56 protein-coding genes and 2 pseudogenes (1 of these 58 running past the window's edge) are annotated in these 57,671 nt (G+C 40.4%); 52 read left to right on the top strand and 6 right to left on the bottom strand.

All coding sequences use genetic code 11. The annotated features are described in order from the left end of the window. From pcrB to mtnA, 12 genes are all read left to right on the top strand, one after another. A protein-coding gene (gene pcrB, locus J2S07_RS15770) for a heptaprenylglyceryl phosphate synthase (RefSeq protein ID WP_307151369.1) crosses the window boundary here: on the top strand, positions 1–465 show its 3' portion. Its footprint begins 222 nt before the window's first position; the window shows 465 of its 687 coding nt (coding positions 223–687); its start codon lies beyond the left edge, outside the window; it ends in the stop codon at positions 463–465. A gap of 57 nt (positions 466–522) precedes the next feature. Then, positions 523–2,730, top strand: coding sequence for a DNA helicase PcrA (pcrA, locus tag J2S07_RS15765; RefSeq protein WP_307151368.1), 2,208 nt, complete (start codon positions 523–525; stop codon positions 2,728–2,730). Positions 2,731–2,747: 17 nt separating this feature from the next. Next, complete coding sequence (gene ligA / locus J2S07_RS15760; RefSeq protein ID WP_307151367.1) at positions 2,748–4,760, top strand: NAD-dependent DNA ligase LigA; 2,013 nt, start codon at positions 2,748–2,750, stop codon at positions 4,758–4,760. A 31-nt stretch (positions 4,761–4,791) separates the two neighbouring features. Then, complete coding sequence (locus J2S07_RS15755) at positions 4,792–5,961, top strand: CamS family sex pheromone protein (protein ID WP_307151366.1); 1,170 nt, start codon at positions 4,792–4,794, stop codon at positions 5,959–5,961. Between the two features lie 335 nt (positions 5,962–6,296). Further along, complete coding sequence (gene pruA / locus J2S07_RS15750; protein ID WP_307151365.1) at positions 6,297–7,844, top strand: L-glutamate gamma-semialdehyde dehydrogenase; 1,548 nt, start codon at positions 6,297–6,299, stop codon at positions 7,842–7,844. A 334-nt stretch (positions 7,845–8,178) separates the two neighbouring features. Further along, on the top strand, positions 8,179–9,882 hold the full coding sequence (locus tag J2S07_RS15745) for a methyl-accepting chemotaxis protein (RefSeq protein WP_307151364.1): 1,704 nt from the start codon (positions 8,179–8,181) through the stop codon (positions 9,880–9,882). Between the two features lie 64 nt (positions 9,883–9,946). Further along, positions 9,947–11,068: a sugar ABC transporter substrate-binding protein gene (locus J2S07_RS15740; RefSeq protein WP_370872850.1), complete on the top strand. Its 1,122-nt coding sequence runs from the start codon at positions 9,947–9,949 to the stop codon at positions 11,066–11,068. Between the two features lie 379 nt (positions 11,069–11,447). Continuing rightward, complete coding sequence (locus J2S07_RS15735; protein ID WP_307151363.1) at positions 11,448–12,563, top strand: sugar ABC transporter substrate-binding protein; 1,116 nt, start codon at positions 11,448–11,450, stop codon at positions 12,561–12,563. Positions 12,564–12,681: 118 nt separating this feature from the next. After that, a complete protein-coding gene (locus J2S07_RS15730; RefSeq protein ID WP_307151389.1) occupies positions 12,682–14,166 on the top strand; it encodes a sugar ABC transporter ATP-binding protein in 1,485 nt (494 codons plus the stop codon). A 1-nt stretch (position 14,167) separates the two neighbouring features. Next, positions 14,168–15,169, top strand: a complete 1,002-nt coding sequence (locus J2S07_RS15725; RefSeq protein WP_307151362.1) for an ABC transporter permease — start codon at positions 14,168–14,170, stop codon at positions 15,167–15,169. Positions 15,170–15,185: 16 nt separating this feature from the next. Beyond that, positions 15,186–16,424: an S-methyl-5-thioribose kinase gene (mtnK, locus tag J2S07_RS15720; RefSeq protein WP_307151361.1), complete on the top strand. Its 1,239-nt coding sequence runs from the start codon at positions 15,186–15,188 to the stop codon at positions 16,422–16,424. Position 16,425: 1 nt separating this feature from the next. After that, on the top strand, positions 16,426–17,490 hold the full coding sequence (mtnA, locus tag J2S07_RS15715) for an S-methyl-5-thioribose-1-phosphate isomerase (protein ID WP_307151360.1): 1,065 nt from the start codon (positions 16,426–16,428) through the stop codon (positions 17,488–17,490). A gap of 75 nt (positions 17,491–17,565) precedes the next feature. Here mtnA and J2S07_RS15710 read toward each other — a convergent pair whose 3' ends face one another. After that, positions 17,566–18,327 carry a DeoR/GlpR family DNA-binding transcription regulator gene (locus J2S07_RS15710; protein ID WP_307151359.1) on the bottom strand — a complete coding sequence of 254 codons (762 nt, stop codon included), beginning with the start codon at positions 18,325–18,327 and terminating at the stop codon, positions 17,566–17,568. A 315-nt stretch (positions 18,328–18,642) separates the two neighbouring features. On the opposite strand from J2S07_RS15710, the gene J2S07_RS15705 reads away from it, so the two are divergent. From J2S07_RS15705 to J2S07_RS15615, 19 genes are all read left to right on the top strand, one after another. Then, entirely contained in the window at positions 18,643–19,431 is a 789-nt protein-coding gene (locus J2S07_RS15705) for a class II aldolase/adducin family protein (protein ID WP_307151358.1), read from the top strand. 14 nt (positions 19,432–19,445) lie between these two features. Beyond that, on the top strand, positions 19,446–21,026 hold the full coding sequence (locus J2S07_RS15700; protein ID WP_307151357.1) for an aldehyde dehydrogenase family protein: 1,581 nt from the start codon (positions 19,446–19,448) through the stop codon (positions 21,024–21,026). A 10-nt stretch (positions 21,027–21,036) separates the two neighbouring features. Further along, entirely contained in the window at positions 21,037–21,357 is a 321-nt protein-coding gene (locus J2S07_RS15695; protein WP_307151356.1) for a BMC domain-containing protein, read from the top strand. 12 nt (positions 21,358–21,369) lie between these two features. Then, a complete protein-coding gene (locus J2S07_RS15690) occupies positions 21,370–21,642 on the top strand; it encodes a BMC domain-containing protein (RefSeq protein WP_307151355.1) in 273 nt (90 codons plus the stop codon). 15 nt (positions 21,643–21,657) lie between these two features. Then, positions 21,658–22,053, top strand: a complete 396-nt coding sequence (locus J2S07_RS15685) for a BMC domain-containing protein (RefSeq protein WP_307151354.1) — start codon at positions 21,658–21,660, stop codon at positions 22,051–22,053. Positions 22,054–22,075: 22 nt separating this feature from the next. Next, positions 22,076–22,351, top strand: coding sequence for a BMC domain-containing protein (locus tag J2S07_RS15680; RefSeq protein WP_370872849.1), 276 nt, complete (start codon positions 22,076–22,078; stop codon positions 22,349–22,351). An 85-nt stretch (positions 22,352–22,436) separates the two neighbouring features. After that, positions 22,437–22,712 carry a BMC domain-containing protein gene (locus tag J2S07_RS15675; RefSeq protein ID WP_307151353.1) on the top strand — a complete coding sequence of 92 codons (276 nt, stop codon included), beginning with the start codon at positions 22,437–22,439 and terminating at the stop codon, positions 22,710–22,712. Between the two features lie 19 nt (positions 22,713–22,731). Beyond that, complete coding sequence (gene pduL / locus J2S07_RS15670; protein WP_370872851.1) at positions 22,732–23,388, top strand: phosphate propanoyltransferase; 657 nt, start codon at positions 22,732–22,734, stop codon at positions 23,386–23,388. A 14-nt stretch (positions 23,389–23,402) separates the two neighbouring features. Next, a complete protein-coding gene (locus J2S07_RS15665) occupies positions 23,403–23,687 on the top strand; it encodes a EutN/CcmL family microcompartment protein (RefSeq protein WP_307151351.1) in 285 nt (94 codons plus the stop codon). Continuing rightward, entirely contained in the window at positions 23,680–24,843 is a 1,164-nt protein-coding gene (locus tag J2S07_RS15660; RefSeq protein WP_307151350.1) for an extracellular solute-binding protein, read from the top strand. The genes J2S07_RS15665 and J2S07_RS15660 overlap by 8 nt, the downstream gene beginning before the upstream one ends. 2 nt (positions 24,844–24,845) lie before the next feature. Further along, positions 24,846–26,177: a CoA-disulfide reductase gene (locus tag J2S07_RS15655; RefSeq protein ID WP_307151349.1), complete on the top strand. Its 1,332-nt coding sequence runs from the start codon at positions 24,846–24,848 to the stop codon at positions 26,175–26,177. Positions 26,178–26,194: 17 nt separating this feature from the next. Next, positions 26,195–27,025, top strand: a complete 831-nt coding sequence (locus tag J2S07_RS15650) for a CoA transferase subunit A (protein WP_307151348.1) — start codon at positions 26,195–26,197, stop codon at positions 27,023–27,025. Beyond that, positions 27,022–27,750, top strand: coding sequence for a CoA-transferase subunit beta (locus tag J2S07_RS15645; RefSeq protein ID WP_307151347.1), 729 nt, complete (start codon positions 27,022–27,024; stop codon positions 27,748–27,750). Before J2S07_RS15650 ends, J2S07_RS15645 begins: the two co-directional genes overlap by 4 nt. A gap of 307 nt (positions 27,751–28,057) precedes the next feature. Further along, positions 28,058–29,344 carry an isocitrate lyase gene (aceA, locus tag J2S07_RS15640; RefSeq protein WP_307151346.1) on the top strand — a complete coding sequence of 429 codons (1,287 nt, stop codon included), beginning with the start codon at positions 28,058–28,060 and terminating at the stop codon, positions 29,342–29,344. Between the two features lie 243 nt (positions 29,345–29,587). Continuing rightward, positions 29,588–30,037, top strand: a complete 450-nt coding sequence (locus J2S07_RS15635) for a YueI family protein (protein ID WP_307151345.1) — start codon at positions 29,588–29,590, stop codon at positions 30,035–30,037. 330 nt (positions 30,038–30,367) lie between these two features. Then, complete coding sequence (gatC, locus tag J2S07_RS15630; protein ID WP_307151344.1) at positions 30,368–30,658, top strand: Asp-tRNA(Asn)/Glu-tRNA(Gln) amidotransferase subunit GatC; 291 nt, start codon at positions 30,368–30,370, stop codon at positions 30,656–30,658. 12 nt (positions 30,659–30,670) lie between these two features. Further along, positions 30,671–32,128, top strand: coding sequence for an Asp-tRNA(Asn)/Glu-tRNA(Gln) amidotransferase subunit GatA (gene gatA, locus J2S07_RS15625; protein WP_307151343.1), 1,458 nt, complete (start codon positions 30,671–30,673; stop codon positions 32,126–32,128). Positions 32,129–32,140: 12 nt separating this feature from the next. Then, positions 32,141–33,568 carry an Asp-tRNA(Asn)/Glu-tRNA(Gln) amidotransferase subunit GatB gene (gene gatB / locus J2S07_RS15620; protein ID WP_307151342.1) on the top strand — a complete coding sequence of 476 codons (1,428 nt, stop codon included), beginning with the start codon at positions 32,141–32,143 and terminating at the stop codon, positions 33,566–33,568. 76 nt (positions 33,569–33,644) lie between these two features. Then, a complete protein-coding gene (locus tag J2S07_RS15615) occupies positions 33,645–34,205 on the top strand; it encodes a thioredoxin family protein (RefSeq protein WP_307151341.1) in 561 nt (186 codons plus the stop codon). A 16-nt stretch (positions 34,206–34,221) separates the two neighbouring features. On the opposite strand, the gene plsY is transcribed toward J2S07_RS15615, so the two are convergent. Next, positions 34,222–34,833, bottom strand: coding sequence for a glycerol-3-phosphate 1-O-acyltransferase PlsY (gene plsY / locus J2S07_RS15610; RefSeq protein WP_307151340.1), 612 nt, complete (start codon positions 34,831–34,833; stop codon positions 34,222–34,224). Positions 34,834–34,995: 162 nt separating this feature from the next. On the opposite strand from plsY, the gene J2S07_RS15605 reads away from it, so the two are divergent. From J2S07_RS15605 to J2S07_RS15580, 6 genes are all read left to right on the top strand, one after another. Then, on the top strand, positions 34,996–35,571 hold the full coding sequence (locus J2S07_RS15605) for a sigma-70 family RNA polymerase sigma factor (protein WP_307151387.1): 576 nt from the start codon (positions 34,996–34,998) through the stop codon (positions 35,569–35,571). Beyond that, positions 35,568–36,023 carry a hypothetical protein gene (locus J2S07_RS15600; protein WP_307151339.1) on the top strand — a complete coding sequence of 152 codons (456 nt, stop codon included), beginning with the start codon at positions 35,568–35,570 and terminating at the stop codon, positions 36,021–36,023. The genes J2S07_RS15605 and J2S07_RS15600 overlap by 4 nt, the downstream gene beginning before the upstream one ends. Continuing rightward, entirely contained in the window at positions 36,023–37,102 is a 1,080-nt protein-coding gene (locus J2S07_RS15595; RefSeq protein WP_307151338.1) for a hypothetical protein, read from the top strand. Before J2S07_RS15600 ends, J2S07_RS15595 begins: the two co-directional genes overlap by 1 nt. Next, on the top strand, positions 37,099–38,043 hold the full coding sequence (locus J2S07_RS15590) for a hypothetical protein (protein ID WP_307151337.1): 945 nt from the start codon (positions 37,099–37,101) through the stop codon (positions 38,041–38,043). Before J2S07_RS15595 ends, J2S07_RS15590 begins: the two co-directional genes overlap by 4 nt. A gap of 214 nt (positions 38,044–38,257) precedes the next feature. Then, a complete protein-coding gene (locus J2S07_RS15585) occupies positions 38,258–39,187 on the top strand; it encodes a diacylglycerol kinase (protein WP_307151336.1) in 930 nt (309 codons plus the stop codon). Positions 39,188–39,357: 170 nt separating this feature from the next. Next, a complete protein-coding gene (locus J2S07_RS15580) occupies positions 39,358–39,921 on the top strand; it encodes a tyrosine-type recombinase/integrase (RefSeq protein ID WP_307151335.1) in 564 nt (187 codons plus the stop codon). Positions 39,922–39,955: 34 nt separating this feature from the next. Here the strand turns inward: J2S07_RS15580 and J2S07_RS15575 are convergent, their stop codons facing one another. Then, positions 39,956–40,648, bottom strand: a complete 693-nt coding sequence (locus tag J2S07_RS15575) for a universal stress protein (RefSeq protein ID WP_307151334.1) — start codon at positions 40,646–40,648, stop codon at positions 39,956–39,958. 165 nt (positions 40,649–40,813) lie between these two features. On the opposite strand from J2S07_RS15575, the gene J2S07_RS15570 reads away from it, so the two are divergent. From J2S07_RS15570 to rlmD, 8 genes are all read left to right on the top strand, one after another. Beyond that, positions 40,814–43,237: a Na+/H+ antiporter subunit A gene (locus tag J2S07_RS15570; RefSeq protein WP_307151333.1), complete on the top strand. Its 2,424-nt coding sequence runs from the start codon at positions 40,814–40,816 to the stop codon at positions 43,235–43,237. Continuing rightward, a complete protein-coding gene (locus tag J2S07_RS15565; protein WP_307151332.1) occupies positions 43,221–43,646 on the top strand; it encodes a Na(+)/H(+) antiporter subunit B in 426 nt (141 codons plus the stop codon). The genes J2S07_RS15570 and J2S07_RS15565 overlap by 17 nt, the downstream gene beginning before the upstream one ends. Next, positions 43,646–43,984, top strand: coding sequence for a Na(+)/H(+) antiporter subunit C (locus J2S07_RS15560; protein ID WP_307151331.1), 339 nt, complete (start codon positions 43,646–43,648; stop codon positions 43,982–43,984). Before J2S07_RS15565 ends, J2S07_RS15560 begins: the two co-directional genes overlap by 1 nt. Beyond that, a complete protein-coding gene (locus J2S07_RS15555) occupies positions 43,977–45,467 on the top strand; it encodes a Na+/H+ antiporter subunit D (RefSeq protein WP_307151330.1) in 1,491 nt (496 codons plus the stop codon). The genes J2S07_RS15560 and J2S07_RS15555 overlap by 8 nt, the downstream gene beginning before the upstream one ends. Positions 45,468–45,492: 25 nt before the next feature. Then, a complete protein-coding gene (locus J2S07_RS15550; RefSeq protein WP_307151329.1) occupies positions 45,493–45,972 on the top strand; it encodes a Na+/H+ antiporter subunit E in 480 nt (159 codons plus the stop codon). Next, complete coding sequence (locus tag J2S07_RS15545; protein ID WP_307151328.1) at positions 45,969–46,253, top strand: Na(+)/H(+) antiporter subunit F1; 285 nt, start codon at positions 45,969–45,971, stop codon at positions 46,251–46,253. The genes J2S07_RS15550 and J2S07_RS15545 overlap by 4 nt, the downstream gene beginning before the upstream one ends. Further along, positions 46,231–46,614 (top strand): monovalent cation/H(+) antiporter subunit G, encoded by a 384-nt coding sequence (mnhG, locus tag J2S07_RS15540; RefSeq protein WP_307151327.1) that lies wholly within the window; start codon positions 46,231–46,233, stop codon positions 46,612–46,614. Before J2S07_RS15545 ends, mnhG begins: the two co-directional genes overlap by 23 nt. Before the next feature lie 137 nt (positions 46,615–46,751). Next, positions 46,752–48,137, top strand: a complete 1,386-nt coding sequence (rlmD, locus tag J2S07_RS15535; RefSeq protein WP_307151326.1) for a 23S rRNA (uracil(1939)-C(5))-methyltransferase RlmD — start codon at positions 46,752–46,754, stop codon at positions 48,135–48,137. Between the two features lie 1,022 nt (positions 48,138–49,159). Here the strand turns inward: rlmD and J2S07_RS15530 are convergent. Next, complete coding sequence (locus tag J2S07_RS15530; protein ID WP_018665455.1) at positions 49,160–49,480, bottom strand: hypothetical protein; 321 nt, start codon at positions 49,478–49,480, stop codon at positions 49,160–49,162. Between the two features lie 1,247 nt (positions 49,481–50,727). On the opposite strand from J2S07_RS15530, the gene J2S07_RS15525 reads away from it, so the two are divergent. The 6 genes and pseudogenes from J2S07_RS15525 to ant(6) all read left to right on the top strand — a co-directional run. Then, complete coding sequence (locus J2S07_RS15525) at positions 50,728–51,324, top strand: TetR/AcrR family transcriptional regulator (RefSeq protein ID WP_026562326.1); 597 nt, start codon at positions 50,728–50,730, stop codon at positions 51,322–51,324. Between the two features lie 62 nt (positions 51,325–51,386). Next, complete coding sequence (locus J2S07_RS15520) at positions 51,387–52,061, top strand: YqeB family protein (RefSeq protein ID WP_026562327.1); 675 nt, start codon at positions 51,387–51,389, stop codon at positions 52,059–52,061. A gap of 46 nt (positions 52,062–52,107) precedes the next feature. Beyond that, a complete protein-coding gene (locus tag J2S07_RS15515; RefSeq protein WP_026562328.1) occupies positions 52,108–53,013 on the top strand; it encodes a macrolide 2'-phosphotransferase in 906 nt (301 codons plus the stop codon). Between the two features lie 117 nt (positions 53,014–53,130). Further along, positions 53,131–53,553, top strand: a complete 423-nt coding sequence (locus tag J2S07_RS15510) for a VOC family protein (RefSeq protein ID WP_026562329.1) — start codon at positions 53,131–53,133, stop codon at positions 53,551–53,553. Between the two features lie 41 nt (positions 53,554–53,594). Continuing rightward, complete coding sequence (locus J2S07_RS15505) at positions 53,595–54,326, top strand: class I SAM-dependent methyltransferase (RefSeq protein ID WP_026562330.1); 732 nt, start codon at positions 53,595–53,597, stop codon at positions 54,324–54,326. Between the two features lie 117 nt (positions 54,327–54,443). Then, positions 54,444–55,148 (top strand): annotated as a pseudogene (gene ant(6), locus J2S07_RS15500) (aminoglycoside 6-adenylyltransferase); the annotation flags it as partial. A gap of 138 nt (positions 55,149–55,286) precedes the next feature. Here ant(6) and J2S07_RS15495 read toward each other — a convergent pair. Continuing rightward, positions 55,287–56,440 (bottom strand): IS3 family transposase gene (locus J2S07_RS15495; RefSeq protein WP_307151325.1). Its coding sequence is split into 2 segments (ribosomal slippage): positions 55,287–56,188 and positions 56,188–56,440, totalling 1,155 coding nucleotides; the frame shifts between segments, so codons are not numbered across the junction. Between the two features lie 62 nt (positions 56,441–56,502). On the opposite strand from J2S07_RS15495, the pseudogene J2S07_RS15490 reads away from it, so the two are divergent. Continuing rightward, positions 56,503–56,661, top strand: a pseudogene (locus J2S07_RS15490) (aminoglycoside 6-adenylyltransferase); the annotation flags it as partial. Positions 56,662–56,781: 120 nt separating this feature from the next. Here J2S07_RS15490 and catA read toward each other — a convergent pair. Further along, positions 56,782–57,432: a type A chloramphenicol O-acetyltransferase gene (gene catA / locus J2S07_RS15485; protein WP_026562332.1), complete on the bottom strand. Its 651-nt coding sequence runs from the start codon at positions 57,430–57,432 to the stop codon at positions 56,782–56,784. Positions 57,433–57,671: the final 239 nt, after the last annotated feature.

Here is a 57,671-nt window from a genome sequence, read left to right as displayed (position 1 = left end):
GGCTTTGACCTATATTTTATCCCATCTGTGTTAAATAGCACGAATCCCAAATGGATCATTGATCTGCATCATGAAGCGGTCAAAGAATTTGGCGACATCATGAACTGGGAGGAAATCATTTTTCAAGGCTATTGTATTCTTAATGAAGATTGTAAGGTAGCTAAATTAACAAATGCACGGACGAATTTGAGTACGGATGATGTCATCGCATATGCAAGGCTTGCGGAAAAAATGTTCCATCACCCCGTATTTTATCTTGAATACAGCGGAAGCTATGGAGATCCGAGTCTTGTACAAGAAACCAAGCAGGTGCTAGAGCGGACGACCCTCTTTTATGGAGGCGGAATTAAGACGCTAGAACAAGCAAGGGAAATGTCTGCCCATGCAGATGTGATTGTGGTAGGGAACTCGATTTATACAAACTTCGATTATGCATTAGAAACAGTGAAAATAAAGTTTGAATGAAATAACAAGTTCGATTACAATGGTTATAAGAACGTATGTTTGTATGGTGGTGTAAAAATGCAATATTTAACGGATAAATTGCTAAATGGACTAAACCCAGAACAGCAGAAAGCCGTCAAAACAACTGAAGGCCCTTTGTTGTTGATGGCGGGAGCAGGCAGTGGTAAGACGAGGGTATTGACCCATCGAATTGCCTATCTCATGGTAGAAAAAAGAGTCAACCCCTACAATATTCTTGCCATCACTTTCACAAATAAGGCTGCTCGGGAAATGAAGGAACGAATCTATAAAATGATGGGTGGGGTAGCTGATGAAATTTGGATCTCAACCTTCCACTCCATGTGTGTACGAATTCTCCGTCGAGATATTGATCGAATGGGCTACAACCGCAACTTCACCATTTTAGATACGACGGATCAGCTTTCGGTCATCAAAAACATTCTAAAGGAAAAAAACCTCGACCCAAAGAAATTTGATCCACGGGCGATTTTGGGCTCTATCAGCAGTGCGAAAAACGAATTAAAAACTCCAGAGGATGTAGGAAAGCTTGTCGGGGATTACTATGACAGGATTGTTAGTGAAGTGTACGAGCTCTACCAAAAGCGCCTTCGCAAAAATTCAGCTCTTGATTTTGATGATTTAATTATGCTGACGATCCAGCTTTTTAGTAGGGTTCCTGAGGTGCTGGAATACTATCAGCGAAAATTCCAATACATCCATGTGGACGAGTATCAGGACACAAACCGTGCTCAGTATATGCTCGTTAAGCTACTGGCAAGCCGTTTTCAAAACCTATGTGTCGTCGGAGATTCCGACCAATCGATTTATAGGTGGCGGGGTGCTGATATTGCCAATATTCTATCCTTTGAAAAAGATTATCCAAATGCAAAGGTTATTCTTTTAGAACAAAATTACCGTTCCACGAAAACTATTCTCCAAGCAGCCAATGAAGTGATCAAGAATAATCTCAATCGTAAGCCTAAGAATCTTTGGACGGAAAATCCCGAAGGAAACCAAATCTTCTATTATCGGGCCGATAGCGAACAAACGGAAGCGCAGTTTGTTGCTGGGAAGATTAAAGAGCAGGTTGAAAGTGGCAAGCGAAAGTATTCTGACTTTGCGATCCTTTACCGAACGAATGCACAATCACGTGTAATGGAGGAAGTCCTCCTTAAATCAAACATTGAGTACTCTATCGTCGGTGGAATAAAGTTCTACGATCGAAAGGAAATCAAGGATATTCTTGCTTATTTAAGACTGATTGCCAACCCAGATGATGATATCAGTTTGCAGAGGGTCATCAATGTGCCAAAGCGTGGAATTGGCGCAAGCTCTATCGATAAGCTTGCTAATTTTGCTGATATGCATGATATTTCCATGTTTGAAGCCCTTGAATCGATTGATTTAATTGGTTTAAGTCCAAAAATAACGAAGGCAGCAGCAGAATTCCGTGATTTAATAAAAGGCTACACAGGCATGCAGGATTTTTTATCAGTAACTGAGCTCGTAGAGGAAGTCCTCGAAAAGTCCGGTTATCGTGAAATGCTAAAGGCAGAGAAGTCGATTGAAGCAGAGAGCCGTCTCGAAAATATTGATGAATTCATGTCGGTAACGAAGAGCTTTGAGGAAGGAAATGAAGATAAAAGTTTGGTCGCCTTCTTAACCGATCTAGCCCTTGTTGCAGATATTGATCAATTGGAGGATGACGAGGAAAAGACCAATACAGTTGTCTTGATGACCCTCCATTCGGCAAAGGGCCTAGAGTTCCCAGTCGTATTCCTCATGGGACTTGAGGAAGGGGTGTTCCCACATAACCGTTCTCTCATGGAGGAAGCGGAAATGGAGGAGGAAAGACGTCTCGCCTACGTGGGAATTACTCGTGCGGAAGAAGAACTCTATATCACAAACGCACAAATGCGCACGCTGTTTGGAAGAACCAATATGAATCCACCATCTCGTTTTATTCGTGAGATTCCAGAGAATCTGATCGAGGGCCTTCAACCAAAGCAAAGGACGACCAACCCATTTGCCTCTCCTGCAAGACCGACGGTTAGACCTGCTGTCAGACGCCCTGTTACAACAGCGACAGGCGGAGATGAAATTGGCTGGAAAGTCGGAGACAAGGCACAGCATGGAAAATGGGGTGTCGGAACGGTTGTCAGTGTCAAAGGGGAAGGAGAAAGCATGGAGCTGGATATTGCTTTTCCGAGCCCAACTGGAATCAAGAGACTTCTTGCTAAGTTTGCACCAATTCAAAAAGTGTAAGTGAAAGGGCTGGGATCATGGACCTTCAAACCGCTGAAAAAGAAGTGAAAGAGCTTCATCAATTGTTAAATCAATATAATTATGAATACTATGTGCTCGATCAGCCATCCGTTCCAGATGCTGAGTACGATCGGTTGATGCAAAAGCTTATACAGCTTGAGGAAGAGTTTCCTCAGCTGAAGACATCCGATTCCCCGACCCAGCGTGTCGGTGGACAGGTTCTTGAAATGTTTGAAAAGGTTCAGCATGAAATTCCCATGCTAAGCCTTGGAAATGCTTTTAATGAGCAGGATTTAAGGGATTTTGACCGACGAGTTACACAAGCGGTTGGAGAGGATCACTCCTATGTATGTGAGCTGAAAATCGATGGATTAGCTGTGTCACTACGCTATGAAGATGGCCTGTTTGTCCAGGGCTCGACCCGTGGGGATGGCACCATTGGTGAGGATATCACTTCCAATTTGAGGACGATTCGCTCCATTCCACTTCGCTTGAAGGAGAATATTTCGATTGAGGTTCGTGGAGAAGTGTTTATGCCAAAGCGCTCATTTGAAGCATTAAACAAACTGAAGATGGAGCGAGAGGAAGAGCCATTTGCAAACCCTCGCAATGCGGCTGCAGGCTCCTTAAGGCAACTGGATACAAAAATTGCCGCATCAAGGAATCTCGATATCTTCCTTTATAGTATTGCCGATACCGCTCAACTCGATGTTGATTCACATAGCGGCGCTCTAAGGTTTTTGGATCAGCTCGGCTTTAAAACAAACCAAGAAAGAAGAACCTGTGAAACAATAGATGAGGTCATTCAGTTTGTCCAAGAATGGACGGAAAAAAGGCCTCAGCTTCCCTATGAAATCGATGGATTAGTAGTCAAGGTAGACGCTTTAGAGCAGCAGGAGCAGCTTGGGTTTACTGCTAAAAGTCCTCGCTGGGCCATCGCTTATAAATTCCCTGCTGAGGAAGTCGTCACTACCCTAAAAAGTATTGAGCTTAGCGTCGGTCGGACGGGGGTTGTTACTCCTACGGCGATTCTAGAGCCTGTGCGAGTGGCCGGAACAACCGTGCAAAGAGCTTCTCTTCATAATGAGGATTTGATTAAAGAGAAGGACATTCGAATCGGCGATCAGGTGGTTATCAAGAAAGCAGGGGATATCATTCCAGAGGTCGTGAATGTCCTCATTGAAAGACGGACTGGAGAAGAAATAGAATTTCAAATGCCTTCTCATTGTCCGGAGTGCGAAAGTGAGCTCGTGCGCTTAGAGGGAGAGGTGGCCCTTCGTTGTATAAATCCGAAATGTCCGGCGCAAATTCGCGAGGGCTTAATCCACTTTGTTTCACGAGATGCAATGAATATTGACGGACTTGGGGAAAAGGTCATTAGTCAATTATTCGCAGCAGAGCTTATCCAGGATGTAGCCGACATTTACAAGCTAAAGAGAGAACAGCTTCTCGAGCTTGAGAGAATGGGTGAAAAATCAGTCAATAATTTATTGGAGGCCATCGAAGCATCGAAGAGTAATTCTCTAGAAAAACTGCTCTTTGGGCTAGGCATCCGACATGTTGGTGCGAAGGCGGCAAAGACGTTAGCAATGGAGTTTGAAACGATGGAAGGGCTTGCTAATGCCACCTATGAACAACTGACAGCCATTAATGAGATTGGAGACAAAATGGCCGATTCCATCGTCTCTTATTTTGAGCTTGACGAGGTGAAGGAGCTGCTTAAAGAGCTGCAGGACTTCGGGGTAAATATGGTCTACACTGGACCTAAGGCTGTTTCTGCTGAGGACTCATCCTCCTTTTTTGCAGGAAAGACGGTCGTTCTAACTGGAAAGCTCGAACAGCTGACAAGGAATGAAGCAAAGGAAGCCATTGAGCGCCTTGGAGGGAAAGTAGCAGGAAGTGTCAGTAAGAAGACCCACTTAGTCATTGCTGGGGCCGATGCTGGATCAAAGCTAGCAAAGGCAGAGGAGCTAGGCATTGAGGTCTGGAATGAGGAGAAACTAGTGGAAGAATTGGAAAGCTCAAATTGAAAATGAAGATACAATAAGAGGTGTAAGTACCATGAGAAAAATCTCAGTGGTCGTTTTAGCATTTGTCCTGCTCCTTACGGGCTGTGCCCCTAATTTCCAGAAGGATCAGCAGATTGTTCAGGAGAAGGACGATTCGAAAAAGAAAGCGATTATCCCAAAATATAAAATTTCTGATCAATATTATCAAACGATTTTACCCTTCGAGCCTTCAGAAGCTAGAGGAGTGATAGTGGGTCAGCTAAATACACGGTATGATATTGATGAATTTGAAACAGGTCTGATGCGAATTGCTCGAAATACATTCAGCCCTGATAAATACTTGTTTCAGGAAGGTCAATATCTTGATGGAAAAAAGGTAAAGCTTTGGTTGAACCGTGAATATACGGATGAACAAGTAAAGGCGAAGAAGATGAAGCCTGAAGAAAATATTGGTCTAAATCCGGTCGATCCTGGTGTTGGTGATGCAAAAACGAGGAATGAAGAGAACCCAATTTACTTGGCTCATATTCTCGAGCATAATTATCTAGTCAAAGGAGAAGATGGAACAGCTCGTCTAGGTGGCGTTGTTATTGGTCTAGCTCTAAATAGTGTTCATTACTATCAGGAGATTAAATATGGCCCAACCTACGAAAAGAAGATTTCACACGAAAAGCTTGATAAGGAAGGCAAAAAGATTGCAGAAGAAGTCGTGGGACGCTTACGGCATATCAAAGGCCTAGAAAAGGTCCCAATCACGATTGCTCTCTTTGAGCAGGAAAGCCGCTCTAGTGTCGTGCCAGGGAACTTTTTTGCCTATGCCAATGTCGGAGAAGGAAGCTCCAAAATTGGTGGCTGGGAGAATGTGAGGGAAGATTATGTATTGTTTCCTTCCGATGATGCGACGAAAAACCACCGTGATGACTTAACAGCCTTTTCGAATTTTAAGCAGGATGTGGAGGAGTACTTCCCTAATTTTAATGGGGTCACAGGAAGGGCCTTCTACATCGATAATGAGCTCCAGGAATTGAACATTAACATCAATATGCAATTCTATGGAAAAGCCGAAGCGGTTGGCTTTACGCAGTATGTTGCCGGCTTGGTACTTGAGCATTTTCCAGATTATATTTCGGTAGAGGTTAATATTACTTCCGTAAATGGGCAGGAGGCATTGATCGTCCGAGACGTCGATCAGAAAGAACCGTTTGTGCATATCTATCATTAAGGCTCTTTTCTCAAACATTGTCGCTTTTGGACAAAAGATGAATCAAATATAACTTAATTTTATGCAATTTATCCATTGAAGCAACGGAGAAAAGAGCTGCTTTCTTAATCCGTGTGCCATGTCTGGTACAAAACGCAATGGTTGGCATTAAAACCATTGCAAAACAACAATCCGTACGAAAAACAGCCATCAATAGAGACAGGGTTTCTTAACCTGTCTCTATTAATTTTCCTTCAACTCTAAACAATCGATTATTTCGAATATTGAAGGAAAAGTAGAAAACTGATAGAATGTGAGTGGATGTTTTTGCAACTAGTATAGAGGAGGCGATCAATTTGGTACAGCCATATAAGCATGAACCGTTTACAGATTTTTCGGTAGAAAAGGAAAGAGAAGGCTATCTTCAAGCCTTGAATACAGTCGAGGGCTATTTAGGTCAGGATTATGATTTGGTCATTGGGGGAGAGCGAATCTCAACCGAGGACAAAATCATTTCTATTAATCCAGCAAATAAAGAGGAAATCATCGGTCGTGTGTCAAAGGCAAACAAGGAGCTTGCAGAGAAAGCTATGCAGGCTGCGGTGAAAGCGTTTCAATCATGGAGAAAGGCGAAGCCTGAAATGCGTGCGGATGTCCTGTTCAAAGCAGCTGCGATTATTCGTCGTCGTAAGCATGAATTCTCAGCTCTATTGACGAAGGAAGCGGGTAAGCCGTGGAGAGAGGCGGATGCGGATACAGCTGAAGCGATTGACTTCCTCGAATACTATGCACGACAAATGCTGCGAATCAAAGACGGTGTTCCAGTCAACAGTCGTCCAAATGAATATAATCGATATAACTATATTCCGCTCGGTGTTGGCGTAATTATTTCGCCGTGGAATTTCCCGCTTGCGATCATGGCAGGAACAACGGTGGCGGCAATTGTATCAGGGAATACGGTACTTTTGAAGCCGGCATCGACAACTCCAGTCGTAGCGGCAAAATTTGTCGAAGTGATGGAGGAAGCGGGCTTACCTGCTGGCGTGCTGAACTTTGTGCCAGGAAGTGGGGCTGAGGTTGGAGACTATTTAGTGGACCATAAGGATACTCGCTTTATTAGCTTCACAGGCTCCCGTGACGTTGGTCTTAGAATATATGAACGTGCTTCGAAATTAAATGAAGGTCAAATCTGGTTGAAGCGTGTCATTGCGGAAATGGGCGGTAAAGATACGATTGTCGTAGACAAAGAAGCCGATCTTGAGCTTGCGGCGCAATCGATCGTTGCCTCTGCCTTTGGATTCTCCGGACAAAAATGTTCGGCTTGTTCCCGTGCGGTTGTCGTAGAGGATGTATATGATCAGGTTCTTAACCGTGTGGTTGAGCTAACTAATGCGTTAACTCAAGGAAACCCAGTGGATCAAAATAACTACATGGGTCCTGTCATCGACCAAGCAGCCTTTGATAAAATCATGAGCTACATCGAAATTGGCAAAGAGGAAGGCCGTCTCATGGCAGGAGGAGAAGGAGACAGTTCAACTGGTTTCTTCATCAAGCCAACGGTATTTGCAGATCTAGATCCAGAAGCACGCTTAATGAAGGAAGAAATCTTCGGACCTGTCGTTGCCTTCGCGAAAGCAAAGGATTTCGATGAGGCGATTGACATTGCCAATAATACGGAATACGGTCTAACAGGTGCTGTGATCACGACAAACCGCGAGCATATCCAAAAAGCCCGTGAAGACTTCCATGTCGGAAACCTTTACTTCAACCGTGGCTGTACTGGAGCGATTGTTGGCTATCAGCCGTTTGGTGGCTTCAATATGTCAGGGACCGACTCCAAGGCTGGCGGTCCAGACTACCTATTGCTTCATATGCAGGCGAAGACGACTTCGGAAATGTATTAAAGTTAATTTCTTGAAAATGGGGATGGAGAATTCCATCCCTATTTTTTATATTCATTTGATTCTCAGAAGCAACCTCTTTCACCGTCTAGTTCAATTTTTAGAATCCCCAATAATAAATCCCCGCAAAAAAATACGACCAAAAGACTTATATTTTAATCCGCTATTTTTACGATTTTCATTTATGTTATTGGATTTTTTGGTATTTTAGTAGATTTGATGAATAAATTGTCGAAATGTGCCAAATTTATGTGAATTTATACGTATTTTTGTGTTATATTTTTTATAAGAATCTAAAAACAGACAACTAATGGTTTTCACAGGAGGGACTCAAAGTATGGGAAGATTTAGTGTTGGTAGGAAGATTCTACTAGGATTTGCAGTCGTTCTTATTTTGGTATTTGTATTTGCAGGTGTTACATTTAATAGAATGCTGCATATTCAGGAATCTACCACTTCAATTGTTGACGAATCTATGCCGGCGGTGGAGCTAATCAACTCTATTGGCTATCAGACGGAGCATGTATTAACACTTTCGCTAAGATATATCCAGTCTGATGACCAGCAGGAAAAGGAAATGCTGAAGATGGAAAGAAAGAGCTCCATGGAAGAAGCACAGAGAACGATGGACAAATACAAAAAGTTGATCAAAACGAAGGATACAAGGGAAAACTTTGACCAATTAATATATAAGTGGAGCTTTTTTCTAAACATTAATGAAGAAACGCTTAAGCTTAGGGACAAAGGAAAATCTGAGTTTGCTTATTTATACTTTAAAAAGAGTGCCAAAGCCTTTGATTCCATGAAGCTTAATCTGAATCATTTGGTTAACACAAACACAATAAAGGCGGAGGAAGCGGGAAAACAATCGAAGGAAGTCTTTAAGCAGACTGTAATTACTATTGTAATTGTCATTACCGTTGTAATTTTATTAGGAGTGTTTATAGCACTTTTTATTACGAGGATGATCGCGAAACCACTTGGGGTCGTTACTGAGAGAATCAACGAAGTGTCCAAAGGAAATCTATCATTCTCAAACCTTGAAATTAATAATAAGGATGAAATTGGTGTTCTTGCAAGCTCGGTTAATGAAATGAATAGAAATCTACAGGGGATTGTTACGCAAGTAGTGAATGTTTCTAATTTAATGAACAAGCAAAGCAATGATTTATCGGTTGCTTCTCAAGAGGTAAAAATAGGTGGTCAGCAAATCGCTACTACAATGAATGAATTAGCACGTGGGGTTGAAGAACAAGCTCATTCTGCTACAGAATCTGCGAAAGCGGTTGAAACAGTAAATATTCAAATTTCCGATGCTGATATTAAAGGAAAAGAATTGAAGAATGGCTCGGTTGATATTATGGAAAAGGCAAAAGAGGGTACAGATTTGATGAATCAATCGGTTCAACAAATTGAAGAAATCACTAGGATTGTTAAGAAATCAATGGAGCAGGTTGTGATTTTAGATTCCAAGAACGAGAATATTTACAAACTTGTTCAGGTAATTAAGGATGTTGCCGATCAAACTAATCTCCTTGCTCTAAACGCAGCAATTGAAGCGGCACGAGCAGGGGAATATGGAAAGGGCTTTTCAGTTGTAGCAGATGAAGTACGAAAGCTTGCCGAACAGGTTTCTAACTCGGTGATTGATATCACACATATTACACAAGGGATACAGATTGAATCAAAGGAAGTCGTGAAGACCCTCCAAGATGGAGTGTTGCAATCTGAGCTAGGAAATGAGCAAATCAAAAATACCGGAGAAAAGTTTACCGCTATTACAGAAAATGTTCTGGCAATGGTTGAAAAAATTGAACAAGTATCAGAAAACCTTGGAAAGATTCAGCTTGGTAGTAAGCGACTAAGCGAATTTAGTGAGGAAATTTCTGCGATATCTGAGCAGTCTGCGGCTGGAGTCCAAGAGGTTTCGGCGTCTGCAGAACAACAGGTAGCTGCAATGGAAGCGATCGCCGATAGTTCGGATTCATTAAAGAAATTATCAGCAGAGCTTGAAGATTTGGCTCATTATTTTAAGTTATAGCTTTTCCTAAGCCGTTCAAAGTTTGACTAATTAAATAGATATTACGTATGTAGGGGTGAGGAATGTGAGGAAGAAAGGAAGCCTAGAAAAAATAATCATCTTGTTACTTGCTTTCATGATCGTGATCGTAGGATGCTCCAACGAATCACAATCCCTTAATAAAAAGAGCGATTCAAAAAATAACCTGTCAACAACTAATGTTCCTGAAAAGTTTAAGAATGAAAAAGATATTAAGGTTAAGGTAATACGAAAAATAGGTGGGGACGACCATACTGCGCAATTTCTCGCCGGAGCAAAGGAAGAAGGCGAATCAATGGGTGTAAAGGTGGATGTCTTTTCGGCAAATGGGGATAGTGAAAAATTCCATAGTGAAATCATGAATTCGTTAAAAGAGGATTATGACGGTTACATAATCTCTCACGGTGATGACCCAGAAACGGTCAATGATGTTAAGAAGTTAGTTGAAAGTGGCAAGAGTGTTGTTACATTTGACTCGAATATGGAGCTTGAAAATATCAAGGATGTTACACTCACGTCTCAAAATGACGAAGTTCTAGCTACGTTAGCGGTAGAACAGTTAATCGAAGATCACGATGGACAAGCAAATATCATCTATTTATGGGTAGACGGTTTTCCTCCTATGGTGAGAAGGAATGCGATTTATGAGAAAGCCTTAACAAATAACCCTGGCATTAAAGAAGTTGGGAGATTTGGTGTTGCGTCTGCCAACACATCTGAAGAAACGAAAGCTGCAGTGATGGATATCCTCAAGCAATATCCCAAAGGTGAAGTAGATGCTATTTTTGCTACATGGGATGCATTTGCAATTGGTGCAGTGGAAGCAATTAAGGCAACAGGAAGAGACGAAATAGGGATCTATGGAATTGATGTTTCTAATACAGACTTGAGCTTAATGCAAGAGCAAGGCAGTCCATGGAAATACACAGCTGCTGTAGACCCAAAATTAATAGGGGCAATTAACATGAGATTGGTACTTAAGAAGATCGCTGGTGAGGAAACGCCGCAGAAATATAATCTCGAGGCATACCTAATTGCTCAAAGTGAGATTCAAGCTTCAAAGAAAGCAGTCAATATGGATAATTTAGGTGCTGTGCTACCTGGCTGGGGACTCTCTTCCGAATTGGAGGAGGATTGGATGAAGGCCCTCAAACAAGCAAATAAATAGAATAAAGGCGCCATCTTTACTAGAGATCAGCTCCAGGGAAGATGGCGCCTTTTATGTTTGTTGTTGGTTTTCTTTGGAATTGTGTTTGATTTAAATAGTTTATATGTAATATATTCAATATATGGAAATAATTATTACGAATACTTAAATATAATACATAAAAACAAGAACAAATAAGGATAAATGCGCTAATAACTTTTTAGGAAATTACATGAAAACCAAATAATACATGAATAAATCAAAATAATGATTGTATAAACAGCGAGTACATGATAAAATTTAATTAAATTCGGTATGAAAGCGCTATAATTTAATAGTATGCTAGATTTTATCGAATGGGCAGGAAAATAATTAAAAAATATAAAAGGAGTGTCAATCTATGAAGAAGTTTTTCAAAAGCGCAATGGTTCTATTTCTAGCTTTTTCACTTCTATTAACAGGCTGTTCTTCAAAGGAAGGTAGCTCGAAGCCTGCACAGGGAAATAAAGATGTTTCTTTAGATAATGTCCCTGAACGTTTTAAGGATGGCAAACAGGTCAAAATCAAAGTTGTTAGAAAAATTGGCGGCGATGACCATACAGCACAATTCCTAGCAGGTGCAAAGGAAGAGGGAGAAGCACTTGGATTTAAGGTAGATGTATTCACGGCAAATGGTGATACTGCTAAATTCCACGATGCTATTGCTCAAGCTCTTCAAGAAAACTACGATGGATTCATCATTTCACATGGTGATGATGCAGCAACGGTGGCAGATGTGAAGAAAATTGTTGATGCAGGTAAGAGTGTTGTAACCTTCGATTCAAATGGGGACATTGCTACAGTAGATGGTGTGACATTAACTTCTCAGGATGATGAGGCTCTTGCAACTTTAGCGATGGATCAGTTAATTAAGGACACAAATGGGAAAGCAAATATCGTTTACCTCTGGGTTGATGGATTCCCACCAATGGTACGCCGTAATGCTGTGTATCAAGAGAAATTAAAGAGCAATCCAGGCATTAAGGAAATTGAACGTTTTGGTGTAGCAGCAGCTGATACAACTGTACAAACTCAGAATGCAGTGGCAGCTATGTTAAATAAGCATAAAAAAGGCGAAATTGATGCAATTTTTGCAACTTGGGACGCTTTCGCGATGGGTGCTGCCCGTGCGATTAAGGAAGCTGGAAGAGATGAGATTGCAATCTATGGCATTGACGTTTCGAACGCTGACCTTCAAATTATGCAAGAGGAAAAAAGCCCATGGAAATTTACAGCAGCAGTGGATCCGAAGCTAATTGGCTCTGTAAATATGAGAATTCTTGCGAAGAAACTTGCTGGTGAAGAAACACCTGATACCTTTGACCTTGAGGCATCATTAATTTCTCAAGAAGCACTGCAAACATCTAAGTCTCCTGTAAATATGGTGAATCTTGCAGATGTTGTAGAAGGCTGGGGAGTTTCATCTGCATTTGAAGAAGATTGGATGAAAACATTAAAGGAATACTATAAGAAATAGGTTTCAAAAATTCAGAATCTCCAACTAACAATCTCTATTTGCTAGTTGGAGATTCTATTACCGATAAGCCCGTGGCGTTTAAATGGAAGGAGGATAAACGGTGTCAACATTACTCGAAATGAAAAAAATCTCCATTGAATTCCCAGGTGTAAAGGCATTGAATGAGGTGGATTTTTCCACTAGAACGGGTACGACTCATGCCCTTATTGGTGCCAACGGAGCTGGTAAATCAACGCTAATGAAGGTTTTATCTGGAGCATATGGTCACTATACAGGTGAAATTTACTTAGATGGTAAAAAAGTAGATATTCGTACACCTAAGGATGCACAGGATTATGGAATCCAAATTGTTTATCAAGAGGTAGATACAGCGCTTGTTCCTTATTTAACTGTTGGCGAGAACATCATGTTGAATGAAACGGTCAACGATATGGGAAAAAGCCAGTTTGTGAAATGGAAACACATTCATCAAAAGGCAACAGAAATATTAAAAAGAATGAACATAAAAATATCTTCCAAGAAACTTGTCAGTGAGTTAACTTTGGCGGAAAAACAAATGGTTCTCATCGCTAGATCAATTTCGAAGCAATGTAAATTTTTGATTTTGGATGAGCCGACAGCGCCGCTCAGTCACTCCGAGACAACGGAGCTTTTTAGAATTGTAAGAGAACTTGTTAAGGAAGATGTTGGAGTTATTTTTATCTCCCATCGACTGCCGGAGTTATTCGAAATCTGTGAAGAAATTACCGTTATGAAAAATGGTGAGTTTGTAATCAAAGAAAAGATTGCTGAAACAACACAAAACAAGGTCGTGGAACATATGCTTGGTGAAAAACTGGAAGACCAGTTCCCTAAGTACCACGTTGAAATTGGAGATACCGTCCTTAAGGTGCAAGGACTTCATGATACAGGCTTAGTGAAGAATTTTAGCATGCAAGTAAATGAAGGTGAAATTGTAGGGATAGCAGGCCTTGTGGGTGCGGGTAAAACAGAAATTTGTAAAGCGATATTTGGTGCTTCCAAAATCACAGCGGGAGAAATCTCAATCCGAGGGAAAACTGTGAAAATTAAAGGCCCAGATGATGCTGTAAGAAAAGGTATTGCCCTTGTACCAGAGGAAAGACGAAAAGAAGGAATTCTTGTTCAAGAGTCTGTTTCTACGAACCTTACATCTGCAAGTCTAGGAAAGTTCTCAAAGTTTCTTAGCTTTGTAGATACAAGAGGAGAAAAGAAAATATCAAAAACCATGATCTCAGATCTTGGGATTAAGACACCTTCATCAGAAGCCAAGGTGCAGAATTTATCGGGTGGAAATCAGCAGAAGGTGGCCATCGGGAAATGGTTAATTGCTGATGCGGAGGTCTACATTTTTGATGAACCAACAAAAGGGGTAGACGTTGGAGCGAAGAAGGATATTTTTGAACTGATATCTGGATTAGCAAAGCGGGGTAAATCAATCATCTATGCCTCCTGTGAGCTATCAGAAATACTTGGCATCACAGACCGTGTGTACGTTGTATATGACGGGGAAGTAGCGAAAGAACTAGAAACGAAATCCACAAATGAAGAAGAATTACTATTCTATTCAACAGGAGGTAAATAGAATGAACTCAGCAAATCCTGTTCAAACATCAAAGCCCGAAAAAAAGGGATTTGAGCTTTTTGAGTTTCTCTATAAATATGGAACGATCATCACGATTTTTGCACTAATTGTGATTTTCGCAGTTGCGAATCCGAGCTTTATCCAAGGGGCAAATATTGTCAATATTTTAAGATCTATATCCATCGTAACGATTATTGCGATCGGGATTACGATTTCTTTATCCGTTGATGGATTTGATTTATCGGTGGGATCAACTGTATCTCTGTCAAATGCTGTTGTCATCTCCATGTTTGTATGGTTTTCACAAAATATTTTTGTAGCCATTCTGGCAGCAGTGGCTGCAGCGTTAGTGGTCGGAGCATTCAACTCCTTTATGATTGTTAAAGTGAAAATTCCGGATATGCTCATGACGTTAGCAACCATGTTTATCGTACAAGGAATTGCCCTTACTTACACAAAGGGTGCAACAGTTTCAGAAAATATGATTATGCCAGATGGTAGTTTTTCTACAGGATTAATTTCTCCGGTTTTCTCAAAAATTGGACAGGTTCCGTGGATTATTATCATCATGGTCGTTGTTGTTGCAGTCGTTCACATCTTCTTGAATTATACGAAACATGGCCGTTACATGTATGTGATTGGTGGAAACAAAGAAGCAGCAAGATTATCTGGTATTCCTGTTAATAAGTATAAGATTCTAGCTTATTTACTTTCAGCGACATTCGCAGCAATTGGTGGAATCGTGTTAGCTTCACGTGTAATGACTGCAGAAATCAATTCAGGTGCTCCGTACTTAATGGATGCGGTTGCAGCATCATTTATCGGTTTATCTGTATTAGGTGCAGGAAAACCAAATGCCTTTGGAACATTTGTTGGTGCGGTGTTAATAGGAATTCTTTCCAATGGATTAGTTATGATGTCTGTCCCATATTATGCGATGGATATTGTCAAAGGGACTGTGTTAGCGCTTGCTCTTGCTTTAACTTACTATAAACAGAAATAAGCCTGGAGGGATTATCATGAAAGATTTCACTAAAGAATACTTTACGATGACAGAAAGTGATGCAATTGAATACGCAAAGAGACATCTTGACTTCTTCCAAGAGGATGCTGAACTGACCTGTAAGGAAATCGGGGATGGTAATCTAAACTATGTATTCAAAGTGGTTGATTCGAAAACAAATAAGTCCGTCATTATTAAGCAGGCAGGACCGATAGCTCGTATTTCTGATGAATTTAAGCTATCACCGGATCGCAACCGAATTGAAAGTGAAATCCTAAAGCTGCAATACAAATTAGCTCCTGGATATGTGCCAGAAGTATATAAATATGATCCAATCATGAACTGCTGTGCGATGGAAGACTTATCAGACCATGAAATGATGAGAGGCGCTTTAATAAAGCATAAGAAATTTCCGCTTTTTGCTGACCATATTTCTACATTCCTTGTAAATACATTATTGCTTACTTCCGATGTGGTGATGGAGCATAAAGAAAAGAAGGCGCTTGTAAAAAGCTTTATAAATCCAGAGCTTTGTGAAATCTCTGAGGATTTAGTATTTACTGAGCCATTCTATGACTGTCCACGCAATGATGTCACTCCTGGAACAGGAGATTTTGTGAAGGAAACCATCTGGGATGATGAGGCATTAAAGCTTGAAACAGCAAAAATTAAGTTTGAATTTATGACAAATGCCCAGTCACTTGTTCATGGGGATCTTCATACAGGCTCTGTATTTATTAAGGAAGACTCCACAAAGGTCTTTGACCCAGAGTTTGCTTTCTATGGACCAGCTGGCTATGATATCGGGAATGTGATAGCTAACTTAACCTTTGCCTATGCAAATGCGCTGTTCACGATTGAAAATGATGTAGAAAGACAAGATTATGTTGCCTACTTAACAAACACAATCAAAGATATCATCGATTTATTTAATGAGAAATTCTCTAAGGCATGGGATGAACATGCGACTGAGTTTGTTGCGAAGTACAAGGGCTTTAAAGAATACTATCTTGGTACAGTCTTAAGGGATACAGCTGCGATCGCAGGGCATGAGTTGATTAGAAGAATTATAGGCTTAGCCCATGTGAAGGATATTACAGTCATTTCAGACGAAAAGGCCCGCGTACTCGCTGAAAAAATCTGTTTAACCGTTGGTAAGACCTTCATTCTAAACCGTGAAAATATGAAGACAGGCGATAACTTTATTGACGTTCTGAAATCAGCTGAAGAACAGTTTTTAATGGAGGCGAAGTAAAATGGGAAATCCTGTTGAAGTCATTCAATCAGTTAAATTAGATGATGAAAATAGCACGTTAATTTTGCTAGACCAAACCGTTTTACCAAATGAAACCGTATTTCTTGAACTAAAGGAAATGGAAGATGTCTGGGATGCTATCTATCAATTGAAGGTTCGTGGAGCGCCGGCAATAGGGATTGCTGCTGGATATGGGGTTTATTTAGGAACAAAAAAATCAACTGCTGATACCTATGATGGTCTCTATGAAGACTTTAAAAAGGTAAAGGAATATCTAGCATCATCTAGACCAACTGCGGTTAATCTTTTCTGGGCGTTGAATCGAATGGAAGACCGTTTTAAAGCTGAAGAAGGCAAGACTCCTGCTGAGGTAAAGGCGGCCTTAAAAGAGGAAGCTGAACTTATTCGTGCTGAAGACGAGCAAATTTGCGAATCGATTGGAAAATATGCTTTATCAGTCCTTGAGCCAGGCTGGGGTATTTTAACTCATTGTAACGCTGGTACCATTGCAACCGCAAAATACGGAACCGCTCTAGCGCCCATTTACTTAGGTCAAGAAAAAGGGTATGATTTCAAGGTTTATGCTGATGAAACGAGACCGTTGCTTCAAGGGGCACGCTTAACAGCATGGGAGCTTGAAAAAGCTGGTGTTGATGTAACGTTGATTTGTGATAACATGGCCTCTATTGTCATGAAGGAGGGCAAAATCCAGGCTGTCTTAGTTGGTTGTGACAGGGTAGCTGAGAATGGTGATACAGCAAACAAAATCGGTACCTCCGGCGTCGCTATATTAGCTAAGCATTATAATATTCCATTCTATGTCTGTGCTCCGCTATCAACAATTGACTTAGAATGTAAGACAGGGGACGACATTCACATTGAGCTTAGACCATCTGAGGAAATTACAAGCAAATGGTATGAAAAGCCAATGGCACCGGAGAATGTGAAAACCTATAATCCTTGCTTTGATGTGACTGATCATTCCTTAATCACTGGAATTATTACTGAAAAAGGAATTGCCTATGCGCCTTTTACTGAATCATTGCCACAAATGTTTAAAAAATAGATAAGAAAAAGCTGAGTTGGAATCCTGCTCAGCTTTTCTATATCTAGAAAAAAGAAAACGCCCCTTGGGCGCTTTCTATTCACATTCGTATAATGTAATATTTTGTTCTCTAAGGAACTGCTTCCATTCCAGCGAAAGTTTGTTGTCCACTACTACATGGTTGATTTGATCAAAATCACATATTCTTGCAAAAGATGTCTTATCAAATTTGGTATAATCGGCAATCAGATAAACGTTATTGGCGTGCTCTGCAGCAAGCTTCCGAATCCCCGCCTGCTGCTCGTTGGAATCCGTAATTCCATGCTGCATACTGACGGAACGGCAGGAAATGAATGCGGTGTCAAAAAAATAGTGTTTCATTGTGTATTCTGAGCTTCTGCCGACATTTGATAAAGAACTAGGAGAGAGAGTACCTCCAATCACGACAATATTAATGTTTGGCTTCTCAATCAGACTGTTAATAACCTTTAAGGAATTCGTGACAACCGTTAACTTTTTATCCTCCAACATACTAGCAATCATAAGCGAAGTAGTGGAGGCATCAAGAAAGATAGAATCCCCATTTTTTATCATGGAAATGCATTTGGCAGCAATTTTCTTTTTACCTTCAACATGAATATGTTCACGTAAATTTACGTTTACATCATTCTGAACACCGTCAGATACATAAGCGCCACCATAGGTTCTAGTGAGGACTCCTTCCTCTTCAAGCTGTTTTAAATCTCTTCGAATTGTTTCTTCTGTGACACTGAATTGTTTCGTTAAATCTGCGACAGTTACACTCTTTTTTTCCAAAATAATTTCCTTGATCTTATTTTTCCGAGCGATAGGAAGCATGGTTTTCTCCTTAAGTTAATTTGTATTGTAGAAAAAATTATAGCATGTTTTGTGGGTTTAATAAATCCTTTACCAAAATATACAGGAAAATAAATGAGAATATACAATGGTATATTCAATTACAAAGACTGAAGGCTAGATAAGATAAAAGAAGAAACAACAAAAAATAACTATAAAACCAAAATATCATTTGACAAAACCACATAAAAATAGGAAAATTAAATAGAATTATAGATGCGAATTTATCATTCCTTTGGTTTAGGGATTCAAAGGAGAAATAGAAATAAGAGGTATTTGGGAAAGGAGATGTATTTTATGAAAGATAAGCCGAAGTATTACTCGGACTTTGAGGCAAAAAAGCTAATCTGTGAGATTGGAAGACGCATATATAACAAGAACTTTGTAGCTGCTAACGATGGAAATATCTCGGTAAAGGTTGGACCTAATACAATTTGGACCACGCCTACGGGGGTAAGCAAAGGGTTCATGACGCCGGATATGATGGTGAAGATGGATCTCTCGGGGAAGGTATTGTCAGGGAAAATGAAACCGTCATCAGAAGTAAAGATGCACCTTCGCGTTTATAATGAAAATCCTGAGGTAAATGCAGTTGTTCACGCACATCCCCCTGTTGCTACTTCATTTGCCATTGCAGGAATTGATTTAGATAAGCCTGTGTCACCAGAGGCTGTCGTTATTTTAGGAACGGTTCCTGTTGCTCCTTACGCAACCCCAGGAACACAGGAAGTCCCTGATTCGATCGCACCTTATTGCAAGGATTATAATGCGGTTCTCTTAGCGAATCACGGAGCATTAACATGGGGAGCAGACTTAATTCAAGCCTATTATCGTATGGAATCGTTGGAGCATTATGCGCTTATGCTGATGTATTCCAATAACATTATTAATAAAACCAATGAATTAAATTGCTCACAGGTTTCAGACCTTATTAACATTCGTGAGTCCATGGGCATCAAGACGGGCGGAATGCCACCTTGCGAGGTAAAAGGAAACAGCCCAAAACGTGGTGAGAAGGAAGAAATGATTGAGAGCGTTGTTCGAAAGGTAACAGAAGAAATTGTAAGTAAGTACTTAAAGAATTAAAGGAGGAGGAAGGCATGACAGTTCATATGACAGAGCAGGACATCCAAAAGATTATCCAGTCCGTCCTACAAAATATTAATGCTCAGTCAGCACCAGAATCAACAGAGCACGTAGCAGCATCCAATTCTGATCATAGCCATCAAACCATCCAGCCAATTCAGATGAAGATGGCTGTACATCAAAATCAGGGCATTGCTTCATCCGCAATGACTCCATCCTCTCAAAATACTGGCCTTGCTGGTGTTTTTGAGAAGATGGAAGATGCAATTGAAGCTGCCTACCTTGCTCAACGAGAATATTTAAAGCGGTTTCAGCTTAAGGAAAGGGAGCAGATCATTTCAGCAATTCGTGCTACCGTGCTTGAGCATAAAGAACAGCTAGCAAAAATGGTGTACGAGGAAACTAAGCTTGGCCGTTATGAAGACAAAGTGGCCAAACATGAGCTAGTTGCAAGCAAAACACCGGGTACAGAAGATTTAACAACCAACGCCTTCTCTGGAGATGATGGCCTAACCATTGTAGAACAAGCTCCATTTGGACTTATTGGTGCTGTTACTCCGGTCACAAACCCAACTGAGACCATCATCAATAACTCAATTGGAATACTAGCATCAGGAAATGCTGTTGTATTAAATGTTCATCCATCATCTAAACATTCGTGTGCATTTGTGGTTGATTTATTGAACAAAGCCATTCAACAGGCTGGCGGTCCAGAGAACCTTATCACAATGGTGAAAAATCCAACACTCGATACACTTAATGTGATTATCGAGAGTCCAAAGGTGAGATTATTGGTTGGTACCGGTGGGCCAGGACTGGTGAAGACTCTGCTCAAATCCGGTAAAAAAGCGATTGGTGCAGGTGCAGGGAATCCTCCAGTAATCGTGGATGAAACAGCGGACTTAGAAAAAGCAGCCAAGAGCATTATAGAGGGTGCCTCTTTTGATAACAACCTTTTATGTATCGCAGAAAAAGAATTATTTGTCATCGATTCTGTAGCAGATGATTTGATTTTCCAAATGCTAAACCACGGAGCTTATATGCTCGATGGGCAGCAACTGGAGCAACTAATGAGCTTTGCCTTAGAGGAAAATATCAACCAGGAGGCAAGAGGTTGTTCTCTTGACAATAAACGGGAATATCACGTTTCAAAAGAGTGGGTTGGAAAGGATGCAACTGCTTTCCTACAAAAGTTAGGTATCCAAGCTAATGGAGATGTAAAGCTACTTATTTGTGAGGTTGACTTTGATCACCCATTTGTACAGCTTGAGCAAATGATGCCCGTTTTCCCAATTGTGAGAGTGAAGGATTTAGAGCAGGCGATTGATTTAGCCGTTCTTGCTGAGCATGGAAATCGACATACCGCCATTATGCACTCACGTAATGTCGATCATTTAACCAAATTTGCTCGAGCTATTGAAACCACAATATTTGTCAAAAATGCCTCTTCATTAGCTGGAGTTGGCTTCGGAGGAGAAGGGCATACAACAATGACCATTGCTGGGCCAACAGGTGAAGGCATTACATCAGCCAAGACGTTTACAAGACAAAGAAGATGTGTTCTCGCTGAAGGTGGATTTCGAATCATAGGGTAGGTGAACAGGTATGGCAAAGGCAGTTGGATTTTTGGAGGTTCAAGGCTACAGCGTTGCACTTGCTTCTATGGACAAGGCTTGTAAGGCAGCAAATATCACGATTGAAGGAATCGATGTCAACAACCCGGCCACAGGGGATAAAGCACCAATTCCAGTCGTAGTTCAGGTGAAATTCTCTGGGGCAATCTCAGATGTCAAGGTGGCCTTAGAGGCTGCGGTTGATGAGGCTTCAAAGTATATCAATGCAGGGGACATTCTCACCCATGTCATTCCTTCTTCGACGGAAGAGATGGATAAGCTACTTAACATCGGCAAGGTCAAGCTGAAGTAGAGAGGTGTGGAAATGAATCGTTCAATTGGTCTATTAGAGGTGGTCGGTTTCGTAACCGCTGCAGCATGCGTTGATAGGATGGTCAAATCAGCCTACGTTGATGTTCATAGTATTAAGCGCGCTGGGTCAGGAATGATTACGGTCATTATATCCGGAGACCTTGCATCAGTTAAGGAGGCTCTCGAAGTCGGGGAAGAAACCGCAAGCAGTATGGGTGAGTTAGTTGCCGTTCGAGCTATAGCAAGACCTTATGAAGGGCTTGAAAGGCTGCTCGATCCAGAATAAAAAGGTGGTAAAAAAATGAAGAAATACGAGGCGCTTGGAGTAGTTGAGACACAGTATTTTACCATCGCAATGGAATTATTGGATCAGATGTGCAAATCATCCGATGTAGAATTTCTCGCAAGTGAGAACTACTTAGGCGGAAGATTAGTCACGTTGATAATTGGAGGTAGTGTTTCCGATGTAACAGTTGCCGTGGATGTTGCGAAGCAAGTAGCTGAAACAAAGGCCAATCAACCTTTGAAAATGGCACTTGTCATTAATAATCCGCATGCAGAAATTATGAAATACATCATTTCCTCACAACCCCAATCGGAGGTCGAGGAAGGGAAACTTAATTCTATAGAGATGGAAACGAAAGAAGAAAGCAAGAGCAAGAAAAAGAAATCAAAGAAAGCGGTTAAAAATCAATAATTGATAATAGGAGGATTTAATCATGAATGGATCTTTAGGAGTAATCGAAACAAGAGGATTAACAGCGGCAATTGAAGCAGCAGATGCGATGTTAAAGGCGGCAAATGTGGAGATTGTAGGCAGTGAAAAAATTGGTTCCGGCTTAGTATCTGTCATTATCCAAGGGGATGTTGGCGCTGTGAAGGCTGCTACAGAAGTAGGAGCAGAAGCTGCTGGTAGAGTAGGAGAGGTTGTAGCAGTCCATGTTATCCCTAGACCACATGGTGATGTTACGAAGCTTTTACCAAGCATTAAATAAACTTAATTACAAAAGGGACAGCCAAGAAACCACCTGACATTGTGATAAATCTAAAATTATATTCGATCTTTAGGAGGAAATGATAATGAGCGGTTCTATCGGAATTATTGAGACTAGAGGATTAACAGCAGCAATTGAGGCAGCAGATGCGATGCTAAAGGCAGCAAATGTAGAAATCGTTGGCAGTGAAAAAATTGGCTCAGGCCTAGTATCTGTCATTGTTCAAGGTGAGGTAGGAGCTGTGAAGGCAGCTACTGAAGTAGGTGCAGAGGCAGCCGGACGTGTAGGTGAATTAGTTGCCGTACATGTGATTCCAAGACCACATGCGGATGTGGCAAAGCTATTGCCATCTTTGAAATAAGTAGGTGTTGCTCATGAATATGAACAGCGTCGAACTTATCGAGGAGATTACAAGATTAGTCGTAGGGGAGCTTGAGAATCATAATCTCCTAGAAAAAGAGAGAAAAACGCATGTGCCTGTAAGTATTTCTGCCAGACATCTTCATCTTCAGCAGGAGCATGTAGAGGTCCTGTTTGGAAAAGGTCATGAATTATCGAAGTTTAAGGAAATTTCCCAGCCTGGTCAATACGCTTGCAATGAAAAGGTAACATTGAAGGGTCCAAAGGGGACAATAGAGAATGTTCGCGTTTTAGGCCCATTACGCAAGCAAACCCAGATTGAAATCTCCCGAACGGATGCAAGAAAACTTGGTATTTCACCTCCAGTTAGAAATTCAGGTAATCTTGCGGGCTCGGAAGCGATTACCCTCATTGGTCCAAAAGGAACAATTCTTTTGGAGGAAGGGTGCATTATCGCCGACAGGCATATTCATATGACCCCACAGGATGCAAGAGACTTTGGAGTAAAGGATAAACAAAAGGTTTCGGTTCTTGTTGAAGGTGAGAAGGGTGGAGTGATGGGGCAGGTAACCATTCGGGTGAATGAGCGCTATGCCTTAGATATGCATATTGATACAGACGATGCAAATGCATTTGATTTAAAAGGGAATGAATGGTTAAAAATAATTGCTGATTAATGGAGGTTCGAAACATGGTAATTGGAAGGGTAATTGGCAGAGTAGTTTCGACAAGAAAATATGAAGGGATGCAAGGTGTGAAGCTTCTTGTTATCGAGCCTTGCTTCGGAAATAAGAGTGACTACTTTGTAGCTGCAGATGAACTTGGAGCTGGAGAAGGTGAATTGGTTCTAGTTTCAAAGGGAGAAACTGCTCGCCATGCCCTCGATAAGTTCGCTCCCATTGACGCAATAGTTGTAGGGATTGTAGACGGTGAACCTACCATTGAAATCAGCCGTGCAGGTGTTAGCAATGAATAAAAGATTAAAAGTGTTAGCGGTAAGAGATCCTGCAGTATATGCCTATACAGATGAACGCTATTCCATAATTGAGGGTTTTGAAAAAGGAAATGAGGCAACTGTTGAGTTTTCCATCGTCCCATGGGATGAGTATTATGGCATGATGATGGATACATTTGCTGGTAAGCATGAGTTTGATATTGTCATGGTCGCAGGTCATCTTTGGCTGAAGGATTTTGTTCAAAAAGGCTACTTAGCAGAAATCTCAGCACCGGAAACGATGGAATATGATCAAGAGGATATTCTCCGTGTCATTGCAGATGAAATGAAGATTGATGGTAAGACCTATCTTTATCCTTCCTTTTGTGACGGCCATATTCTTCTCTATCGAAAATCGATTGTTAAGGAATCAATGGGTATAGAACTTCCTGAAGCCGTCAATACGGATACAATTTTCTCTATTGCAAGACGATGTGACGGAAGGCAAGGCATGCGTGGGATTGCGATGAAGGCTGCACAAAGTGAGATCTTCACTGACTTTCTGCCCTTTTTAAGAAATGAAGGAATCGATGCCTTTGATGAAGTTACCCATGCCCCTGTTTTTAACCAAGAAAAAGGAAGAATTGCATTAGAGAAGTACATGGCCTTAAAGGAATACGCTCCAAAGAACACGCATCTATATGGCAATGATGAGGTAAGGGAATCCTTTCAAAAGAAAGAGACGGCTCTAGCAGTTACTTGGGGTGGGCAGCTAGGAGCTGTACTAACAGATGAGTGTTTAGAGCTTGAGGATGTAGGATTTTCAGCCATTAAGACATCATGGAATGTGACCTGGAGCTTTGGCATAAATGCGAAATCAGAAAATCAGGAGCTTGCCAATCAATTTTTAGCGTATGTAACATCAAAGAATGTCGATCGAATCATTGGTGGTTATGCGGGTTCACCAGTTCGAAAGTCAACATATGAAAAGGATTCTAGCCAGTATCCATGGTACCCAGTACATCTTCAGTTAATCTTAAAATATGCTAAGCCGCTTCCTAGTATGGAGAATGCAGGAGAAAAAACAGCACCGTTATACCAAGCGATTCACGAGGCATTTACGGAGAAAAAGAGCGTAGCCGAAGCGTTAGATGAAGCGGAAGATAAGATTTTGCAAATTGACCGTAGGAGAAGCTAACTATGAAGCTATTAGTAATCGGTGGGGTGGCGGCAGGAATGTCAGCTGCCTCCAAATTAAAAAGAATAAATAAAGATGCAGACATTGTTGTTTACGAAAAAGGACGTTTTTTATCATATGGAGCTTGTGGGCTTCCATACTATGTATCGGGCGAAAATGATGATTATACAAAAATGATCGCCAGAACAAAGGAACAATTTGAAGAGATGGGAATGCATATTTTCCTCCAGCATGAGGTTGTAAAGGTAGTCCCTGAAAAGAAGCAGGTCATGATTAAAGACCTGGTAAAAAATAAACTCTTTATTGATACCTATGATAAATTGATGATTGCTACAGGTACTGTTCCAATTGTTCCTCCGTTTCCTGGGGTACAGCTTAAGAACATCCATGGTTTAAAAACACTGGAGGATGGAATTTATCTGAAGGAAGTGGCGGATCAGCCAAATATTCAGGATGTTGTGATCGTGGGTGGAGGCTATATTGGAATTGAAGTAGTAGAAGCGATGCTAAGGCTTGGAAAGAGAGTTCGAGTCATTGAACTGTCTGATCGAATCCTTAGAACCTTTGATTCGGAATTAACCGATCTTGCTGAAAAGGAGCTAGTCAAGCACGGGGTCGAATTGAATCTTGGTGAAAAGGTTGAAGGCTTTATCGGTTCTGAACGGGTAGAGGCGGTCCAAACCGACAAAGGAACCTATCCTGCGGATTTAGTACTCCTATCCATTGGAGTAAGACCAGCTACGAAGTTTTTGGATGGCTCTGGTGTTGCTCTTGCCGAAAATGGAGCTGTCATTATTGATAGAGAAATGAGAACGAACATAAAAGACGTGTACTCCGCTGGGGACTGTGCTCAAGTGTATCATAAGGTTATGGAAGAGAACACATTTATTCCACTTGGAACGAATGCCAACAAATGTGGAAGACTTGCGGGTGCCAATATTGCCGGTCAACATAATAAATATGTTGGAACACTTGGTAGTGCGGCCATTAAAGTATGTGATTTAGAAATGGGCCGTACTGGTTTATCGGAGATTGATGCTCGTAATTTAGCGATTGATTATACGACTGTATTTGTCAAAAGTGCGGATCACCCAGGCTACTATCCGAACCAAACCCCTATTTGGATAAAGCTAATTTGTGAGAAGAGAACAAGAAGAATACTTGGTGCACAGGCAATTGGGAATAAGGGAGCAGTCCTAAGAATTGATATTTTTGCTGTAGCCATTCACAACAATATGTCAGCTGATGAATTGGGTATGACAGATTTAGTCTATGCCCCTCCTTTTGCAGGGGTTTGGGATGCAGTCCACATTGCTTGTAATGCGGTTAAGTAGGATTGGAGGTGGCATAAATGAAGAAACTGAAAAGCTTAAAGGATGCGATTCAGATAATAAATGACGGCGATATGGTTTCCTTTGGAGGTAATGTTCTTCATCGTGCTCCCATGGCCGCTGTTCGTGAGATTGCACGCCAAAATAAGAAGAACTTGAGACTTGTCAAAACAGCTGGGGCCCAGGACATTGATCTATTGTGCGCCATGGGCTGTGTGGAATCTGTTGATGCGGGGTTTGTCAGCTATGAATCGAAATATGGCCTTGCGAATCACTATCGTAAGGGTGTGCAATCCGGGACGATTAAGGGTAATGAACACGCCTGTTATACAGTCATCTGCGCTCTCCGCGGGGCAAGTATGAATGTTCCGTTTATGCCAGTTAAAGGGCTCAACGCAGGTGATTTGTTAGTAGAAAACGATTATTTCGTGGTCGTAGAGGATCCGTTTAGTGGCGAGCCTGTTACATTGGTTAAATCATTAGTACCAGACGTGGCGATTATTCATGTTCAGGAATGCGATGAAAAAGGGAACGCCATCATTTACGGACCGAAGTTTGAGGACACGCTATTAAGTCGAGCAGCTAAAAAGGTCATCATTACAGCCGAGCAAATTGTTCCTGAAACGAAAACAAAATTGAATGCTGAACGTGTGGATATTCCAGGTTTCCTAGTGGATTCTGTCGTGCATGTACCAAAGGGTGCAGCACCAAGTTCATGCTATAAAAAATATGATATCGATGACAAATCGATTTCATCATTTATTGGTATGAAAACAAAGGAAGAAATGCTTGCATATCTGAAGAGCTATGAAGTGAAGGATTATATCGGAGAAAGGATGGGGAGAAGATGACAAACAACACGGATTATCGAATAAGTGATATCATGACTTGTGCGATTTCAAATATGCTACAGGATAATGAAACGGTCTTCCATGGTGTCTCCTCTCATCTCCCAATGGTAGCGATGAAGCTTGCCAAATCCATGCATGCTCCTGATTTAGTTCATCTTAATATTCCTGGTGGAGTAAATCCTGGTTCAATTCAGCACTCCTCCTATTCCTCCGCTGGCGCAGAGTTGCTTGGAACAGGAGAGGCTTATTTTCCTCTTCAAGAGGTCTTTGACCTATCGATGCGCGGGAAGCTTGATGTTGCCTTTTTAGGTGGAATTCAGTTTGACATAAATGGAAACGTAAATGCATCTGTCATTGGAAATTATCATAAACCAAAGGTAAGGCTGCCAGGTGGTGCTGGAAGTGCTGTGCTTATTCCGACAGCAAAAAAAGCTATTATTTGGAGGACGAAGCACGATAAAAGAACCTTTGTAGAAAAGGTTGATTTCACCACGACAAGGGGAAATCTCTGGAGGATCGTGACTCCGCTTTGTGTATTTGAGTTTCGCCATGGAAAGCTTCATCTTGAAAGCATTCATCCGACCTCAAGTCTAGAAGAGGTCCAAGAGAATACAGGCTTCGAACTCATCTATGATAAATTGAAATATACGAGCCTACCAACGAAACAAGAGCTTCAAATGCTGAAGAAAATTGATCCCCATGATTATCGCTCCATCGAATTTTAGAATTGTTTGTTTCTTGCTTTTTTAAAAGACTAATAGATTAGATACATGAAGTATTTTTAGTAAACCCTCTTTTCCTTTTAACGGGATGAGAGGGTTTTTTGCTGCTTAAGAAAACAGTTCTTGGCGTATTGTCGAAAAAGTTTTCTAAAAAATATGAAAAAGAGGGTTCCATTTCTCGAATTACTGTTATATAATACAAAATATATAGAGCAAGTCTGTATTATAACAAAGGGGTAATATAGATAGGGTCAAAAAGAGAAAGCTCTGCAGAAAAACAAATATTCATAGTTTGAGAGGAGAATGGGAAATGACAAACGAAAGAGTAAAGCAATTGCAAGAAAGCTGGGAGATGGATGCTCGCTGGAAAGGAATCACAAGACCATACACAGCGGAAGATGTGATTAAATTACGTGGTTCAATCGATATTGAGCATACATTAGCTCGACGCGGTGCTGAAAAGCTGTGGAACCTTATAAATACTGAGGATTTTGTTAATGCTTTAGGTGCATTAACTGGAAACCAAGCGGTACAACAGGTAAAGGCCGGATTGAAGGCCATCTACTTAAGCGGATGGCAGGTTGCCGCGGATGCGAACCTGTCTGGTCATATGTATCCAGACCAAAGCTTGTACCCAGCAAATAGTGTTCCACATGTGGTGAAGCGTATTAATCAAGCTCTTCAACGAGCAGATCAAATCTCATACCTAGAAGGCGACGAGTCCATCGACTGGTTTGCACCAATTGTAGCGGATGCAGAAGCTGGTTTTGGTGGGCAGTTAAACGTATTCGAACTCATGAAGGGCATGATCGAAGCAGGAGCAGCTGGTGTTCACTTCGAGGATCAGCTTTCTTCTGAGAAAAAATGTGGCCACTTAGGCGGAAAAGTATTGCTTCCAACTCAAACGGCAGTTAAGAACCTGATTGCTGCACGTCTTGCTGCAGACGTAATGGGCGTTCCAACTGTTTTAGTTGCCCGTACGGATGCGAATGCAGCGGATTTAATTACGAGTGATGTTGACCCTTATGATGCGGAATTTATTGTTGGAGAACGAACTGCTGAAGGATTTTACCGTACGAAAGCTGGTTTAGACCAAGCAATCGCACGCGGTCTTGCTTACGCGCCTTATGCAGACTTAATTTGGTGTGAAACTTCTGAACCAAATATCGATGAAGCAAGACGTTTTGCTGAAGCGATCCATGAGAAGTTCCCTGGCAAGCTACTAGCATACAACTGCTCACCTTCCTTCAACTGGAAAGCGAAGCTTAGCGACGAGGAAATCGCTAACTTCCAAATTGAGCTTGGAAAAATGGGCTACAAGTTCCAATTCGTTACACTTGCTGGCTTCCATTCATTGAACCACAGCATGTTCAATCTTGCTCTTGGCTACAAGGATCGTGGCATGGCTGCATACTCTGAATTACAGCAAGCTGAATTTGCAAGCGAAAAGGATGGGTACACAGCTACTCGCCACCAAAGAGAAGTTGGTACAGGCTACTTCGATCAGGTGTCCATGGTTGTAACAGGCGGTACTTCTTCTACAACAGCATTAAAAGGCTCAACAGAAGAAGAGCAATTTACTGCAAGTACAAAGTAATCCTCCATTAATAATGTGGATTTTCTAACTATATCTTTCTCCAATTTTGTCCTTCTCTTCAATCGAAGAGGAGGATTTTTTTCGATCGTTGTGGCAAACTGGAAGTATTAATCAATTGATTAAATGAATCGTTGCTGATATGTATACCAAGAGCAGAAAGCCATGAATAGAGAAGAGTTTTTATGCACGGTGCGTCGTTTCTATTCATACATAATAATAGCCTGATAGTGAGGGGGAAAAGAAATGACAAAACCCAATGTGGAGGATTATCTTCAGCAGGGCATCTATGGTCAAAAGGAAATCAACCCTGATGAGAGAAGAAAATTTTTAGGAACGTTGCGTGAAAGAATTGTTATTGCACTCACACAAGGACAGGTCATGCAAGAAGGAATTTTTCAAGAGGTCGAGGATGCTCTTAAAGTCAATCAAGGAGCCAAATTATTATTAAACGGAAATATCGATTATTCCTATTTATCAAAATACACCAAATTAAGCAATCAAAATAATGTTGAATATACGATTGTGACCAACAAAGAGCATAATACTGACATCGGTTTAGTTCTTACCTATGATCATGCGGTAGATAAAGAAGAGATTTACATTACCCAAAAGAAAATAGAATACGAAGAAAGCAAGGGCACACCTAAAAAAGGAGTATTCTCACTTTTTTCAAATATCTTTAAGAATAAATAAGATGTAATGAGTTTATGAGGACAAGACCTAGGGGAATGCGCCCGAACTTGTCGTCATAGCGGTTGAATGAGGACAAGATCAGGAGGAAATCACCGGAACTTGTCGTCATAGCCGCCGAATGAGGACAAGATCAGGAGGAAATCACTGGAACTTGTCGTCATAGCCCCCTGAATGAGGACAAGATCTAGAGTAACCCACCCGATCTTGTCCTCATAACAATTACATGAGTAATTCATGTCAAAGAGCCCTGCTCTCTATTGCTTTATTGCGGTAAATTTTGTTATTATCAAGTTATTGTTTAGGTCTTAAATTTAAGTGGAGGTGATAGAGATGTCAAGGATTACAGCGGAACAGGTTAAGCATGTTGCCCACTTGGCAAGACTGGCGGTGACAGAGGAGGATGTGCAGAAATTTACGCAACAGCTCGATGCCATCATTACCTATGCAGAGCAGCTTAATGAACTCGATACAGAACATGTGGAACCGACTTCACATGTATTAAATATGAAGAATGTGATGAGAGAAGATATTCAATCAGAAGGACTTCCACGTGAAGAGGTTCTGAAAAATGCACCTGAACACGAGAATGGACAAATTAAGGTGCCATCGATTATAGAGTAAGGAGGGGGAAGCATGGGTTTATTTGATCAGAAGCTAAGCACTCTTCATGAGTCATTACATAATAAAGAAATTTCTGTCTCGGATCTTGTGGATGAGTCTTATAAAAGAATCGGACAGGTTGATGATAAGGTTCAGGCATTCCTAACGTTAAACGAAGAGAAGGCACGCCTCAAAGCAAAAGACCTTGACGACAAGCTCGGTACGAATGAATCAAAGGGTCTTTTATTTGGAATGCCAATTGGAATTAAGGACAATATCGTTACGAAAGGGTTGCGCACGACTTGTGCCAGCAAGATTCTTGAAAACTTTGATCCTATTTATGATGCAACAGTTATGCACAGGCTTGAGGAAGCGGAAGCCATTACGATTGGAAAGTTGAATATGGATGAGTTTGCAATGGGCTCTTCAACGGAAAATTCCAGCTTTCAATTAACAAGAAATCCTTGGAATCTCGAAACCGTACCAGGTGGTTCTTCGGGTGGTTCAGCAGCGGCGGTTGCTGCGGGGGAAGTACCATTTTCCTTAGGGTCAGATACCGGTGGCTCCATTCGTCAGCCCGCATCATTCTGTGGTGTCGTTGGCCTGAAGCCTACATATGGACGAGTTTCCCGATACGGATTAGTGGCATTTGCCTCTTCTCTTGATCAAATCGGGCCAATTACAAGAACAGTGGAGGATAATGCCTATCTCCTTCAAGCAATTTCAGGTGTTGATCCAATGGATTCAACCTCTGCCAATGTTGATGTGCCTAATTTTGTGCGATCCTTAACAGGTGATGTTAAGGGACTCAAAATTGCCGTACCGAAGGAATACCTTGGTGAAGGGGTAAATGAAGAGGTTAAGCAATCGGTCATGAATGCCCTTCAAACTTTAGAAAAGCTAGGTGCAACATGGGAGGAAGTATCGCTTCCTCATTCTAAATATGCATTAGCCACTTATTATCTACTATCTTCCTCAGAGGCTTCTGCCAATCTAGCACGCTTTGATGGGGTACGATACGGCTATCGTTCACCAAATGCAGAAACTTTGATGGAACTATATAAAAATACAAGAGCAGAGGGCTTTGGTGAAGAGGTTAAAAGAAGAATCATGCTCGGAACCTTCGCGCTTAGCTCGGGGTACTATGATGCTTATTATAAGAAGGCACAAAAGGTGCGTACGTTAATTAAGCAAGATTTTGAAAAAATATTTGAATCATACGATGTTATTGTTGGACCAACGACCCCAACACCAGCTTTTAAAATCGGTGAAAATATTGCTGACCCAATGACGATGTACTTAAACGATATACTCACGATCCCAGTGAACCTTGCGGGAGTACCAGGAATCTCCGTTCCTTGTGGATTATCAAATGGTCTGCCTCTTGGTCTGCAAATCATTGGAAAGCATTTTGATGAAAGTACCGTTTACCGAGTTGCCCATGCGTTTGAGCAGGCGACTGATTTTCATAAACAAAAACCACAATTGTAAGGGGTGAGACGAATGGAATTTGAAACGGTGATAGGACTTGAAGTCCATGTGGAATTAAAGACAGACTCGAAAATATTCTCTTCTAGCCCGAACCATTTTGGTGCAGAACCGAATACCAACACAAGCGTCATTGATTTAGGCTATCCAGGTGTTCTGCCTGTCCTCAATAAAAAGGTAGTTGACTACGGCATGAAGGCTGCAATGGCACTGAACTGTGAAATTGCGACGGAAACGAAATTTGACCGGAAAAACTATTTTTACCCAGATAACCCGAAGGCCTATCAAATTTCGCAATTTGACAAGCCGATCGGAGAGCATGGCTGGATTGAAATTGAAGTGGATGGCTATAAAAAGAGAATCGGGATTACCCGTATTCATCTTGAAGAGGATGCAGGCAAGCTTAATCATGAAAAGGGCTATTCCTTATGCGACTACAACCGCCAAGGAACTCCCCTAATCGAAATCGTCTCTGAGCCAGACATTCGCACACCCAATGAGGCTTATGCTTACTTAGAAAAGCTAAAGTCGATCATACAATATACTGGTGTTTCCGATTGTAAAATGGAAGAGGGCTCGCTCCGCTGTGATGCAAATATCTCCATTCGCCCAGTGGGACAAAAGGAATTCGGGACAAAGACAGAGCTGAAGAACTTGAACTCTTTTAACTTTGTACGAAAAGGGCTGGAGTTTGAACAAAAGCGGCAGGAGGAAGTGATTCGTGCGGGTGGTACGATCGAGCAGGAAACACGCCGCTTTGATGAAGCAACAGGTCATACGATTCTGATGAGGGTCAAAGAAGGATCGGATGACTATCGCTATTTCCCGGAGCCAGATTTGTTAGATTTGTATATTGATGAGGAATGGAAGGCAAGAGTGCGTGCAGAGATTCCAGAGCTACCAGATGCTCGAAAGAAGCGTTACATCGAAGAGCTTGGCTTGCCTGAATATGATGCCGCCGTACTAACGGTAACAAAGGAAATGGCTGATTTCTTTGAGGCAACCGTTGCAGCAGGTGCAGAAGCGAAGCAGGCGTCTAACTGGCTGATGGGAGAGGTATCGGGCTATTTGAATGCTGAGCAGAAAGAGCTTGCTGATGTTGCGCTGACTCCTGAAGGCTTGGCGGGAATGATTAAGCTGATTGAAAACGGCACGATTTCATCCAAGATTGCGAAAACCGTGTTCAAGGAGTTAATCGAGAATGGCGGCGATGCGGAGCAAATCGTCAAGGAAAAAGGGCTCGTGCAAATTTCCGATGAGGGTGCACTGTTGAAGGTTGTTACAGAAGTGTTAGACAACAATCCGCAATCGATTGAGGACTTTAAGAATGGTAAGAATAAAGCGATCGGTTTCCTTGTCGGACAGCTGATGAAGGCAACAAAGGGACAAGCAAATCCACAAATTGTCAACAAACTGTTACAGCAGGAAATACAAAAACGATAAGCAAGCAATTATGATTACGAAAGTCAGTAGGATATAATCATCTTACTGGCTTTTATTTTTGGGGAGGGAAGAAAGTATGAACTTAATCGATTGGTTTCAAAAAGGGTTAACCTACGAAGAATACAAGGCACAAATGAAGGTAAATCTCGACGAAATGAATTTGATTTATGAAAAATTCGAGCTAGATGAGCAACAAAAATCTGAGCTTACAGCCTTAAAAGGACGGACATCAAAGGTAATCGTCCTGACAGAGGATTGGTGTGGGGACGCCCTCATGAATAATCCCATTCTCATGAAAATAGCTAAAGAACTAAACCTAGATGTTCGTTTTGTACTTAGAGACAGTAATTTAGAATTAATGGATCAATACTTAACAAACGGGACGGCACGATCAATTCCGATCTTTGTCTTTATCGACGGGGAAGGCAATGAAAAGGCGGTGTGGGGCCCGAGAGCTTCTGAAGCACAGAACTTGGTCGATACATTAAGAAGCGAGCTTCCTCCAAAAGATGCTGAGGACTTTGAGGAAAAGCAGAAGGAATTGTATAAGAAAATTAAGCAAACCTATTTAGAGGACCAGAACTTATGGCATTCCGTTGCCAATAGCATCATCTCAAAATTGAAAAATGAGAAATAGAGGACTCCTCTATTTCTCATTTTTTCTTTGAAATTCGGTCATTTTTCAAGTTTTTGTCGTTTACTTTCGGTTCCTTATGGGCCTTGAAGTTACGAATATTAGAGCGATGCAGGAAAATCAAGAATAATATGAAAAAGAAAAAGATAAGTTCATAGCTTTGACCCGGTTCCAATAATGAATAGATAAATAAAGCGACCCCGACTGAAATGGACCCCATAAATACATACTTTGTTGCAAAAATAACACCAAAAAAGCTCACATAAGCAACAACCAGCATCCACGGGTTGGCAATGAGAAGTGTCCCTGCTGTGGTGGCGATCGCTTTTCCTCCGCGAAAGTTAGCGAAGATTGGGAAGCAATGACCCAAGACGGCTACCAATCCGATCAGAAGTGGATCGGCATCCACATGCAGAATATAGGGTAGTGCCGCAGCAAGCGCTCCTTTGCCGATGTCCCCGATTAAAACGATAACACCAGCCCTCTTCCCAAGTACCCTCACTGTATTCGTTGCACCCGGATTATTGCTGCCATGGTTACGAATATCGACTCCGTAAAAAAGCTTTCCCACAATTATAGCAGTGGGTATGGACCCGATCACATAGGCCGCTACATATAGAAGAACAGTCATAACATCCCCCTTAATATTCAGGTTATCCTTATACTATCATATTGTGATAATGTGGAAATAGAAATTTTTTGGAACAGGTATCTAATAGAAAGTGCCAGCTCAAGATGACAAAATTTTTTTCAAAAAAGTGTAGGGTTATGAATTTCCTAATCGTCTATTGAAATAGAAGCTGCTCGAAAGGGGGAGAGAGAGATTAGCGATCAGGTTCTGATTAAGAAAATACTAGACGGAAACGATCATGCCTTTAGGCTGCTCGTTGAGAAATATCGTACGGAATTGTTTCGAACCATCTTTGCTGTCCTAAGGAATCAAAAGGATGCCGAAGACGCTACACAAGAAGTCTTTTTGAAGATCTATCATTCTCTTCCCCAATATGAGAATCAAGGCTTCAAAACATGGATGAAAAGAATTGCAGTTAATCACGCCATTGATATTAAGCGAAAGCAAGCGAGACGCAGAGAGGAAGTGGTTGAAGGGCTCGAATATGATGCCCTTACCTCCACTCGAGACCATGTCGAATCCGAGGTAATTAGCATGGAGAGGCGGCGTCTTGTAAGAGAACGACTGGAGGAGCTTCCGGATAACTATCGAGGAGTCGTCTATGACTTCTATATAGAAGAGAAGAGCTATCAGCAGATGGCAGAGGAACAGCAGGTACAGGTGAAGACCATTGAAACGAAGCTGTACCGGGCAAGGCATTGGATGAAAAAGCATTGGAAGGAGGACGATTTTTCATGAATCATGTTTCCTACGAGGAATGGGTCAAGTACGTGAACAATGAAATAAATGACAATGTCCGTGAGGTGTATGATGATCATTTATACAGCTGCGACCAATGTTTGGAGCTTTATCTACAAGCCGTGACCGAGCTTGAATCCTCGTTGCCGGTTCTTTCAAACGCAGACGACTTTACCAACCTGGTGATGGCAGACGTTTCACAAGTGAAAAAGAAATTGCCTGAAAAACAAGCACCGTTTTATCAAAGGACGAGTTTTCATTATATAGTGGCTGCAGCAATGACACTACTTTTTATGACATCCGGTGTTTTTCAATCGATTACGAAATATGCGGGTGCTGTGGAAACACCGAGCATTGATGAAAGCCCGCCTTCTATGACGGAAGAGATAATGAATAAAACGTTTGCGTGGATCGATACATTCGAGATTAAAAATAGGGAGGCGAACAAGTAATGAAAAACCCAATACTAGCATTTTTATTGGCATTCTTCCCTGGAGGAGGGTTGCTTTACTTACGAAAAACATTCCGAGGACTAGCTTATATGTTCGGCGAGTTTGGGCTGATTGCACTATTTTTTATACTCATGACCGGATGGGAACAGGAGTTAGCCATGGTAGTGTTTATTTTCGGTGTCATTCTATATATCGTCAACCTTATTGACACTGCGATGACCGCTTCGAAAACAGTATATAACAAGGTTACCGTCCAGATGGAAAATGACCCTGTTAAATCACAAACTCAGGAGCAGGAGCGATTTTTCACGATTGTCCTATCCTTTGTTCCAGGCGTGGGACATTTTCAGCTGGGGCTTATGAATCGTGGGATGACCCTTTTAACGGCTTTTCTAGGCTCGATCATCATGGTGTTTTTTGTAACAGTTCTTACTTCTAGAGGAGAATTTCTTATCTTTCTAGCGATTTTGCCTGTCATTTGGGTATATGGGTTCTTTGATACGATGCAGCAATTAAATAAAAAGCAAAGAGGAGAGGAACTTGTGGACCGTTCGATCTTAGAGGATTTAGAAATGAAAAGAGAGGATGGAAAGAAGAGCAAGTCGATTGCTACCTTCCTGTCGATTTTTCCAGGGGCGGGGCATTTGTATCTAGGGATTCAGCGCCGAGGAATTCAGCTGATGGCTGCCTTTCTTTTCTCCATCTATATTTTGGATGTGTTGAGACTTGGGATCTTCCTTTTCCTCATTCCGATTATCTGGTTCTACAGCTTCTTTGATGGCTTGCAAAATGCATCAAGATATGGAAAGGAAGAGATAGAGGACACGCCGATCATATCCAATCTTATTAATCACCAGAAATGGATTGGAATCGGTTTGATTCTGCTAGGACTTTATTATTTGACAAGCAGTATCCTTTTACCAGCATTGTCATCGATGCTCACTGATTTAATTAATATTGATTTAAAGTATTGGTTCGACCGCTACTTCCAGACGGGCATTGTATGCATCTTGCTTATCGGCGGCGGAATTAAGCTGCTTACGGGAAGCAAGCCGAAAAAGGAGGAGATCTCGGAATGAAGGAAGAACTGCAAAAGAGAACATGGCGGGTTGGAACAATTTCGATGGGAATTTCCCTATTGTTCTTGGGGGTATTTCTCTTATTTTCACAGTTTACAGGTGTTGGCTTAACGAAAATTATGATTTCCTGGTGGCCGGTGATTCTTATCGTACTAGGAGTCGAAATTCTTCTCTACTTATACTTATCAAGAAAAGAGAAGCCTTTTATCAAATATGATTTTCTGAGCATTTTCTTTGTTGGAATTATCGGGATGGTTGGCATTGGGTTTGCTGTGTTAAGTACAACGGGGCTTCTTGATATTATCGATACAGAACTGTCGAGAGAAGAGAGGACGGTGGAACTGCCGGAATACTCCGCAAAAATTGAAGATGATATCAAAAGAGTTGTGCTTAAGACAGAGCAAAACACTATTTTGGTGGAAGGGACCTCGAGTCAGGAGGTGGCTATGTTTGGAACCTACACGGCCTTTTCCGGTAAAAATAAGCAGCTTGTATCCAAAGTAGAAGATTATCTATCTGTTCATAAGAAAGGGGATACCCTCTTCCTGACGGTAAAAAGATTGCCAAATGAATCAGGAGTCTTCAATCATTATGAAGGTCAATTAGAAGCGACAATTTTAATTCCTGCAAGAATTAAACTAGAAATATTGGGAGAGGGGAATCCGATTACCTTAAAGCCACGTGAACTTCAAAATAATTGGAGTGTAGAGGATGCTTCAGACGTCTCGTTGAGTGTGGAGGAGAACAGTAATGTAAATATACTGGCTTCACAAGTGCAAGAGTTAAATAGTCAGGATGGAAAATGGAATGTGGAGGAGAAACACGATCCAAATAGCGAGTCCTCCTCTTATAGAAATGGCACGTTTAAAATTGGCGAAGGGACGCACAATATAAATATTGTTAGAGCCTATCAGGTTAGCTTAAGCATGATGAAGCAATAAGAAAACTCTCAGCCTCAGCTGGGGTTTTTCTTTTGGAAAGAGCCTTTTCTCATACTTTGTGGCCATTAGAGAACGACCCCCTTGCAGGAATGAGATAAAAGGAATAATATTTCAAAGGAAGCATTTTAAGTGGCAGTTCTCCATTTTTTGAGATATGATAAGGATGGAATAATTTACTAGGGGACTTTAATTTTTTTGAAATAGGATGATGGGTATGAAAAGAGCAAGAATCATTTATAATCCAACTTCTGGTCGTGAAATATTTAAGAAGCATTTGCCTGAAGTTCTGCAGAAGCTGGAAATGGCGGGCTATGAGGCCTCCTGCCATGCGACAACTGAGGCAGGTGATGCAACGTCAGCAGCGAGAATTGCAGTAGAAAGAAAATATGACCTCGTTGTAGCTGTAGGTGGCGACGGGACGATCAATGAAGTTGTGAACGGATTAGCAGAACAGGAATATAGACCGAAGCTAGGAATTATTCCAGCTGGAACAACGAATGATTTTGCCCGTGCTGTGCAGATTCCGCGTGACATTCAAGCAGCAACAGATATCATCGTTCAGGGAGAAACGATTCCCATTGATATTGGTCGTATGAACGATAAGTATTTCGTCAATATTGGCGGTGGGGGTCGGATCACAGAGCTCACATACGAAGTTCCAAGTAAGCTGAAGACGATGCTGGGGCAGCTTGCCTACTATTTAAAGGGCATTGAGATGCTGCCATCCTTCAAGGCAACAGATGTACGAATCGAGTATGATGGAAAGCTGTTTGAGGGTGAAGCGATGCTCTTCTTGGTTGGTCTTACCAATTCTGTAGGGGGCTTTGAGAAGCTAGCGCCGAATGCTTCTATTAATGATGGATTGTTCTCACTTCTGATTTTGAAGAAAACGAATCTGGCTGACTTTGTTCGTGTCGCTACTCTTGCATTAAGGGGAGAGCATATTCATGATCCGAATGTTATTTATACACAGGCCAATCGCATCAAGGTCACCTCTGATGAGAAGGTGCAGCTTAATTTAGATGGCGAGTTTGGCGGGCTCTTACCGGCTGAATTTGTTAATCTATACCGCCATCTTGAGGTGTTTGTTCCGCTTGATAAGATAAGAGAAGAAGATCGTCCAGAAAATCTTCATAATACGTAAAACAGTCACTTCCACCTGAGTGGCTGTTTTTTTGTCCCATTGCTTGATAATCTCATCAAAGTACTTAACAACGGATCGTCCTTTTTGGTGATTCCCTAGTCTTTATTTATTGTTATGTTACTCAATGTATGCTACGATTATTTTATGTAACATTAGTAGGGGGCAAAATTGTGGAGTTCGTCGAACCTATTAGAGATATTGAAAAAATAAACGCAATTAAAGAACTCTTAAAAAAACAATCACAGCGAGATCTTTTGCTTTTTGTGTTTGGAATTAATACAGGAATAAGAGTGCATGATTTACTCTCGTTAAAAGTTGCAGATGTTAGAGAAGGAGAGAAACTAAAGGAGTTTCTATACTTAAAAGACGAAAATTGTGAACAGGAACAAGCATATTATTTAAATTCCAAAGTTCAGCAGGAATTAAAGAATTATTTTGATATGTACGATTTGGACGAAGATGATTTTTTGTTTAAGTCGAAAAAGAATGAGCAGCCGATTACGAGGCAGCAAGCATATCGGATTATTAATAAAGCTGCAAAGGATGTAGGGATTTCGGAGAAAATAGGCATGCACACATTGAGAAAAACATTTGGATACCATGCTTATCGTAAGGGAATTGCAGTTTCGATTCTGATGGGAATTTATCAGCATCATTCTTCATCGGAGACATTGCGCTATATTGGAATTGATCGAAATGAAAAGCGGCTTATCAAAGTGGATGTGAACCTGTAAGACATAAAAAAAATCCCCACTAAAAAGTGGAGATTTACAAATAATCATCTACAGAATCCGTGTTCGTATCCATCTCAACATTTGATAGATCCGTTACAAGATCATCATTTACTTGAACCTGAAGAGTTTCCTTATCCTTCATAAACTTGAATATTCCATTATTAAAATCTGTCCCAATTTCTTTGAAAAAGATCCCTTCAAATTCAACATCCTTTGTATGTTTGAAGATGAGACGATAATGCTTCTCTTCACGAATCAAATAAGCACGTACCCCTTTATCATAATGCTGATCGGGATTTTTCAAATAGCGGGCAACGGAGATGATATGAAGGTCCACAAAAGGAATTTCTCGTAATAATGAGTTGATGATTGACCCTTTTGCAATCTGCTCCCAGCGACTTTGGGCAGTCTGACCAAGAATAATTTGAGTAATATTCTTTTCTCGCGCAACCTCGGCAATGACCTTATGAACGGGTCTCTTGTCATTGTCCTTCAAAATAAAGGCCTTCGCATTGTGCTGCTTCGCAAGCTGCTGCCATTTCGCTATATAGTTGGACTTCTCCGCATCTAATTCATCAAATGGAGAAGGATCAACGGTAAGGATATACAGGGGACAATCGAGCATATGTGCAATTCTACAGCCCCGCTGAATGAGACGTTCACCATTTGGACCATAATAAACACAGACGAGAATACTTTCGTCCATTCTTTCTTTTCCATTCTTCATAGATTTGTTCACCTCGGGTTAGAAATGGACAAACAATAAGTTTACAAGCGATTCCGTTTTTCCTAAATAGGTTTATGTATGACTATACCCCATGCTTCAATGCGAGTCAATGTATATAGGAAGCTATTTTTGTTTCCACAAGTTTGCTAGAAGGAGGGAATTCCATTGCAGTGGTTCAGTCTGATGATCCTTTTGCCATTTGTGTTTACGATATTTGTTCCATTTTTATATAAAAAATTTAATCCTCGTCTACATACGGGTTGGTTCGTCCTTGTGGTTCCTCTCGTGCTATTTATCTGCTTAGTCTCTTTTATCCCCCAAATTGCCAACGGGAATACGATTCTAGCCACATTGCCATGGCTGCCATCCTATAAAATTAATTTTACGCTCTACATGGATGGGTTAAGTCTTGTATTTGCTTTATTAATTGCTGGAATTGGTGCTCTTGTTGTCTTCTATTCCATTTTCTATCTGTCTAAGCATCGTGAGGCATTGCATAATTTCTATGTCTACTTGCTCCTGTTCATGGGTGCAATGATGGGCCTTGTATTATCGGATAATATCTTTGTCTTGTATGTATTTTGGGAAATGACCAGTGTTTCATCGTTCTTATTGATCGCCTATTGGTATGAACGGGAAAGATCTCGATATGGTGCGCAAAAGTCAATGCTCATTACGATATCTGGTGGCTTAGCGATGTTAGCTGGCCTGATTATGCTGTCGATGATGACAGACACTTATAGTATTCGTGAAATGCTGAACAGCAGTCAGCTAGAGTCCATTAGTGCTCATTCTTTGTTTGTTCCAGCAATGATTTTGATTTTGATCGGGGCTTTTACAAAGTCAGCCCAGTTTCCGTTCAGTATTTGGCTGCCGGATGCGATGGAGGCGCCAACCCCGATCAGTGCGTATCTTCACTCGGCAACGATGGTGAAGGCGGGCATCTATTTAGTAGCCAGATTAACACCGATTTTTGGGGGCTCGCTTGAGTGGTTCTGGCTTGTCACGGGAGTGGGGCTTGTAACTTTATTATATGGCTCGATTAATGCCGTGCGCCAGACAGACTTAAAAGCACTGCTTGCTTTTTCCACCATTAGTCAGCTTGGCTTAATCATGTGTCTTCTCGGTATAGGCTCGGCCTCCTTATCCTACGGGATCGGTGATGAAGGCAACGTTTATGCAATGGCTATTTTTGCTGCTGTATTCCATCTCGTGAATCATTCGACCTTTAAAGGCTGTTTATTCATGGTGGTGGGGATCATCGACCATGAAACAGGAACACGCGACATTCGCAGACTTGGTGGCTTAATGCATCTGATGCCAATCTCCTTCACCTTGACCATTATTGGCGGCTTTGCGATGGCAGGGTTGCCGCCTTTTAATGGCTTTCTCAGTAAGGAAATGTTTTTTACCGCTGTCGTTAATATTGGAAAAATGGATTTCTTCCATATGAACTCCATCGGTATGCTCATTCCTATCCTTGCTTGGATCGCAAGTGTCTTCACATTTGTCTATAGTATGATTCTCATCTTCAAAACCTTTAGAGGAAAGCATGCGTTTGTAAGAGTCGATAAGCCGGTACATGAGGCGCCGCTGGGAATGTTGGTTTCCCCGATGATATTAGGGACGATGGTGATTCTTATTTTTATTTTTCCAAACGTTCTTTCACATTATCTGTTAACACCTGCTTGGTCAGGAATTCTGCCGGATCTAGCGGAGGCAGGAATGCTTCAAATAGAAATAAGTGCTTGGCATGGCTTTAATATTGAGCTTTGGATGACCCTTGGTGTGATAGCGGTTGGAACTGCGCTATATCTGTCCATCAGAAAATGGTATCGAGTCTACAGCCTCTATCCACAGGCGGCAACATTGAATCATCTCTACGACACGGCTTTGGAACAAATGGAGCTTCTTTCAAAAAAAATAACGGATCGGTATATGACAGGGGTTGTCCGTGATTATTTAGTTTATATTTTTGGCTTCATCATTCTAGTAACAGGTGGAAGTCTCTGGTTGTTCGATGGATTTACCTTCGTTCCATCCAAGGATGCACCGGTTAATATTTACGAGGCAAGCTTAGTCGTTGCGATGGTGATTACCGCACTAACTGTGCTCTTTTCTAAGTCCAGAATGACCGCTGTGATTGCAGTTGGGGCTTTGGGATTTTTTGTCGCATTTTTCTTTGTGCTATTTCGTGCGCCGGATTTAGCCCTTACGCAACTCGTGGTCGAGACCGTAACAACAGCTCTATTCTTGTTATGCTTTTACCATTTGCCCGAATTGAAGAAGGAAATGAGTCGAATCCGCTTCAAGGTAAGCAATGCTCTTATTTCTATTGCCGTTGGTGTCGTCGTGACATTGGTGGCGTTGTCAGCTAACGGAACTCGTTTCTTCAGCTCCATTTCAAGCTACTATGAGGATGCGTATGAGCTTGCGGGTGCGAAAAATGTGGTCAACGCGATCCTTGTTGACTTTCGAGGATTTGATACGATGCTCGAAATCCTCGTTCTAACGATTGCCGGGCTCGGAGTTTATACACTAATAAAACTAAGATTAACAGGGAGGGATAAGAATGAAGGAGCCGAATGATGTCATCATCCGAAGCGTAACGAAAGTGGTCGTCGTCATTATTTTTACCTTTGCCATCAATCTATTTATTTCCGGTCATCACTACCCTGGTGGAGGTTTTATTGGTGGCTTGGCTTTCTCTTCAGCTGTCATTCTTCTGTTTTTGACGTTTGATATAGAATCCGTTCGCAAAAATATTCCTGTTGACTTTAAAATCGTTGCCGCAGTGGGCGTATTAATTGCTGTGTTAACTGGGGTAGGCGGAATGGTGTTGGATGCCCCTTTTTTATCACAGTCATTTGGCTATATTCATCTCCCGATATTTGGAGAGACGGAGCTTGCAACAGCCGTATTATTCGATGTGGGTGTTGCCCTTGCAGTCATTGGAACCTCCCTGATGATTATTATGAGCATAGGGGATGATCGCTGATGGAAGCATTGATGTCTATCCTTGTTGGTGTGTTATTTACGATCGGTACGTATTTGATTTTGACGAAGAGCCTCTTAAGGGTCATCCTTGGGACATCCATTATCGGTCATGCTGTCAATATCCTTATTATCACAATGGGGGGATTGAAAAAAGGGGGCCCACCTCTACTTTGGACAAAGGATCTCACCTATGCCGATTCATTGCCTCAGGCCCTTTTATTAACTGCAATCGTGATCAATTTTGCAACAACAGCTCTGTTTCTTGTGCTTAGCTATCGTTCCTATCGGGAATTAGGCACGGACGATACATCAACCTTGAGAGGGGGAGAAGATGAGTAATTTGGTGATTTTACCTGTCATTATTCCGATTATAGCGGGGCTTTTGCTCGTGATGATGCGGAAATATATTCGTTTGCAGCGCATGCTGAGTATTGCTTCAATGGGGGCGGTGGCACTCGTCACTTTTTACTTGATGAATACCATTAAGGTAAAAGGAATACAGTCTCTTCAGTTAGGCGGCTGGGAGGCTCCATTCGGTGTCAGCATGGTGATGGATATGTTTTCCGCTCTCCTCATTTTCGTCACGAGTATTGTAGCTCTTTGTTGTTTACTATATGCTTTTCATTCTATTGGAAAAGAGAGAGAATCCTTCTACTTTTATCCCTTCTTTTTGTTTCTTATAGCTGGTGTGAATGGTTCTTTTATCACGGGGGATATTTTCAATCTATTTGTTTGTTTTGAGGTCATGCTTGTTTCTTCCTATGTGCTAATCTCCTTGGGTGGGACAAGGAAACAGCTGAGAGAATCGATTAAATATATATTAGTCAATATTTTATCATCATTTCTATTTCTTGTTGCGATTGCTTATCTGTATGCGACATGTGGAACGCTGAACTTTGCCCATCTGTCCCTTCGTGTTGCGGATGCGGGGCAAGAGGGATTGATGACGACAGTGGCGATCCTGTTCTTGATTGTCTTTAGTTTGAAGGCAGGTCTGTTTCTATTCTTTTGGTTGCCAGGCTCGTATAGCACACCGCCCACTGCAATTGCGGCGATTTTTGCGGCTCTTTTAACGAAAGTTGGAATTTATGCGATTATGAGAGTTTTCTCGCTCATTTTTTATCATCAGCCGGAGGTTACCCACTTATTAATTGGAGTTCTTGCGGCTGTGACGATGGTACTAGGAGCTATTGGTGCGGTTGCCTATGGGGATATTAAAAGAATTTTGACGTATAACGTCATTGTCGGAGTCGGATTCATTTTAGCAGGGTTCGCCACCTTCACGATGGAAGGAATGACAGGCTCACTCTACTATCTGATCCACGATATGATTGTCAAAGGTCTTATTTTTCTATTAGGTGGAACGATCATTCATTTGACTGGAACGGGCAAGTTGAAGGAGCTGAGTGGTCTGATCCGATTGCATCCGCAATTGGGGTGGATGTTTTTTGTAGCTGCTTTATCACTTGCTGGAATTCCACCGCTAAGTGGATTCCTGGGGAAAATCTTCATTACGGAAGGGACCTTTGAAGCTCGCTATTATTGGTTAGGCGGGATAGGGCTTCTTACGAGTCTAGCAGTCCTTTATTCGCTTATGAAGATTTTTATGAATGTGTTTTGGGGATACACGGAAATCACAGAAGAAGAGGAAAAAGGCACAACGAAGGGGCTTTTGTTGCCGATTGGAATCCTCACTGCATTAACGATTGCCCTTGGTTTAGGCGCGGAAGGAATAGCAGAGTATGTAGACTCAGCTGTCGAGGTACTCATGAATCCGAGCATGTATGTCGAGGCAGTGCTAGGAATGAATCCAAAGCCATAATTTTGACGGAAAGGGGTGGTTTCTTATGCCCATGCAGGTCTTAATCAATTTATTCATTGGCGTGTTATGGATGTTCCTACAGGATGATTGGAGTGTATTAACTTTTTTTAGCGGCTATTTATTCGGGTTATTCGTTCTCTTTATTTTGAGAAGATATTTTTCGTCGAAGTTTTATCCAATCACTTTACTTGCTGTTGTACAACTGTTTCTTTTATTCATCTATGAGCTATTCGTATCAAGCATCACAGTGATTCGACAGGTGATGAGACCAAGAATTAATGTTACTCCTGGCATATTTACGTTAGAAACCGATTTGGAGGGGGATCTAGAGGTTACGCTACTTGCTCTCTTATTAACACTAACACCAGGTTCAGTCGTAGTGGAGATCTCATCGGATAGTAAAAAGTTCTATATTCACGCCATGGATATTCCAGAATCAAGTGATGCGGTGATTCGCTCAACAGCAAAATTTGAAGCTGCCATAAAGAAGGTGACACGTCCATGATCAAAATTATGTTGGTTTGCTCATTGCTTTTTCTTACCATCTCCATTTTTGCGATTATTTTTCGGCTCGTGAAGGGACCATCAGCGCCTGATCGCGTTCAGGCCCTAGATGCATTAGGAATCAATCTTATCTCAGGAGTCGCTATTTTCTCTGTGCTTCTAAGGAATACTGGCTTCTTTGAGGTCATCCTTCTGATTGGAATTTTATCCTTTATTGGAACAATCGCTTTTGCAAGGTTTATTGAAAGGGGTGTAGTGATTGAGCGGAAGCAGTCCGAGTGAATTTTTACCAGTTTTATTAATTTTGATCGGAACGGTATTTAGTCTTTTAAGCGCCATCGGGTTGATTCGGCTGCCAGATGTCTACACACGCTCACATGCGGCTTCAAAAAGCGCAACCCTTGGCGTCCTCTTTGCTCTGATTGGAACGTTTCTGTTTTTCTTATTAGAGGAAGGATTTTTTAGTATCCGTCTATTTTTGGGGATCTTCTTTGTATTCCTAACAGCGCCCGTAGCTGCCCATGTCATTTTACGCTCGGCCTACCGCGCTAACGTAGAACTTGCGGAGCAATCCGTTCAAGATGATCTAAAGGAAGTGCTCGAGGGGTACCAGGTACCAAAAGAGGCGGAGGAAAAAAGCTAGCCACTTATGTGAACTGTCCCCTATTATTCGATATTACTAACAATGGGGGCAGTTTACTATGCTGGCTTTTTCATTTTAATGCAGGTGTGGTACAATTCCATTTGAAATCATTGTTTGAATGAGAAGAGGAATTATAGATGAGTCGAACAATACCCGTTCAAAAAAATGAATACATAGATGTTTTATTCGAGGATTTAACCCATGATGGAGCTGGGGTTGCTAAGGTAGATGGCTATCCGATTTTTGTTCCATATGGTCTGCCTGGAGAGAGAGCGAAGATCAAGGTCATCAAAGTCAATAAAGGTTACGGCTTCGGTCGTCTCATTGAACTATATGAAAAAAGCCCATACCGTATCGAAATTGCAAAGGAAGATTTGCATAAATACGGAGGTTGTCAGCTTGAACATATCAGTTATGAGGGGCAGCTTAAATACAAGGAGAATCAGGTTCGCCAGGTCCTTACCCGCATTGGAAAGCTCGAGGATGTAAAGGTTCATCCGATTTTAGGAATGGACAACCCGTGGCATTATCGTAACAAAGCACAGGTCCCTGTCGGTGAGAAGGAAGGAAAGCTGATTGCCGGCTTTTTTAAACCAAGAAGTCATGAAATTGTGGATACCGATGAAAGCTTGATTCAGATTCCAGAGATTAATGAGGCTGTTCAAGTGGTCAAAGAGATTTGTGGAAGGCTTGGTATCCGCGCTTATAATGAGGAGTCTCATAAAGGGATATTGCGCCACATCATGGCTCGTTACGGACAGAAAACGGGTGAGTTAATGGTGGTGATTGTGACAAGGACAGCGGATATTCCTCATAGGGAGCGACTTGTTGAGGAAATCGTGGAGCGGCTTCCAGAGGTAAAATCGATTGTTCATAATGTGAATGGAAAGCGGACAAATGTAATTCTAGGTGATAAAACAACCGTTCTTTGGGGAAATGAAGTGATTTTCGACTACATTGGCGACGTCAAATTCGCTATCTCTGCATTATCCTTCTATCAGGTGAACCCCGTGCAGACGAAGGTGCTGTATGATAAAGCGCTTGAGTATGCGAATTTAACAGGTTCAGAGTCAGTGATTGATGCTTACTGTGGAATTGGCACGATTTCTTTGTTTCTAGCGCAGAAGGCTAGGAAAGTTTTCGGTGTTGAAGTCGTTCCAGAAGCGATTGAGGATGCGAAAAAGAATGCTGCTCTTAATGGCATTGAGAATGTGGAGTTTGAAGCTGGGGAAGCGGAGGTTGTCATTCCGAAATGGTATGAGGAGGGCAACAAAGCGGATGTCCTAGTTGTGGATCCACCTCGGAAAGGCTGTGATGAAGCACTTCTGCAAACGATTATTTCTATGAAGCCAAAGAAGGTTGTTTATGTTTCCTGTAATCCTGCAACACTTGCTCGTGATTTGAGGATTTTGGAGGACGGGGGATATAAGACAGTAGAAGTCCAGCCGGTGGATATGTTTCCGCATACAACTCATTGTGAAGCAGTGGCGAAAATAATGTTGAAAGTTGTAACCCCAAAATAAACACCCGTACTTTATAAAAAAGTCGCAACATCTTTTATTTCGTGTTTAAAATAAAGTCCTGTATCCTAAATCGCTGAAACCCTTGTCACTACTAAATTCCTTGAACCCTTATTTCTACTCAACTTCTTTTTAAATCGAAAAAAACGTGAACAAAAAGCGTGAAAAAAGGGTGGAAAAACGGTCAAAACATGATCAAAAATGTGTGAAAAAAAGGGAAAGATATGGTGACTTTATTTTAAACGGCAACGGTGGAATGCGGGTTTGAGCGGGGTAAAGATGTGGTGAGATTATTTTAAGTGGACAAAAGTGTAACCCAATATTAAACTCTTCCGAACCAAAAAAAACATTTCCGATTCAGGCTCGATTACAGTGAAAATAAACATTTCCGATTTTCGACTCTGACTCAATATCATCCCGGTTTTTCCTCATTAGGAACCCGGGCTTTTTTCTGTTATAATTCAATAGGAAATCAATAAAAATTCAATAGTTTTATCCTAACTTAATCCTGTTTGAACCCTTACCAATTCAGGCTTTTTTCAATATTTCACTCAGGTATTTATTCAATAAGAGACCGAAGGTCTCATTCAATCTTTTCTCAATGCTTTTTCTTATTTCCCTTATTCTTTTTCTCCTTTTCTCCTTCTTCCAAAATCGGAGGACTTTATTTTAACTCTCGAAAAAAGGTGAAAAAAATGAGGAAAAACAGGCGGAAAAACGGTCATATTTGAATCGAAAATGGTCCAAAATAGGGGTTCAGTCGGAAATCTTTATTATAACTCGAACGGAAGAATGCGGATTTGAGGAGCGGGATTTCGGAAGGGTTTATTTGGGGTATACATAGGAGGAAAGAAGAATTTAGTTTGGTTTGTAATATTTCATCTATAATATGGAAAATAGAGAAAAGAGTGCAGTAGAGCATTACGTACTCAATCTTAACTCAGTTTTATAGATTCAAGTAATAAAAAGGAGAATGTTCTCCTTTAGGTCTTTTATTTCCTTTCGTATTCAATGTCACCGATAATCTATTTTTCTTCTGCTAAAGTTTTCAAATCCTTAAACTTTTTCAGAGTCAAAAGCTCTGTATTGTGAGACTTTAATATCTCATGTAAGGCTTCCTCTGGCGAAACAACCCTCCCATAATCTTTTTCTCCTTGCCATTGTGTACCGTAAATGAGTACATACCTGCCATCTTTTAGCTTAGTGATACCCAAATGCCTTCCTACTCCACCATTTGTCCAATTGTGACCATCCCAATAATCAAGGATTTCATTGTATTTAACCCTTGTTACTACTTTGGAATGGAATTCGTCTTCGAACACATTGATTCGATATAAAGTTGTCATATTCACATCATTCCTTTCATTTTTTATTCATTATCATCATATCGTGTTGAGATTTATATCAATACTAAAAAAAGTTCGAGCTGGTTCTAGCTCAAAGAGTTTGACTGTAAATTTGATATTATTTGCTTGGTATGGGGAGCCTGTTCCTTATCCGAAGGTTTTTCCGGTATTTTTCCCGGCAGACCTTCGGTTTTTTTGTGTAAAATTCGTTGGGGTTCCAATTGTAGTCCAATCCCATTTTCAATCAAAATTCAATCCGAATCCAATCGTTTTTTTAATTCTATATTCCTCCAATCCTTTGTTCAGCAAGGGTTTAGTCCAACTCAAGTTCTTTTTCAGTTGGTTTCCTCACGCTATTGAATCGGTATCCTTTCTAGTGTTTTTTTCACACGTTTTAAATCAAATGGCCCCTCACCATCTACTCCGTATTTATTCGAAAAGGAACGAAATTTTTTTATAAAAATCATTGCGAAATCGGTACAATTTTGGGCGAAAATCGGGAAAAAGGCGGGAACGTAATTATTCTATAACAGAAAATGGAAGGTAATGTGAAGGGGGCGTGAGCCCTTGGGAGAGAAGGGCTTGAGGGTGATGTGAGGAAGGAGGGGTGTGGGAAGGTTAATTATTCGATTGGGGACATAGTAGATGGACTTGGATTTTCATAAATGAGGTAAATGGAGATAGGGATTGTTTGTACCTGATGTTCAAAGTAATTGATAATGGGGATACTAACTAAAGAAATAAATGGACGGAGAAAAAAGAAACCCCCTCCTAAATTACTTAGGAAGATTTGTTTGATGGATCACACTGTATGTAATGCGTACTAGCACAACTATATAGTTGCTACTTTCTACTTCCCCATGCTAAATAGTTGGTATCCGAACGGCAAAGGTATCGGGAAGGAGCAGCGGGCAACCCATATGTATTCAATCCTTAAACAATTAGTTGTTTTCATCACAAATCAATCAAAATTCAGGCTAGATTCCATTAGCGGGTCCAGTTTTGTTTCTGTTGTTCAATAATTATATAATCCTTTGTCCAATAAGGATCCAATCATCTAAACTGCTTTTCTTTTCGTTTAAAATTCCTAATAAATAAAACCCAGAAGTCCTGCTCCATTAATTATGGAAGCATATTTGACAATAATAAAAGATGCAAGTAAAATAAAACGTATAATCAATATTTTGATTGTACAATCAATATTTTATTTGGATAAGTAATATGATTTAAAGGAGATGTTTTTAAAAATGGGTGAATCTTTTATTGCGGAAGCACGAAGAGAGCAGATTATTCAATCTTGTATTGACACACTTGAAGAAGTTGGTTATACAAAAGTGAGTTTAACTAAAATTGCCAAAAAGGCAAAGGTGAGCACAGGTTTAATTTCTTATCATTTTTCCGACAAGATGGATTTAATTAATCAAACTTTACTGTACTTGTTAGAAAAAAAATTGGATTTTATTAGTGGAAAAGTGGTTCAAGAGGAAACACCTACTTCGCAATTAACTGCATATATTGAAGCGTGTTTGGCTTATCAAGTGGCTAACTTTAAATATAATATCGCATTAATTGAGATTGTCTTTAATGTTGAAAATGAAGAAGGAATTCCATTCTATAGAGCTGACAATGGGGAAGAAGACGAAGATCCAATATATACATTGCTCAAAGAGATTCTATTAGATGGGCAACAAAAGAAGGAGTTTTCTAATCAGTTTGATGTTGAAATGATCTGTGTCCTGATTCAAGGAGCAATTGAGGAAAGTATGCTTAAACATAATAAAACCTTTAGTTTTGAGAAATATAAAAATGAATTAATTAAAATGGTGTTAAAAATAGTCATATAGCACTAATTTAGGAAATAGAATCATCTATTAAAAAAAATAGAATGAAGGAGTAAAAAAATAATATGAAAGATACATCCACAATTGGTATGGGTTTCTTGGAAAAGCTCTTTGCTGTTTTATTTCCTATTGTGTTAGGAACGATTGGTTGGTTTCTTCCAAGATTATTGGATTTCATCATAAAAATTCCGCTTTTTAATGATTCAAAGGTCATTGTACTCTTGGAGTCACTTGACCCTTTTTGGACTTCTATTGTCTTGATGATTATAGGTGCGATTATAGGGGTTCTTTTGTCATTAACAGTCTATAGTGAAGCCTTGAAAGTGAGTATTAGTGATACAGAAATTTTGATTAATAAAGATGATAAAGAAAATAGAATTAACAGTTCAGACGTAAAAGAAATCTTTATGGAGGATCAAACAGTTATCATTACAGGTAATAAAGGACAAGAATTATTGAGAGAAAAGACAGACATAAAAAAAGGAATCATACGAGAAAAATTCCTGAATCATCACTATCCTTGGAGTGAACAGGATTCATATGCCGATCAATATAAACTCTGGACGCTTGAAGATCGCACGGTTGGAGAAAATGTCTATGCCATCTTATATGAACGTAGGAATGCAATTAGAGAAGGAGATAAGAAAAAAATAAAACATTTAAGAATGGACTTAAATGAACTTGGAATAGTTGTGAAAGATGAGGGAGAGGTTCAATATATACGTAATATTCATAACTAATATTGTCTCTATTATTTCAAAAAATATGATTTGGATGTGATGAGTAATGAGTAAAACAAAAAAGGAAGTATTGGAAATTGCAGAAAAACATGGTCTCCAATTGATAGAGGACTTTTTTGTTTTTAATGAATCTGGATTAGACTTTCAGGTGGTATTTGCTAAGGATCAGGAAGGAAAAGAATGGGTGCTGCGTATTCCGAGGCGGTTTGATGTATTCCCTAGAACAAAGGCAGAAAAAACAGCACTGGACTTAATAAACAAGTATGCTAGTTTTGAAGCTCCTGATTGGGGAATTTACACAGAAGAGCTGATAGCGTATAAAAAGTTAAATGGAGTTCCAGCAGGAACCATTGATCCTGAAGCTAAAAGATATGTTTTTGAAATTGATGAAAATAATATACCGAAATGTTTTTATCAGACGCTTGGAAAAGTATTGGCTACACTTCATAGCATTCCAAGGGAGAAAGCATCTGAAGCAGGTGTTATAGTTCAAACACCAGAGGAAGTAAAACAAATCATGAAGAATCGTATGGATGCGGTTAAGGAAAAATTTGGTGTGGGAGAGCCGTTATGGAATAGATGGCAGACGTGGTTGAATGATGAAGAAATATGGCCAAAAGAAACCGGACTGATTCATGGAGATTTGCACCCAGGACATATCCTCGTTGAAAGTTCAGGAAATGTAACGGGGTTAATTGATTGGACAGAAGCAAAGGTAGCTGATATTTCCACTGATTTCGTTGGCCATTACAGAGTATTTGGTGAAGAAGGTCTTGATACACTTATCAAGGCTTACAAAGAAGCTGGAGGGTATCATTGGCCTAAGATGAGGGAACATATTATTGAATTAAATGCTGCTTACCCTGTTGGAATTGCCGAATTTGCCTTAATATCTGGGATGGATGAATATATTCAGATGGCAAATAAAGAATTAGGTTTAGCTGGAATGTAATTTGAAATTACATTAAGTAGCGGGTAGTGGACGCAGGGACATGGGGACAGGACTCGGATTAGTTATTGCCAAAAGTTTAATGGTAAAAATGAATATGAAGATGAGGTGTCATTAATTATGAAACCAAGAATCACAGTAATCACATTAGGTGTAGATGATTTGGAAAAAGCATTAGAATTCTACCGTGATGGATTGGGACTACCCACAGAAGGTATTGTAGGTAAAGAATTTGAGCATGGAGCAGTAGCCTTTTTTGAACTACAATCAGGTTTGAAACTTGCTATTTGGAAACGAGAAGATATTGCATATGAGGCAAAAGTTACACAGGCTCCAGCAAGTCCTACTGAATTTACAATTGGTCACAATGTAAATAGTAAAGAAGAAGTAGATAAGGTATTAGAACAAGCCGAAAAAGCGGGTGCAACAATAACGGACCCTGCACACAACACTTTTTGGGGTGGATATTCCGGTCACTTTCAGGACCCGGATGGGCATTTGTGGGAAGTAGTCTGGAACCCAGCTTGGGAGATAGAGGAATAGACATGTGTTAAGGAAAGAGTATTATAGGGGATGTTTAAATTATGAAACAAAACAAATATGATGATGCTGTGTTTTTTTCTGAATATGAAAAAATGCCAAGATCAGTTAAAGGGCTTGAAGGTGCAGGAGAATGGCCGGTTTTAAAATCCTTATTTCCAGAGTTGAAAAATAAGAGTGTACTTGACTTGGGGTGCGGATTCGGTTGGCATTGTCGATACGCACGTGAACACCAAGCAAGTTCGGTAATTGGAGTAGATATATCCGAAAAAATGCTTGAAACAGCCCGTGAAAAAACAGATGATCCTTTAATTACGTATATTAAAATGCCAATTGAAGACATCAATTTTTCGGACGCACAATTTGACGTAGTGATCAGTTCTTTAGCTTTTCACTATATTAAATCGTTTGATACTATTTGCGAAAAAGTTTATCAATATTTAAAACCTGGAGGTTCTTTTATTTTTTCCGTGGAACATCCGATTTTTACTTCTCGGGACGAACAAGATTGGTATTATGATGATCAAGGAAATCGCCTTCATTGGCCAGTGGATAATTACCAATCAGAAGAAGTACGTAATACAACTTTTCTAACCGAGAATGTGATCAAATATCACCGTACAATTTCTACTTATATTAATGATTTAATTCATATAGGTTTTAAAATAAAAGCGGTTAAGGAACCTATGGCTACGGAAGAAATGGTAAGGAATGATCCAGGGATGAAAGATGAAAACAGAAGACCCATGTTTTTAATCATTTCAGTAGAAAAGTAATAGTAATAGTTTGCTAAATAAAAAGTACACAAATAGAAATCTGAGAACAGTAATTTTCTGAGATTTCTTCGTATACGGCACATAAACTACTTTTCAACAAATTGGAGGATTAATACAATGAGAAGTGAACAAGAAATGAAGAATTTGCTCATTAGTTTTGCTAAGAATGATAATCGAATTCGCTTGGTAACTTTGGAAGGTTCACGTGCAAACAAAAACATTCCCCGTGATTCATTGCAGGATTATGATATTTCTTATTTTGTAACAGATATGGATTCCTTCAAAAAGAATGATGAATGGCTGAATGTTTTTGGGAAACGTTTGATAATGCAAAAACCGGAAGACATGGAGCTTTTTCCGCCGGAGTTAGGGCATTGGTTTTCCTACCTTATGCTATTTGAAGATGGCAATAGAATTGACTTAACACTTATTCCGATAAACGAAGTAGATGATTACTTTTCTAATAGTGATGGGCTAGTAGAAGTCCTACTTGATAAGGGTGGTCTTGTCAAAAATAAAGTGGTCGCAAATGATCGGAAGTATTGGATTAAAAAGCCCACAGCAAGAGAATTTGATGATTGCTGCAATGAATTTTGGTGGGTTTCTACATATGTAGTAAAGGGATTGGCTAGAAAAGAAATTCTATTTACAATTGACCATTTGAACGAGATAGTACGGCCTAATCTGTTAAGAATGATGTCTTGGCAAATAGGATTAGAGCGAGGGTTTACCTTTAGTGTGGGGAAAAACTATAAATTTATTGAACAGTATTTACCGAAAGATGATTGGGAAACATTACTCACAACTTATTCTGAGAGTAGTGGTATTAGGTCAATAGAGTAGACACAATTTTAATAGATTTTTATCTTCTACCGCGCTATCGCTTGGTGGCCTCTTCAATAAAGTACAGAGGTGAATCATTTCTGTACTTTATTGAAGAGGAAAATTTATGTCTAGTGTTTAACTAGCTTTCTTATTAAAGTACATACGTTCGTATTCAGAGGGTGTAAAATACCCATTCGCCGAGTGGATTCTTTTTGAGTTATAGAATACTTCGATATATTCATAGATTTCTTTTTTTGCTTTTTCTCTTGTTTTATATTTAGTCAAATAAATTAATTCCTTTTTCAATACACTATGGAACGATTCAATACAAGCATTGTCATAACAGTTGCCCTTTCTGCTCATACTTACATCCATTTCATAGGTCTTTAATTGATTCTGATAATCATTTGAACAGTATTGGCTGCCACGATCTGAATGGTGAAGAACGGACCCTTTTGGTGGCTGTTGACGATTATGTGCACGATTTAGAGCTGTAAGAACTAACTCTTTTGTCATTGTTTTATCAACGGACCAGCCTACAATTTTACGAGAATACAAGTCCATTACGCTGGCTAAATAAAGCCATCCTTCAGATGTAGGGATGTACGTGATATCAGCGACCCATACTTTATTTGGTTGCTCTACTTTAAATTCTTGATTCAACTTATTTTCATAAACGGGGAGCGTGTGCTTCGAATTTGTAGTAGCTTTATATTTTCTAACCGTTTTTGATCGAAGGTCCTCCTCTTTCATGATTCGGGCTACTGTTTTTTGGCAAACGGATATCCCTTTTCGTTCAAGGTCTTTTGCAATTTTAGGACTCCCATACAGCCCTCTAGATTCCAGAAAAGACTTACGAACATGGCGAATCAAAGTCTTATGACGTTTTGTCTTTTCACTTTCTGGTCGATCAACCCATTTGTGATAACCGCTTCTAGAAACTTTCATCACTTGGCACATCTTCTCCACTCGGAATTCGAAGCGATTCTCATAGATGAATGAGAAAATTACCGATGGTCTTTTGCGAAGAAGTGCATAGCCTTTTTTAATATCGCATTCTCCTCCTCCAAATCACGAATACGTTTTTGGAAGGTACGTAACTGTTGTTCTTCTGACATCTTCGGAAGGGCCGCCTCAATGAATTCATTTGAATATTTCTTTCTCCAATTATGGATTGTGTTGGGATTGATATCTAAATCTCTGGCTGTTTGTGCAACGGACTTATTTTGTTCGATCATCATTTGTACAGTACTTCTTTTGAAATCTTCATCGAATGTTTTTCTGCTCATGTGAACACCTCTTATTATTAGTTATTTCTATAATAAACTGTGTCTACTTTTGAGTCTAACATCATAGCTACTCAAACATGTGGAAGTCTTTATTTACTTGTTATGAGTTATTTAGAAAATACTCTAAATCTGTGGCAGAAAGTCTTGGATATAAGTATCCAGATTATGACGAGGCCATCACGAAGTATACGCAAAACATTTATCAGTCATTGAATGAGTAATAAAGGTCAAATATAGGTGAGCTAATCAGAACTAGGTAAAGATAGGGTTTGAATATAATTAAGAAAAGGAGTCACCAAAGCAACTCCTTAACTAAATTTATTAAGCTACATCATCAATACTTATGAGAGCCAATCAAGGCAGTTATTAGAAAGTTGCTGTAGTTCCTCTATAAAAATACTAGCATGAAATCCATCACAAACCGCATGATGTACCTGTAAAGAAATAGGCAATAATATTTTATCTTCCTGATTACAGTATTTTCCGCCAGTAATTATTGGTAATAAGTAGTTATGATTATTATTTACGTTTAGGTTGAAGCCAGTAAAACTAACCCATGGAATACTAGATATAGGAAAGGAATTCTCTGGTACATTTTCTTTTATGAAAAATCCTTTAACCTCTGAATATTGTTTCATATCGTCTTGAAAGTTTTTATAGAAGACAGGAAATTCATCAGAGAATTCGGTCCATATGCTTGAGAATGATTTGTTATCATTATGGAAGATTGTATAGCTAGGCAACAAACTTTCCCAATAACCCAGAGTACCATCATCTTTTAAGCAAGTTCTAAATTCTTTATGAGAATTTACTATTCTAGTGACCATGTAAATAAAGGATGGATATAGCTTTATCCCTTTGTTCCTGAGCTGTTCCAATAACGTTGTAATATCTATATTTGCTGTAATACTAAATGTGCACTTCTGATTTAAGTAATGCTCGAAATACGGCAATCTATCCCATTTTTCTTTTTCAATTAGATTAAATTTCATTTGATTAGCCTCCTAAAAATGTGTTTTTGATTTTTAGGAGGCTAACTTGTCTGCTTTCACCAATACCCTCACCTCATAAATAATGCTTTAAATAAGATACTAAATCATTTGAAATTCATATTCAACCATTCTAATACGCATATGTATCTCATAAGCCCCAAAATGAACTTGGACAATAAGAGTATTTTATTTTATACTGCCTAATGTACCAAGGAGGTTAACATCATGCCAAGAACAAA

The sequence above is a fragment of the Anoxybacillus andreesenii genome, from assembly GCF_030813005.1.
Classification (GTDB): Bacteria; Bacillota; Bacilli; order Bacillales; family Cytobacillaceae; genus Robertmurraya; species Robertmurraya andreesenii.
The sequence above is the reverse complement of the archived record's forward strand: the minus strand, read 5'-3'. Positions and strand labels throughout refer to the sequence as shown.

Excerpts from the sequence above, each read along its gene's own strand:
- J2S07_RS15710 (WP_307151359.1), bottom strand. The coding sequence starts at position 18,327 with ATGCTTCCTATCGCTCGGAAAAATAAGATCAAGGAAATTATTTTGGAA.
- J2S07_RS15615 (WP_307151341.1), top strand. The coding sequence starts at position 33,645 with ATGAACTTAATCGATTGGTTTCAAAAAGGGTTAACCTACGAAGAATAC.
- J2S07_RS15585 (WP_307151336.1), top strand. The coding sequence starts at position 38,258 with ATGAAAAGAGCAAGAATCATTTATAATCCAACTTCTGGTCGTGAAATA.
- J2S07_RS15685 (WP_307151354.1), top strand. The coding sequence starts at position 21,658 with ATGAAGAAATACGAGGCGCTTGGAGTAGTTGAGACACAGTATTTTACC.
- J2S07_RS15520 (WP_026562327.1), top strand. The coding sequence starts at position 51,387 with ATGAAAGATACATCCACAATTGGTATGGGTTTCTTGGAAAAGCTCTTT.
- J2S07_RS15665 (WP_307151351.1), top strand. The coding sequence starts at position 23,403 with ATGGTAATTGGAAGGGTAATTGGCAGAGTAGTTTCGACAAGAAAATAT.
- J2S07_RS15735 (WP_307151363.1), top strand. The coding sequence starts at position 11,448 with ATGAAGAAGTTTTTCAAAAGCGCAATGGTTCTATTTCTAGCTTTTTCA.
- J2S07_RS15590 (WP_307151337.1), top strand. The coding sequence starts at position 37,099 with ATGAAGGAAGAACTGCAAAAGAGAACATGGCGGGTTGGAACAATTTCG.
- J2S07_RS15655 (WP_307151349.1), top strand. The coding sequence starts at position 24,846 with ATGAAGCTATTAGTAATCGGTGGGGTGGCGGCAGGAATGTCAGCTGCC.
- J2S07_RS15635 (WP_307151345.1), top strand. The coding sequence starts at position 29,588 with ATGACAAAACCCAATGTGGAGGATTATCTTCAGCAGGGCATCTATGGT.
- J2S07_RS15525 (WP_026562326.1), top strand. The coding sequence starts at position 50,728 with ATGGGTGAATCTTTTATTGCGGAAGCACGAAGAGAGCAGATTATTCAA.
- aceA (WP_307151346.1), top strand. The coding sequence starts at position 28,058 with ATGACAAACGAAAGAGTAAAGCAATTGCAAGAAAGCTGGGAGATGGAT.
- J2S07_RS15530 (WP_018665455.1), bottom strand. The coding sequence starts at position 49,480 with ATGACAACTTTATATCGAATCAATGTGTTCGAAGACGAATTCCATTCC.
- ligA (WP_307151367.1), top strand. The coding sequence starts at position 2,748 with ATGGACCTTCAAACCGCTGAAAAAGAAGTGAAAGAGCTTCATCAATTG.
- J2S07_RS15510 (WP_026562329.1), top strand. The coding sequence starts at position 53,131 with ATGAAACCAAGAATCACAGTAATCACATTAGGTGTAGATGATTTGGAA.
- J2S07_RS15675 (WP_307151353.1), top strand. The coding sequence starts at position 22,437 with ATGAGCGGTTCTATCGGAATTATTGAGACTAGAGGATTAACAGCAGCA.
- rlmD (WP_307151326.1), top strand. The coding sequence starts at position 46,752 with ATGAGTCGAACAATACCCGTTCAAAAAAATGAATACATAGATGTTTTA.
- J2S07_RS15545 (WP_307151328.1), top strand. The coding sequence starts at position 45,969 with ATGATCAAAATTATGTTGGTTTGCTCATTGCTTTTTCTTACCATCTCC.
- mtnK (WP_307151361.1), top strand. The coding sequence starts at position 15,186 with ATGAAAGATTTCACTAAAGAATACTTTACGATGACAGAAAGTGATGCA.
- gatC (WP_307151344.1), top strand. The coding sequence starts at position 30,368 with ATGTCAAGGATTACAGCGGAACAGGTTAAGCATGTTGCCCACTTGGCA.
- mtnA (WP_307151360.1), top strand. The coding sequence starts at position 16,426 with ATGGGAAATCCTGTTGAAGTCATTCAATCAGTTAAATTAGATGATGAA.
- J2S07_RS15660 (WP_307151350.1), top strand. The coding sequence starts at position 23,680 with ATGAATAAAAGATTAAAAGTGTTAGCGGTAAGAGATCCTGCAGTATAT.
- J2S07_RS15575 (WP_307151334.1), bottom strand. The coding sequence starts at position 40,648 with ATGAAGAATGGAAAAGAAAGAATGGACGAAAGTATTCTCGTCTGTGTT.
- pcrA (WP_307151368.1), top strand. The coding sequence starts at position 523 with ATGCAATATTTAACGGATAAATTGCTAAATGGACTAAACCCAGAACAG.
- J2S07_RS15515 (WP_026562328.1), top strand. The coding sequence starts at position 52,108 with ATGAGTAAAACAAAAAAGGAAGTATTGGAAATTGCAGAAAAACATGGT.
- J2S07_RS15565 (WP_307151332.1), top strand. The coding sequence starts at position 43,221 with ATGAAGGAGCCGAATGATGTCATCATCCGAAGCGTAACGAAAGTGGTC.
- J2S07_RS15700 (WP_307151357.1), top strand. The coding sequence starts at position 19,446 with ATGACAGTTCATATGACAGAGCAGGACATCCAAAAGATTATCCAGTCC.
- J2S07_RS15645 (WP_307151347.1), top strand. The coding sequence starts at position 27,022 with ATGACAAACAACACGGATTATCGAATAAGTGATATCATGACTTGTGCG.
- J2S07_RS15595 (WP_307151338.1), top strand. The coding sequence starts at position 36,023 with ATGAAAAACCCAATACTAGCATTTTTATTGGCATTCTTCCCTGGAGGA.
- J2S07_RS15705 (WP_307151358.1), top strand. The coding sequence starts at position 18,643 with ATGAAAGATAAGCCGAAGTATTACTCGGACTTTGAGGCAAAAAAGCTA.
- gatA (WP_307151343.1), top strand. The coding sequence starts at position 30,671 with ATGGGTTTATTTGATCAGAAGCTAAGCACTCTTCATGAGTCATTACAT.
- J2S07_RS15745 (WP_307151364.1), top strand. The coding sequence starts at position 8,179 with ATGGGAAGATTTAGTGTTGGTAGGAAGATTCTACTAGGATTTGCAGTC.
- J2S07_RS15555 (WP_307151330.1), top strand. The coding sequence starts at position 43,977 with ATGAGTAATTTGGTGATTTTACCTGTCATTATTCCGATTATAGCGGGG.
- J2S07_RS15600 (WP_307151339.1), top strand. The coding sequence starts at position 35,568 with ATGAATCATGTTTCCTACGAGGAATGGGTCAAGTACGTGAACAATGAA.
- catA (WP_026562332.1), bottom strand. The coding sequence starts at position 57,432 with ATGAAATTTAATCTAATTGAAAAAGAAAAATGGGATAGATTGCCGTAT.
- J2S07_RS15730 (WP_307151389.1), top strand. The coding sequence starts at position 12,682 with ATGAAAAAAATCTCCATTGAATTCCCAGGTGTAAAGGCATTGAATGAG.
- J2S07_RS15505 (WP_026562330.1), top strand. The coding sequence starts at position 53,595 with ATGAAACAAAACAAATATGATGATGCTGTGTTTTTTTCTGAATATGAA.
- J2S07_RS15725 (WP_307151362.1), top strand. The coding sequence starts at position 14,168 with ATGAACTCAGCAAATCCTGTTCAAACATCAAAGCCCGAAAAAAAGGGA.
- J2S07_RS15550 (WP_307151329.1), top strand. The coding sequence starts at position 45,493 with ATGCCCATGCAGGTCTTAATCAATTTATTCATTGGCGTGTTATGGATG.
- J2S07_RS15680 (WP_370872849.1), top strand. The coding sequence starts at position 22,076 with ATGAATGGATCTTTAGGAGTAATCGAAACAAGAGGATTAACAGCGGCA.
- J2S07_RS15695 (WP_307151356.1), top strand. The coding sequence starts at position 21,037 with ATGGCAAAGGCAGTTGGATTTTTGGAGGTTCAAGGCTACAGCGTTGCA.
- J2S07_RS15755 (WP_307151366.1), top strand. The coding sequence starts at position 4,792 with ATGAGAAAAATCTCAGTGGTCGTTTTAGCATTTGTCCTGCTCCTTACG.
- gatB (WP_307151342.1), top strand. The coding sequence starts at position 32,141 with ATGGAATTTGAAACGGTGATAGGACTTGAAGTCCATGTGGAATTAAAG.
- J2S07_RS15560 (WP_307151331.1), top strand. The coding sequence starts at position 43,646 with ATGGAAGCATTGATGTCTATCCTTGTTGGTGTGTTATTTACGATCGGT.
- J2S07_RS15690 (WP_307151355.1), top strand. The coding sequence starts at position 21,370 with ATGAATCGTTCAATTGGTCTATTAGAGGTGGTCGGTTTCGTAACCGCT.
- J2S07_RS15650 (WP_307151348.1), top strand. The coding sequence starts at position 26,195 with ATGAAGAAACTGAAAAGCTTAAAGGATGCGATTCAGATAATAAATGAC.
- plsY (WP_307151340.1), bottom strand. The coding sequence starts at position 34,833 with ATGACTGTTCTTCTATATGTAGCGGCCTATGTGATCGGGTCCATACCC.
- pduL (WP_370872851.1), top strand. The coding sequence starts at position 22,732 with ATGAACAGCGTCGAACTTATCGAGGAGATTACAAGATTAGTCGTAGGG.